The organism is Campylobacter sp. IFREMER_LSEM_CL2194 (genome assembly GCF_025771685.1).
GTDB lineage: Bacteria > Campylobacterota > Campylobacteria > Campylobacterales > Campylobacteraceae > Campylobacter_D.
In genome coordinates this window covers 1-57,671 of sequence record NZ_JAKMQS010000005.1, presented here as the reverse complement: position 1 = coordinate 57,671, position 57,671 = coordinate 1, and the positions used below count along the sequence as shown (strand labels likewise).

The window sequence follows — 57,671 nt, the reverse complement described above, 5'->3', positions numbered from 1 at the left end:
CCCTGCAATTGCTGCCTATGTTGCTTCTGAAATTTCAGCAATTAAAAAAACTGAAAATCCTCAACTTGTAGCAAAAGGAAAAGAACTTTTTGCAACTTGTACGGTGTGTCATGGTGAAGATGGAAAAGGAACTATTGATGGGCAATTGGTTGCTCCGGATTTGACAAAATATGGCAGTGCTGAGTTTGTAGTAGATGTTTTAAATCGTGGTAAAGCAGGTAGTATAGGTGTAATGCCTCATTTTAATAATGGTTTATTAAATGAGCTTCAAAAAGAAGCAGTTAGCGAATATGCAATTTCTCTTTCAAGGGGTGAATAATGGAAAATTCAAATAGATGTGTATTTTCACTTTCGGGTGTTAGTGGAATGTTAATAGCAACTGTTTTATTGCTATCGATTCTAGCTGGACTTACTGTTTGGGGTCTTAAAACACAGCAAGATGTTATGCAAAAACCTTATAAAATAGAAAATGCAGAGCAAATTAAAATGTTTGACTCTAAAAGAGAAGAACATATCATCATAAAGGAATGATTATGGCAAAAGTTCTTGAATACTTAATCATAGCTGGCTTAGTTGTAGCAGCAGGAGTTACTGCTTGGTCAGTTTTAACTGTAAATCACCTTTTTATAGGATGAAAAATATATTTAAAGGCGGTTTTTTAACCGCCGCTTTTATTTGCTTTGCTAATTTCTTACATGCTGAAATACTATTAAATGACAATATCTTAAATACTGCAATAGAACAAAATATTACTTCAAGCTCTAAGCAAATTCGTGAGTTAACTGGAGTAAATATCGCTTTGGCATTAAGTGATAAAAAAGATTTTGAAAGTTTAAAGAGCTATGAAGCTAATTTAAGTAAACCATATATTTTACTTGTATTTTCTAAAGCTTCACATAAGGTGGATATACTTGCAAGTGATGATGCTTTAGCTTTTTTTGATAAAGAAGGTGTTTTGAGTCCTTACCCTGAAAAAGGAACGATTTTGCCTATACTTGCAAATCCTAAACAAAAAGACATTTACAATGCTGCTATTTTAAATGGTTATGCAGATATTGCTGATCAAGTGGCAAATCATTTTAATATAAAACCTTTTTATGGAAATTCAAATCGTGATACTTTAAATATCATGAGAATTTTAATTTATGGCTTTTTATGTGTCGCAATTTTGATGCTAGTTCAAAGAAAAATCAAAAGGAGAAGATAAATGCAAAATCAGAAAACATTTTGGCCTTATGGTATTTTGATTTCTTTAGGGCTTATTGTTATAGCTTGTATTGTAACGATTTTTATTGCAAGCAAAGCACCTGTATATGAAGATAATTTTTATTTTGATTCTTATCAAAATGTAGAGTTAAATTATAATGAAATTCAAAACAGACAAAAGACTTTTGATGAAAATTTTAAATTAAGCATTAAAGATAAAGAAAGCTTTATACATAAGAAAAATCAAGTTTATTATATCAATGAAGGGCAAAATGAACTTAGGATTGCGATTGAAAATTTAAAAGATTATGACTTAAATAAACTTCAAATTCAAACCTTGCTTTCGCGTCCACATACAAATGTAAATGATGAGAATTTACAAGCAAGATTAGAAGGAAGTGATTTGGTGTTTGATTTTAATATCAAAGAAAAAGGCGTATGGCAAATACTTTTAAAAATCACTCAAGATGAAAATAGCGTAGGATTTTTTAAATTCTTTTTACAGACTAAATAATGAAGCTTTTTGTTTTTAGCTCACTAAGAGCTTTAAGAAAATATTATGAGAAAAAACTACAAATAGACACTTTAGTAGATCCGGCTATGAGTATAGCTGAATTTATGCAAAAATTAGTTTTTTCTCCACATTTTCAAGCAACTCATTATGAGTGTTTGCTTTTGATGAAAAAGGCTTGTGAACAAACTAAAAATTTAGAACAAAGTTTGAAAATACCGAGTAATTTTTTTGCATTTTTAAAAAACAATGCTTATTTATTTAGTTTTTTTAAAGAACTTAGCTTGGAGAAAAAGGATATTAGTGCTTTAAAAAATTATGACGCTTATGCTCAGTATGATGAACATTTACAAATTTTAGAAGAGCTTTTTAAAAATTATCTTACCTTATTAAATGAACAAAATTTATATGATGATATTTCTTTAGCGTTAGATTATGAAATTAATAATGATTTTTTAAAAAATTATGATGAGATTATTTTTGATTTTCAAGGTTTTTTGAATGCTTTTGAAGTAGAGCTTTTGTTAAAAGTTAAGGAAATACTTCCTCTTAAAGTGCAATTTAATTGTACTAAATTTAACAAAGATTTTTTAAGTTCTCTTAGCTTTTTACAAGGGCTTTCTCTTAAGGAAAATCATGTGTATTTATATGATGTAAACCAAGCACAAATATTACAAGAGTGTCCTTTTGTACAAGAAAATAAAATCACTTATAAAAGTTTTAATTTACGGTCTTTGCAAGCTGCTTTTGTTTTTGAAAAAATTAACAGCTTTTTAAAAGCTGGTATTAGCGCAAAAGATATTGTAGTGATTACCCCTGATGAGAACTTTGTGGATATTTTAAGACTTTATGATAAAAACAATGTATTAAACTATGCCAATGGGGAAAGTATCAAACATACGCTTTTTTATCATAGATTAAAGACTTTATATGAAAGTGCTAAAGATGATGAGTTTGAGTATGAGCTTAGTGAAGATTTTTTTGATAGGCAAAAGCTAAACAAGCACTTATGTAATTTGCATTTTTATCCTTCTGGTATTGATTTTATAGAGTTTAGAAAGCTTTTTGATGAAAATATCTCTTTTGATTTTTTTGAAAACTTCATCCATAATTTGCTAGAAGATATTAACAATCAAGAATTGCAAGATTATATCTATCAAGAGCTTGCATTCATTAAAGAACTTATAAAAACACATACTTTAAGTTTTAAGCAAATTTTAGAGTTATTTTTCATGCAAATTGACAGTAAAAAACTAAGCAGTGTTGGCGGTGGTGAAGTTACTGTAATGGGGCTTTTAGAAAGCAGAGGGCTCAGCTTTGATGGGGTGGTTATAGTTGATTTTAATGATGAGTTTATCCCTAAAAGAGTTTCAAGTGAGTTATTTTTAAATAATGAAATTCGAAAAAAAGCAGGACTTATTACTCATGCTCAAAGAGAAAATTTACAAAGACATTATTATTATACCCTAATAGCCAAGGCAAAATTAGTAGGAATTTCTTATGTGGAAAATGAAGAAAAAATCAAGTCAAGATTTTTAAGTGAGCTTGATTTTTCACTCATAGAAGATAAAACATACAGTGACAATGCCTATATCAAATACTTTCAAACACACAAGTGTGATTTTAACCTTGAGCCAATTACACATATAATGGCTAAGCATGATTATTTTAGTAAAGAGCTTACTTTTACGAGATTTCACCTTTTGATAAATTATGGCTTAGATTATTATTATAAATATGTCTTAGGACTAAAAGAACCAAAAGAATTAGAAGATACTCTTAGGGCGAATGAGCTAGGAAGTTTTATTCATAAAGCTTTAGAAAAATACTATAAACAAAACAAAAAAGCAAAATATTTTGACTATGAAAAATTTATGGATATTGTAAAAAATTTGAAAGATTACAAAATCGATGCTTTAAATTTAGCTTTAATACAAGCAATGTTTAAAGAATTTCAAGTGCTTGAAAATGAGCATTTTAAACAAGGTTTTATGGTAAGAGATTGTGAATTTTCACAAAAAAAAGATTTTATCGCTCAAAATGGAGTTAAAATTACTATTTTTGGTCGTTTAGATAGATTAGATGAAAATGAAAATGAAAAATTAGTCATAGATTATAAAACTGGGAAAATAGATGAAAAAACTTACCAGCTTGCTTTTTATAAGTTTTTATTAGAGGGTGTATACCCTTTAGAAAATATAAATGCTTGTTTTTATGATTTAAAAAATATGAAAATCGTTTATGAAAATACTGAAAGTGAAAAGGTGCAAGAGCTTAAAGACATGCTTAATGAGCTTGCAAAAGATCCTTTAGAAAAAGAATTTACTAATCAAAGAAATGATAATACCTATAGTCCTTATACCATGCTTTATAAAAAGGAGTTTAAGCTTTGAGTTGTAATTTTGAGCCTTTTTTGGCCTTAGAAGCTAGTGCAGGAAGTGGAAAAACTTTTGCATTAAGCGTGCGTTTTGTAGCCTTGGTGTTAATGGGAGCTAAGATTAATGAAATTTTAGCTCTTACTTTTACCAATAAAACCACAAGCGAGATGAAAGAAAGGATTTTTAAAACCTTTTTAGAATTTGATGTGCTTGAAAATGGAGAAAATAAAGCAGAATGCAATGAGCTTATGAGAATGCTAGGCAAAAGCAAAGAAGAGCTTGTAGATTTAAGACAAAAGCGTAAAAACGAATTTTTAAGATCTAAACTCAATATCTATACCTTTGATAGTTTTTTTTCGCAAATCATTCGTTCTTTTGCTTTAAATTTAGGTTTTATGAGTGATTTTGAGATCATAGAAAGTCAAGATAGTTATAAAAATTTCATTGCTAAATTAAACGAAGAAGAGCTAAAAAGTCTAGCGTATTACATTATCCAAACAAAAAGCAAAAGTGATTTTTTAAAAAACCTTGAAAATTTATATACCAAACATTGTGATGTTAAGCCAAATCCAAAAGCTTACCTTCCAAGCAAGGCTGCTTTAGAAAAAAATATTGATGAGTTTATAGCTTATGCAAAAAATTTAAGCACAAATAAAAATTATCTTTCAAATTTTAATTTTGAAAGAATGGAAGATTTTTTCGCTAAGCCTATTATTAGTAATTTAGATAAAAATTATTTTACTAAAGTCATTGATAATGAATTTTTACAAAAAAGAGCAGAGCTTATACAAAATGCAAAAGAATATTTTAATCAAATAGAAAATTACCGCATAAGTATGCTTGCAAAGCTTTTGAAGCATTTTAAAGAAGCAAGAAATGAAAATAATACCAAGCAAAATGCATTAACTTTTTCAGATATAGCCTTAAAAACTTATGAATTAATTAGTGATGAGGCTAATAAAGAATTGATTTATTTTAGACTTGATGGATATATTTCTCATTTATTAATCGATGAATTTCAAGATACTAATGTCTTGCAATATCAAATTTTAAAGCCTATTATCGCTGAGCTTGTTTCAGGTGAGGGTGTGAAAAAAAACAGAAGTTTTTTTTATGTAGGCGATAAAAAGCAGAGTATATATGGTTTTAGAGGGGGTAAAAAAGAACTTTTTGATAAGCTTTTAAAAGACTTTCCACAAATTAAACTAGAGCATTTAGATACTAATTATCGTAGTAAAAAAATCATTGTTGATTATGTCAATGACACTTTTAAAGATAAATTTTTTGATAGCTTTTTAAATCCTAGCTTTACTTTGCAAAAAAGCGTTAAAGAAGGCGGGTATGTAGAAATTTTGCAAAATCACATCCCTAGTAAAGATGGTTCTGTTTATGAAGCAAGTGCTAAAGAAGCTTTAAAAATCATCCATAGACTTTTAGAAAAAGGCATTAAGCTTGATGATATTTGCATTTTAGTATGGGTCAATAAAGACGCCACTTTGATTCAAGAATTTCTTGAAGAAAATGGCGTTAAAGCTTATACGCAAAGCAATGTTCCTTTGTTAGATTGCATTAGCGTAAGAGTGCTTTTTGAGTATGCAAAGGCTTGTGTGCTTAAAGATGAGTTTAGTTTGTATTTTGTAAATGATGTTTTAAAAAAAGAACTTAGCTATCTTGAGCTTGATCTAAACCGCAGTGTAGGTGAAATTTTAAAATACTTGATTGATTATTTAAAGCTTGATCTAAGTGATGTTAATCTTATCGCCTATTTAGAGTATGCAAGTACTTTTGATAATTTTTTTGATTTTTTATTTAGTCCTTGTAAATTAAGTTCTTTGCAAGCACAAAATGATGGAGTTAGCATTATGACCGTGCATAAGTCTAAGGGGCTTGAATTTGAAAATTTAATCGTGCTTGATAGACTTAGTAAAAAAGCTCCAGACACTGATACTTTAATGTTTGAGTATGATTTAGAGCAGGGCTGGGAAATAAAATACAGACATAGTGCTAGAGAATACCTTGAAGATGATAGCTATAATGCCTTTTTAGACAAAAGAAAAAAACTCCAAACAGAAGATGAGATAAATTGTTTATATGTAGCACTTACTAGAGCTAAAAATTCTCTTTTTGTTATAAAAAATGATGAAAATTATAAGGGTTTTAAAGGATATTTTAAAGATTATGAAGAAAAGCAAATAGGCATTTTAGAAGAACAACTTTCAAAAACAAATGAGCCTTTGGAAAATTTAGAGCAAATAGAAAGCTTTGAAGAATTTCAAAAGGTAAATTTACAAGAAGTTAAAGTTAAAAACTATTTTACAAGTGAGCAAATACATTTTGGCTTGGCTTTGCATGAATTTTTACAATATTTTGATTTTAACACTAAAAATAATTTTGAATTTTGTAAGCAAATGGTGTATAAAAAATATCGTTTTTACTTAGATGATGAAGCTTTTAGTGAGCTTTTTAAAAGACTTACTATGCTTTTAAAAGATGAGAGTTTTAACGCGCTTTTAGTGGGTAAAAAGTTACTTAAAGAGCAAATCATCACTTATAAAGGCGAGCAAAAACAGCTTGATATGCTTGCATTTGATGATAATGAAGCTATCATTATAGATTATAAAACAGGTTTAAATTTAAACGAGCATAAAAAGCAAGTTTTACTTTACAAAGAAGCCATAGAAAAAATCTTAACCAAGACTTCCACTAAGGCTTTTTTGGTGTATGTTTTAAAAGATAAAGTGGATGTAATAGAGGTTTAACATTATATAAGATATCTATATCGTTTTATTTTTTAAGTTGTGTATTTTTTCATACTCAATATTTTTCATATAGTGGTAAGAATATTTAAGCTTTAAATATTCTTAAATTAAGTATTAATTAAGCTAAAATAATTATAATCTCATTTTTAAAAAAATTTTTGGCAAAGGTAAGATGATGACAAAGATAACAAAGCCAAACGAAGTAAAACGCGAATGGATCGTTTTAGACGCTGAAGGAAAGCGTTTTGGTCGTCTTTTAACAGAAGTAGCGACTATTTTAAGAGGTAAAAATAAACCTTGCTATACTCCAAATGTTGATTGTGGAGATTATGTAATCATTATCAATGCTTCTAAAGCAGTTTTTACAGGTGCAAATAAAGCAGAAGATAAACTATACCACAGACATTCAGGGTATTTTGGAAGTGTAAAAAGTGAAAAATTTGGTGATTTATTAGAAAAAAATCCAGTTAAATTATATAAATTAGCAGTTCGTGGTATGCTACCTAAAACAAACCTAGGTAGAGCTATGCTAAAAAAATTAAAAATTTATGCAGGTAGCGAACATCCTCATACTGCTCAAATTGCTAATAAAGGAAAATAATCATGGCAACAACATACGCAACAGGTAAAAGAAAAACCGCTGTAGCTAAAGTTTGGGTAAAAGCTGGTAGTGGTAAAATCATCGTTAATGGTATGGATTTAAACACTTGGCTTGGCGGACATGAAGCTATAAAATTAAAAGTAGTTCAGCCTTTATTAGTAACTAAGCAAGAAACTTCTATGGATATTAAAGCAACAACTTTAGGCGGTGGATACAGCGCTCAAGCTGAAGCTTTAAGACATGGTATTTCAAGAGCTTTAGCTGCTATGGATGCAGATTTTAGAGCATTATTAAAACCAAAAGGACTTCTTACTAGAGATAGTAGAACTGTTGAGCGTAAAAAATACGGTCGCAGAAAAGCAAGAAGAAGCCCACAATTCTCTAAACGTTAATCTTTTTTGGATCCATTTTTGGATCCATTTTTTCTTTCATTTTTTAAAAAAATCATATTTTTTCATATATTTTAGTTTTGTTTAAAATTATAGGATTTTTTATTTATAATAAACTTTTATAATTTCAAAGTCCGATCAGGGAAACCTCCTTTTTGTAGTAAATTTAAGCCCCTTACCCAAAAGGGGCTTATTTTATTTTAATCTTCATTTTATATAATACCCCATTTATTTTCATTTTTAAGGATAGACGATGAAAAAAATCATAGGATTGGTTAGTTTAGTTAGTGCTTTGTTTGCTTTTGATACTAGCAAAATAGAAATCACTCCAACCTTTAACTACACAACTCCAGAAGGAAATTTAGATCTTAAAAATTATGGTGGAGTGGGATTGAGATTTGGTTATCATTATGATGATTTATGGCTAGATCAGGCTGAACTTGGCTTAGAGTATTATGACAATGCAAAATATAATAATCCAAACGATAATACACATACAGATACTAGTGTTTCAAGATTTTATGTAAATGCTATTAAAGGAATTGATCTGGCTAATCATGTATATTTATATGGTTTGTTGGGAACAGGTTATGAGTATTTGAGTCATGGAGCTTATGAAAATAAAAGTGGTATGTTTGCTCAATATGGTGCAGGTTTTAAATTTGCACTTGGAGAAGATTTGGCTTTAAGACTTGAAGCAAGAGATCAAATTAAATTCAATAATGATGAACATAATTTGATTTCTAGTGTTGGCTTGAGTTTTTATTTTGGTAATAAAGCTCCAAAAACTCCTCAAACTGCAACTAAACAAATCGAAGAAAAACCGCAATCAAAACAAATCGATAAATCATGTCCAGAACCAAGAAAAGGTGCTTTACTTGATCATATAGGTTGTGAAAAAACAATAGCGCTTGAAGGACATTTTGGTTTTGATCAAATCACTATAAACCCTGAATTTGCACAAAAAATCCAAGAAGTAGGTAAGGTTTTAGAAGAAAACCCACAATATTATACTATTTTAGAGGGTCACACAGATAGTACAGGAACTAAAGCTTATAATCAAAAATTATCATTAGAGCGTGCAAAGGCAGTTGCGAAAGAACTTGAAAAATCAGGCGTAGCTAAAGAAAAAATTGCAACTAAAGGCTATGGTTTTGATAAGCCAAAAGTAAGCAATGATACTAAAGAAGGCCGTGCGCAAAATAGACGCGTGGAAGCAAAATTTTTCATTAAAGAATAAACTTTGTTAAAAAAGACAATTTTGTTTGACTTAGATGGCACTTTGATAGACTCTACAAGTGCCATTTTAGATGGTTTTGATGCTGCTTTTAAAGCTTTTGGCGAGCCTTTAAGAGATCATGGAGCCATTAAAGCTTTAATAGGTTTTCCTTTAGATGTAGCTTTTGAAAAACTTGGAGTGCCAAAGGAAAAAACAAGTGAGTATATTAATGCTTATAGAAGCGTATATCAAAAAATCTATATAGAGCAAACTTCTTTGCTCTCTTTGGCAAAAGAAAGTGTATATGAGGCTAGTTTGTTTGCTGATTTAGCTGTTGTAACGACTAAAAGTTCTAAATTTTCTAAACCTTTACTTGATCATTTAGGTATAGGAGAATACTTTAAAGTTATCATAGGTAGAGATGATGTAACTCACCCAAAACCAAATGCTGAGCCTATTTTATTAGCTTTAGAAAAATTATCTAAAGGTAAAGAAAATGCATTTATGATTGGAGATACTCATTTAGATATCCAAGCAGCTTGTAATGCTGGCGTTAAACCCATAGCAGTGAGTAGTGGTTATGAAAGCAAGGAAAGTTTAGCTAAATTTAAAATTCCACTTTTTAAAAATACTTATGAGGCAATAGAGTATATAAAAAATATCCGATAATTTCACACTCAAACTCCATACTTATAAATAATAAAAATTTTTTATCATTGTTTAAGACAATTCAAGATAAAGTAGCTATTGATTTTAAGTAATTATTTTAATTATAAGGATAATTAGATGAGTAAAATAATGAAAACAATGGATGGTAATGAAGCAGCAGCTTATGCAGCTTATGCATTTACAGAAGTTGCTGGAATTTATCCTATTACCCCAAGTTCACCAATGGCAGATTATACTGATATATGGGCTTCTCAAGGTAAAAAAAACCTTTTTGGAGTACCGGTTAAAGTTGTAGAGATGCAAAGTGAAGCAGGAGCGGCAGGGACGGTTCATGGTTCTTTGCAAGCTGGCGCTTTAACTACTACTTATACTGCCTCTCAAGGACTTTTACTAAAAATACCAAATATGTATAAAATCGCAGGTCAGCTTTTACCTGGGGTTATCCATGTGGCAGCTAGGGCTTTAGCTTCTCAAGCATTATCTATTTTTGGAGATCATCAAGATGTTTATGCAGCAAGACAAACAGGCTTTGCTATGCTTTGCTCACATTCTGTGCAAGAAAGTATGGATTTAGCAGGTGTTGCACACTTAGCAGCTATTAAAGGTAGAGTACCTTTTATGCATTTTTTTGATGGTTTTAGAACAAGCCATGAAATCCAAAAAATTGAAGTAATGGATTATGCGCATTTTGATCGTTTGCTTGACCGTGAAGCTTTGATGGAGTTTAGAAATTCCTGTCTAAATCCAGAAAATCCAAAAACAAGAGGTACGGCTCAAAATGATGATATTTATTTTCAAACAAGAGAGTTGGCAAATAAATATTATGAAGCTATTCCTGACATTGTTAATGAATATATGCAAGAAATTTCAAAAATTACAGGAAGAGAATACAAACCTTTTGTGTATTATGGGGATAAAAATGCAACGCGCATTGTAGTAGCAATGGGTTCAGTGACTGAAGCTTTAAAAGAGGTTGTAGATCATCTAAACAACAAAGGCGAAAAAGTAGGGGTTTTAAAAGTTCATTTATATAGACCATTTAGTTTAAAATATTTATTTGATGTAATGCCTCAAAGTGTTGAAAAAATAGCTGTTTTAGATAGAACTAAAGAGCCAGGAAGTTTAGGCGAGCCACTTTATTTGGATTTAAAAAGCGCATATTATGGAAAAGAAAAAGCACCTTTAATCGTTGGTGGTAGATATGGACTTTCTTCAAAAGATGTTGATCCTGCTCAACTTCTAGCGGTTTTTGAAAACCTAAATCAAGCAAATCCAAAAGATGGTTTTACCATAGGAATTAATGATGATGTGACCTTTACTTCATTGCCTGTGGGAGAAAAAATTTCTTTGGGTGATGAGAGTACTATAGAGTGCCTATTCTATGGACTTGGTGCTGATGGTACTGTAGGGGCGAATAAAAACTCTATTAAAATTATAGGGGATAAAACAGACTTTTATGCACAAGCTTATTTTGCTTATGATTCTAAAAAATCAGGTGGTTATACAAGAAGCCATTTAAGATTTTCTAAAAAACCTATCACTTCAACTTATCTAGTTTCTACACCGCATTTTGTAGCGTGTTCAGTGGCTACTTATTTAGAAATTTATGATGTTTTAGCAGGCATTAGAAAAGGTGGAACTTTCCTTTTAAATAGTATTTGGAGTGCGCAAGAGACTATTAAGAAGATTCCAAATGCAGTAAAAAGGGTTTTAGCGCAAAAAGAAATTAATTTTTATATTATTAATGCTACAAAACTTGCTAGAGAAATAGGACTAGGTAGTAGAACAAATACAATTATGCAATCAGCGTTTTTCAAGCTTGCTAATATCATTCCTTTTGAAGATGCGCAAAAATATATGAAAGAATTGGCTTATAAATCATATAGTAAAAAAGGTGATGCTATAGTTGAGATGAATTACAAAGCTATTGATGTGGGTGCAGATGGACTTGTAAAAGTTGATATTGATCCTTCTTGGGCAAATTTAGCTGATGAAGTTAAAGAAGAAACTATAGCCTATAAAGGCACTGAGTTTGTTGAAAAAATCGCAAAACCTATGAATGCAGCTAAGGGAGATGATTTACCAGTTTCAGCATTTTTGGGTTATGAAGATGGTAGTTTTGAGCATGGTACTACTGAGTATGAAAAAAGAGGCGTTGGTGTTATGGTGCCAAGATGGATAGAAACTAATTGTATTCAGTGTAATCAATGTGCTTCAGTGTGTCCGCATGCGGTTATTAGACCTTTCTTGATTGATGAAGAAGAATTAAACAATGCTCCAGCAGGTGTAAAAGAACATAGTTTAAATGCAAAAGGCGTAAAAGAGCAAAAATTAAATTTCAAAATTCAAGTTTCGCCACTTGATTGTACAGGTTGTGAGCTTTGTGTGCATGAGTGTCCAACTAAAGAAAAATCTTTAGTAATGGTTCCACTGGGTGAAGAGCTTGATCATGGTGAGCAAGAAAATGCAGATTATTTATTCAAAAAAGTAAGCTATAAAGATAATATCTTAAATAGAGAAAATGCAAAAGGTATTCAATTTGCTCAACCTTTATTTGAATTCCATGGAGCATGTCCAGGATGTGGAGAAACTCCTTATATCACTTTAATCACTAGATTGTTTGGTGAAAGAATGATTATTGCTAATGCGACAGGTTGTAGTTCTATTTATGGTGGTTCAGCTCCTTCAACTCCATATAGAAAAAGTAATAAAAATGGTCATGGACCAGCTTGGGGTAATTCTTTATTTGAAGATAATGCTGAATTTGGTCTTGGTATGAAAATAGCAACTGAAACAACAAGACATAAAATTGAGCAAATCATGAATGAAAGTATGCAAGAAGTTCCTAATGCGCTTTCTGCATTATATAAAGAATGGATTGCAAATAAAGAAGATTCTAAAGCTTCTTTAGAGCTAAGAGATAAGTTAGTGCCATTGCTAGAAGAAAATAAACAGATTAAAACTGTAAATGATATTTTAGAACTGAAAAGCTATTTAAGTAAAAAATCACATTGGATTTTTGGTGGTGATGGTTGGGCTTATGATATAGGTTATGGTGGGCTTGATCATGTTTTAGCAAGTGGTGAAAATGTAAATATTTTAGTGCTTGATACTGAAGTGTATTCTAATACTGGAGGTCAAAGCTCAAAATCTTCAAGAACAGGTTCAGTAGCTCAATTTGCTGCAGCAGGTAAGCCAGTGCAGAAAAAAGATCTAGGTCAAATTGCTATGACTTATGGTTATATTTTTGTAGCTCAAGTAAATTCTAATGCAAATTATGCGCAATTGTTAAAAGCAATAATAGCAGCAGAAGCTTATGATGGACCTTCTTTGATTATTGCTTATTCTCCTTGTATAGCTCATGGTATTAAAGGTGGGCTTGGAAATTCAGGAAATCAAGCAGAACTTGCCACAAAATGTGGATATTGGCCAACTTATATTTACGATCCACGTTTAGAAGCAGAAGGTAAAAATCCTTTAACAATTTCTTCTAAAGAGCCTGATTGGGATTTGTATGAAAGCTTTTTAATGAATGAAGTGCGTTATAATTCTTTGAAAAAATCAAATCCCGAGCAAGCAAAAGAATTATTTGAAAAAAATAAAGCAGAAGCACAACGCCGTTATAGACAACTTAAACGTCTAGCAAGTGCTGATTTTAGTAATGAAAATTAAAATTTGCTTCGATTTTTACTTGTGAGTTTATGGGTGCTTAGTGCTTTTGGTGCTAAGTACCCATTTTTGAATCAAGATTGCAGTAATATTGATTTTTCTTTGATTCAAGATCCTTTTTTTCAAAAGACTACAAATATAAAATCTGATTTTTCTTTGCAAGCTATCATTTCTAATAAAGTTAAGATTAATGATAAATGGTATGCTTTAAATGATGATATTGAAGGTTTTAAGATTGTTGAGATTAAAAATTCTCAAGTTGTATTGATAAAGGAAGAAAAAATCATGGTTTTAAAATTGTATGAAAAAAATAATATTTTTATTTATTAGCATCTTAACTTTTACAAATGTTTTTGCTTCACAGTGTCATCAACGCTTTTTTGATATAAGTGTAGAAAATAAAACTTCTTTGATTGAAATTTTAAATGAACTTGGTAGAGAATGTGGTTTTAGTATTATAATAAAAGATTCATTAGCTAGAGAAAAGTTAAATCATACTCAAAATTATTTGCACATAAGAAAAATGTCTTTAAGAGAAATTTTTAAACTTTTATTGATGGAAAATAATCTTGCTTATGAATATGAAAAAAATATTTTAAAAATTTATGGAAGACAAGTTAAAACTTTTAAAGTGCATTATATAAGCTCTATTAGAGAAGGGCAAAGCATTACTAAAGCTTCAGTGGATTCAAGACCTAAACAGGGCGATTATGATAGTGCTAAAGAAGCAGATAATTTGGTCATTAGCACGGATAAATTTGATTTTTGGGAAAAAATTTCAGAAGAAATACAAGCTTTATTAGATGAAAATACAACTAAACCTATTATTAATACTAATGCAGGGATTATCACTTTAAATGCTACTTTGTATGAGCTTACAAGGGTTGAAAAATATTTAAAAGATTTAAATAAAAGACTTAAAAAACAAGTTTTAATTGATGTAAGTATAGTTGCAGTACATTTAAATAAAAGTCATTCAAGCGGGATTAATTGGCAAGAGCTTGCTTTTAAACTTAATGGAGATGATAATGATTTTATAATCAATAAAGGCGGTGTTAAAAATATTAATCTTAAAGCTAATGTTGAAACTAAGGCTATTTTAAATTTATTACAAGAAAATGGCAAAACTACTGTACTTTCTAACCCAAAACTTATGGCACTTAATAATCAGCAAGCTATTATTTCCATAGGTGATACGATTAATTATCAAGTAAAAGAAAGCTCTAAGGGTACTGAAAATGGTACAACTATTAGTGAAACTTATAATAATTATTCTATTTTTGTAGGAATTTTACTAAATATTTTGCCAGAAATTTCAGATGATCATAAAATCATGCTTAGGATTAATCCTAGTTTGAGTGATTTTAAATATAGTGTTGATAATCATAGACAAAATAAACCAAGAAATATAGCACCAGATACTATACAAAAAAAGCTTTCTACTGTAGTTGAAGTTGATGATGGACAAACTTTAATTTTGGGTGGATTGATTAGTAAAAATACGATTAGTAACCATAATGAAGTAAGTGCTTTATCTAAAATACCACTTTTTGGTGCTTTATTTCAAGGAAAGCAAAATTTAGAAGATATTAGTGAAATAGTTTTTATCATCAAGCCAAGTTTAATAAGAGCTGATAAAAAAGTATTAAGTTTGAAAGAATTAGGTTTTGAACATGAAGATGATATGTTTTAATTTTTTAATTTGTTTGTCTTTTTTAAATGCAATGAATATTCAAAATGAAAATTTTGAGCAAAATACATTCTATGAAAAATTTATTAATCACCCAAGTTATGAAAATGCTTTAAATTTGGCTAAATATTTTTATCAAATAAAAGATTATCAAAAGGCCGTTTTTTGGGCTATTGAGGCAAATGAATTTGAGTTGTTGGAAAAAGAAGCATGGTTAGTTTTTATCAATGCTAAATTAAAACTTGGAAAGTATGAAGATGCTTTAAGAGCTAAAGAAGAGTATGAAAAACTTTTAGGAAATTATTTTGAATGATGCAAAAACAATAAAAGCTTTAAATGAACTTTCTTTGCAAGAATTGGCTTTAGAGTATAAATTGGAAATTTTAGACTTAAATCAAACTCTTAAAATAGAAAAATATCTTCATGTTTTGCCTTTTTCTTTAATAGAACAATATAATATTTTTTGTTTTTATGAAGATGATGAAAATATTCATATAGCTTCTTTAAAACCTTTAGATGAGAGTATTTTAGAAAAAATACAAAATTTATACCGCTTAAAGGTTATTAAAATTTTTCTTTGCGATGTTACACAATTTAAATTCTTGCTAGAAAGGATTAAATTTTTAATTTGCTTTCAAAACTATCTTGATAAATTAGAGCTTAATTTAAAAAGTGATGAAAATAAAGATGAGTTTTTATTAGAGCAGTTTTTGAATTTAATTTTAACTTATGCTTGTTTTTTAAGAGCAAGTGATATTCACTTGGAGCCTTTGGAAAATGAAGTTTTGATAAGATTTAGAATAGATGGAGAATTAAAATATATCCATAGTCTTGATGTGGATTCTTATCAGGCTTTATTAATGCATATAAAAATCATTGCCTTGCTTAATGTAGCCGAACAAAGACAAGCTCAAGATGGGAGTTTTTCTAAGATAATCTTAGAGCAAAAGTATGACTTTAGAATTTCAATTATGCCTTTGTTATTTGGGCAAAGTGTGGTGGTTAGGATTTTAAAACAAGATGAGCATGTTTTAAAACTTGATAGACTTTTTATTAAAGAAGAAAATTTAATCTATTTGAAAAAATGCATGAACGCACCTTATGGTTTGATTTTATTTTGCGGGCCAACGGGGAGTGGTAAAAGCACTTTTATGCATGCTATTTTAAACGAGCTTGATCAAAATAAAAAAATCATTACTCTAGAAGATCCTATAGAATATAAACTTAAACATGCTCAGCAAATTTTGTTAAATTCTAAAACTGGTTTTGATTTTCACAAAGCTTTAAGAGCGGTTTTAAGGCAAGATCCTGATGTGATTATGGTGGGTGAAATCAGAGATGAGGAGAGTTTGGATATAGTTTTAAAAGCTTCTTTAAGTGGACATTTAGTTTTAAGCACCTTGCATACTAATGGTGCTATAGAAGCTATTTTTAGAATGAAACACATGGGTGCAAAAGAGTATTTAATAGCTTATGCGCTTAATTTGATCATAGCCCAACGTTTGGTAAGAAAATTATGTGAATGTAAAGTAGCTAGCGATGAAAAATTTCATTTTCAAAATCAAGTTTTTGAAGGAAAATTTTATAAGGCAAAGGGTTGTGTTAAGTGTATGTATAGTGGATATAAAGGGCGCTTAATGGTGGCTGAGTTTTTATATTTAGACCATAATTTAAAAAGTATGATAGAAAATAATGCAAATTATGAAAATATTTTAACATATGCTTTAAAAAAAGGCTTTTTAACTTTAGGTATGGATGCTTTGGAAAAAGTTAAGCTTGGTTTAACAAGTGTAGATGAGCTAAGAAAGATTGGTTTTTGAAAAAATTTATTATTTCTTATATCTTAAAACAAGAGCAAAAGCAAAGTATAATTAAAGCCAAAAATCTATATGAAGCCAGAAATCTTGCACAAAAATCATTTGAAAATATAATTAGTGTTGAAGAATACTTTGGGACAACAAAACATAAAATTAAAGAAGAAGAGCTTATTTTTATCCTTAAAGATTTAAGTATGATTTTAAAAGCAGGATTAAGCTTACAAGAAGCTATTTTAGAATTTGCAAGATCAAATCATGATGTGCATATAGCTAAAATATTTAGTGTGATTTATAATAAACTCAAAAATGGAAGCTCTTATAATGAAGCTTTTAGAGGTGTTTTAAATTCTAGAGAATGTGCTGTTTTAAAAATTTGTGACGGTAAGGAGGATTTATATAAGGCTTTTGAGATTATCATTAATCTAAAAGAGAAAAACCTTCATAGTTTTAAGCAGTTTAAAAAGTCTATAACTTATCCACTTTTTGTTTTTACATGTATTATTTTAGCTTTTTTTGTACTGATGATTTTGGTTTTGCCTGAATTTAAAACTTTATTTTTGCAACTTGAACTAGATTTGCCAAAAATCACTCAAATTCTTTTTGTTTTAGGAGATTTTTTTAAACATTTTTATGTATTTATTTTATTAGGTATGGGATTTTTTATAATGCTTGCTTACTCTTTTAGAAAGTCTTTGTTTTTTCATAAAATTCTTTTTTATTCTCCCATTTTTGGAAAGATAATATTTTATCAAGATAAATTTTGTTTTTTCTTGATTTTTTCTTATTTATTGAAAGCAGGGGTGGATATAAAAAGATCTTTTGAGCTTGCTTGTGAAGGTATAGAAAATCATTTTTTTAAAAACAAAATGTTTATTATAAAGACTTCATTTGAATCAGGACTTGATTTAGCTCAAGCTTTTTCTAAGACAAAGCTTTTTGATTCTTTTGTGATAAGAATGTTAAATTTAGCTTTAAAAAGTTCTAAACTAGATGAGAGTACTTACGAGCTTGCTTTATTTTATGAACATAAAAAAGAAAATTACACTCAAAGACTTTTAAGTGTTTTAGAGCCTTTGATGACAATTTTTATGGCGAGTTTGATTTTAGTTTTAGCCTTGGGTGTATTTTTACCTATGTGGCAAATTAGTCAAGGAATTTAAACAAGATAATCATAAGCAACCTTAGCTATAGTTAAAGCAACCATAGTTAAAAAGAGTTTTTTGATAAAAGTTCCTTGTGTTTTTAAGACTAGTTTTGAGCCTACAAAGGCACCTAAGACTTGGCCTATACCCATTAAAATACCAACTTTCCAAAGTACTTCATAAGAGTATAAAAACACTCCTAAAGCCACTACATTGCTAGTGAAATTTAAGATTTTAGTATTAATGCTTGCATTTTTCATACTAAAACCAAGAAATATTACACAAGCAAAAATCCAAAAAGACCCAGTTCCAGGCCCTAAAAAGCCATCATAAAAGCCAAGCAATAAACCAAAAGTGACTTGAAAGCTTGTGGCGCTCATTTTTGCTTCATTATGAACATTTCCTAAATTAGGCTTAAAAATAGTATAAAGAAAAACTAAAGCTAGGCATATTAGCACAATGATTTTAACAGCGTTTTGATCTATTAGTAAAACTGCATAAGTACCAATAACAGCTCCAATTGCGGTAAATAAAATACCTAAGGCAATTTTTTCTATATTCATATGTTTTCTATAAGATAAAACCGCAGTAAGTGAGCCAAAAGTGCTTTGAAGTTTATTGGTGGCTAGGGCTAAATGAGGAGGGATCCCGCAAGCAAATAAAGCAGGTATAGTAATAAGTCCACCACCACCTACAATCGCATCAACACAGCCTGCAAAAGCAGCAACAAAAAATAAAATCACATAATAAGTTAATTCAAGCTCCATAAGCTTTCCTTGTTTTGTCCGATTCTATATAGAGCAAAATCATATTTTATAGGATCTTGTGGATCAAATTTTTTAAGACTTTGAGTAAGCTCTAAAACACTTTTAAAATCATAAATCTTACGCTTTAAAAGCTTAAGTTTTAATGAAACTTTATGAGTATGGGTATCTAAGGGTATAAGTAAATCTTTTTTATCGATATTTTTAAACAAACCCAAATCAAGCTCATCTTTTCTTACCATCCACCTAAGATACATATTGTATCTTTTTAAAGGACCTTTTGGAGTTTTAAATTCTTTTGAAAAGAAAAACTCATAACCATAGCTTTTATAAGGATTAAGCTTATAAATTGTTTCTATAAAAAATTTTATTGCTTGTGTGATATTTTGTTCTTTTTGATAAGCCTTGGTAAAAATATTTTCTATGCTATCTTCATTTTTTAAGCGTTTAAGTGTGATAAAAATTTGAGCTATGTCTTGAGAGTTTTGAAAGCGGTATTTTAGATCTTTGCATTCTTTTTTAATAATCTCATCATTTCTTTCAAACAAAGAAAAATCAAGTTTTTTTAAAAAATTTACAATATTTTTAGCATTTCCATAAGCAAATAAAGCGCAAAGCAAAGCTATGGTTTCATCTTTATAAACACTTGCAATTTGCAAAGGATCAGGATGAGAGAAAAGCTCTTTTTGAGTATTTTTACTTAAAATAGCCTCATCTAAAAGAGCTTTCATTTGCATTAAGATTTTAAACCAAGTAAGGTTTCAAGCATTTGATCAACAGTGGTTACGATTTTAGCTGCAGCGCCATAACTTGCTTGATATTGTATAAGCGCTGCTAATTCTTCGTTAGTATTTACGCCACTTTTTGATTGATATTCTGCATAGGCTGTATTAAATACTGTCATATTAGTTGCATGCGCAAAACCATTGCTTTCAGCATCTGAAGCAATTTGACCTGTAAATTTTCTATAATATCCATCTAAAGACATAGTATCAACTGTACCATCTTTATTATAAAAATTTACTTTTTGATTTTGAAGTTGCAACATAGCATTGGCTACATCATTGTTTCCATCAACTCCATTTGAGCTTGCTTTTAAGCTATTTGGATCATTTCTAATGCTTGAATTTACATTGATATTGCTTGCATCTTGACCATTAAAAAATGAAGATACATTTAAAGCCCCTGGGAAATTTGTACCATTGTCTTTAAAAGCTATTTTATAACCCTTTTTTAAGCCATTGATTTGGAAATTTCCACTATCACTTTGTCCATCATAATGATAAAAGGCTTGAAAATAATCATTTAAATCATTACCACTAACACCATCTTTGTTATCATCAATATCTGCATTGATTTGCTTAACAACATCTTCTATGGTGGTATTAACATCAATTTTTATAGTTCTAGTAGCTACTGCATTACCTTTTTCATCATAAATTGTGATGTCAAAGCTTCCTGCTTGGATATTTTTATCATAACTCATTAAAGAAGTATCAGGTTTTAAGCCTTTTAAATCATCCGAATTTACTTTATCAGTTGCTGCTTGAGCATAGACATTATTAGTTTGAGTTATAAGTGTTTTTGTAAAGGTATTGAGCATATCTTTATACTCTTGCAATTTTCCATCGCTGTAAGTATCGTGATTGCCATCATAGTTTCTACCTCTAAGGTCAAGCTGAGCTCCAAGTTGTCCACCTGAAATTTTACTAGTTAAATCATAGCGGTTTTCATCATTTACTTCATAATAAATTTGATAAAATCCATTAGGATTATTATCATCTAATTTTAAAGGATGAAAGCTAGAGCCATTGACTATGCTAAAACCTTGAATACTTAAATCATAATATCTTCCAGAATCAGTCATAGTAGATTCTAGGGTGCTATCTTGAGAGCTTTTCCCTTTCCAAGCTACTGCATCAACTAATTTTGAAAGTCTAAGTTCAAGTTCATCTCTTCTATCTCTTAATTGATTTGCATTATCAGTAGGTAAAACTTCTTCATTTTCAAGTTGTTTGTTGATATTTGCAATTTCTTGACCAATATTATTGATCTCATCTACAGTTTGTCTGATTTGCTCGTTGACAGTTTGTTGCATTTTGCTAAGATCTTGTAGGGTTTTTTGTATGTTTTGAGTTAATGTATTTGCGCTATTAACAAGATCTATTTTACTTGCTCCATCACTTGGATTAGAAGCAAAATTATTCCATGCATCATAATAATTTTTATAATCTTGTAAAATACCAGTTCCTTGCATATCAGGAAATCTTTGGCTTGCTTCTTGTAAAATTTGTCCTAAATAATTTGTATAATTTTGTTGAGTAGTGGCATTTTTTAACTCATAATAAGAGTGCTCATCGTGCAATCGTTTTATGGTGTCAATTTGTGTGCCTGTTCCTAGGTGTAAACCACCTCTATCAAGAGACATACCTGAGCTTTGCACAGCTCTTTGTCTAGTGTAAAATACTGCGTCTGCATTGGCAATATTATTACCTGTTGTGTTAATTTGAAGCTCAGCAGCTCTTATGCCACTAACTCCGGTATATAAGCTATCAAAAATTCCCATGACTTAGCCTTTAAACATTAATCTTAAATAATGAATCTGGAATTGTTTTATTGTCTCCATAAGCATTATTTGTTCCATTTTGTTCAAACATTGCATTTAAAAGATTGTCGTAAAAATTTTTAATAATAAGAGCTAGTTTGGCATATTCTTTATTTTTTTGGTGTAAGGTGTTTAAATTTTGCTTTAAAAGAGCAAGTTTTTCTTTATCTTCGTCATCCAAAAGCTCATCTAAGCCTTTATTGTTTCCTTGGTTACTAAGTTCTATCAAAGCCTTGTCAAGATTTTTTTTAGCAATTTGGAAGTCATTTATAAGTTTAGTTTTATCTTCAACACTTTTACTTACATGTTTATGATTAGCAGCTTGAATTTGTGCTATATCTTCTAAAGTAAGATTGATGAGTTTTTCTAAAATAGAATTTGTTTCATCTAAATATTGTTTAACCATTTTTTATCCTTTCTTAGGCAGCAACCCAAAAAAGGATAAAAATTATAATAAAGAATCTGCTATTGCTTTAGAAGTGGCTTGTAGATTGATTTTGTACTCGCCATTTTTAATTTGAGAAGCAATTAAAGATGCTTTACTTTCTTCTGCCTTTTGAGTTTCTTTTGCCTTGTTGTTTTCTTTGTTTTCTGTTTTATTTATATCATTAGTAGCAACCTGAGCTACATAACTTTGATGTATAGGGTTTATCATTTTAAGCCTCCAGTTCTATTGAAAAACTCTAAGAACTATATCGACACTTAAAAAAATAACTTAACCCCTTTCTTTTAAATAATCAAATAATAATTTTGAAAAACCTAACCCCCCGCTTAATGCTTTACTCATAGTATCATTGTACATAGATGAATAAATTTCATCACTTGCATCTTTTCCAAATAAAGAATTTTCTTGTTTTAAAGAAATATCTAAAACACTTTTGATTAAAAAAGCTTCAAAAGCATCAGTTTGTTCTTTTAAAGCTTTATCTTCATCATTTAATGCTTGTATATGAGTTAAATCATTTTTAAAAGCACTATCTGCATAGTTTTTAGCAGCCTTGTAGCTATTGTTGTGTTTAGTAATACTTTCATAAAGTTCGCTACTATAGTTTTTGCTCGCTAAATAATTATCAACTCTCATCATATCACCTCCAATTCAGCACTAATTGCACCAGCTCTTTTTAAATTTTGCATAATAGCTATGATATCATTTGGCGCTGCTCCAAGTTTATTTAGCATTCTAGCTATGTTTGCTACTGTTGTTTTATTGTTTGTGATTTTTAAAGTATTAGATACTGGATCTAAAATACCACCATCTTTCATATCGATTTCATTTTGTCCTAAAGCTACGGTATTGTTTGGATCGATTTTTATAGTGATATCTTTATGAGTAATTAATATAGGTTCAACTTCTATATTTACTCCCGCTACTATAGTTCCTGTTCTTTCATCGATGATCACTTTACTTTCTGGAGTATAAGCTATATCTTGTTCTAATACTCTTGCCATAAATTCAACATGAGAAAATTCTTCAGGTTTTGTTAATTTTATAGTTCTAGAATCCAAAGCTTTTGCTATATCTGTATCAAAAATAGTATTTAAAACTCTTTCTATATTATTAGCCGTTTTAAAATCCGCTTCTTTTAAACTTAAAATCAAATCTTCACTTTGGCTAAAGTTTTGTGGAATTTCTCTTTCTACGACTGCACCATTAATAACATTTGCTGAGGTTGAGTGTGTTCCTGCTGCACCTGGTCTTGGGCTAAGTCCACCTATAGCTAAAGAGCCTTGAGCTACTGCATAAATTTCTCCATCAACCCCTTTTAGAGCTGTCATAAGCAAGGTTCCACCTTGTAAAGATTTGGCATCGCCTAAAGAAGCCACACTTACATCAAGCTTATCCCCACTTCTTGCAAAAGCAGGAAGTTTTGCTGTAACCATTACTGCTGCTGTATTTTTTGACTTTATATCACCTGGGCTAACTTTTACATTCATACCCTGAAGCATATTTGAAATAGATTGTAGAGTAAATTCGCTACTTGTACCATCTCCGCTTCCATTTAAACCAACAACCAAACCATATCCTATAAGTTGGTTATCTCTAACACCTACTACATTGGTAAGTTCTTTAATAGTAGCTGCAAAAATGCTTAGACTTAGTACTAAGCACAAAAATAATATTCTCATCGATTCTTCCTTTAATCTATGCTATTTTCATAAATTAAAGCAAAAAAGGTTCCAAATTTATATAAAGGAGTAAAAACTTAGAGTGGTTGAGCCAAATTTTTTTTCTTTTGTTTTTTTGTAATTTTGTATTTTAGCTGGAGTTTTAAAAGTGCTGTGATGTTCTATGATGATGATTTTAACATTTGAATTTTTTATATTTTCTATCAACTTTAAAGTTTTTTCGTAAATATCAAAAAAACCTTCTCTAATATCAAAGGGTGGATCAAGATATAAAATAATATCTTCTTTGGAATTTTGAATAATTTGAGGGGTTTTTTTAAAAGTATCATCATTAAAGCAAATGGTATTTTGATCAATATTGGAAGCATTTTTTAAAGCGATTTCATAAGCTTTTTTATCTTTTTCTATAGCATAACTTTTTAAGCAGCCATTACTTCTTGCCTCTAATGCCATTAGAGCACTTCCTCCAAAGGCTTCTATGAAAACCTTATCTTGTAAAGAAAAACGTAAAACATTAAAAACGCAAGATTTTACTATGCTTTTGGTGCTTCTTGTGGTGTCTAGACTAGGAAGTAAAATTTTTTTACCTTTATAGATTCCACTTTCTATGGTGGTGTAAATTTTTTGAGTTTGTTTTTTTGAGTTTGTTTTTTTATCTTCTTTGTAATTTTTTAAAAAATCTTTTACGCTTTGATATTCTTGTATTTTATGCATTATTATTTTCTTCTTTGATAAGATTTTTTAACTCTGTTTTGTAAAGATCAAATATTGCATCGATTTTTTCATGACTTTCTTGACGTAATTGCTCTAAAATGGCTTCGCATTTTTGATTCATAAGTTTTTTTTCACGCATGGCTATTTTATAAGCAATACTTTGTAAACTTGCATTGAAATCATTTAAAGCATTAAGTAATTCCTCTATATTAAAAGGATGAGATAAAAAATTTGATTTTTTATTGATGATAAATTGTGGTTTTTGCGTGTTAACTTTTTCATCACAGACTAAAAAATCACAATCTTTTTTTAAAACTAAAAAATCCCTCAAAGCGATTTCTAAAGTTTTTTCTAAAATTAAATCCTTACATTCAAGAGCGATTTTCATTGACTAAACTCACTTTTAATTTGTGTTTTTTTAAAGTGTATGGTACTATACCTAGAGCTAAATTTGCAAGCTCTGCAAAAGTTAAAATATAAAAATCTTCAAAATTTCTATTTGAAATAACTTGTAATTCTTTATAACATTTATCAAACATATAAAAAGAATAAAAATCCTCAACTACTAAAAAATCACAACCATTATCATAAGCATCTAATACGACAGAAGCTGCACATTTGTATGCTAATTGGGTGTTTAAATTTAAAAAACTATAGCCACAACTTTTGTATTTTCTTTCAAAATCTATTACATTTGCTTTAAGCACTTTGGCAAGTTCTAAAGAGCAGCTTGCATCCGAAAATCCCTGATATACACCTATATTAAATTGTTCAAAAAAATGCTTAATGTGTTCTTGTTTAAGATGATCTAAAAAAATCTTTGGAGCATATTGGATTTTTTCAATTTTACTCATAATTTCATAAGAGCTACATTCACAAGCTAAAATATTATCCTCATCCATCATTCTAGAATATTCATCTAAGATATCTTTTGGATCATAATCAATAATAAAATAATTTTTACCCAAAGGCTTTTCGCATAATGTGCTTTGAACTCCAACTTTATCTAAAGCATCTTTGATAATATCAAAATAACAAAATAAATCATTATTGCTATTGGTGTAGATTTTGTACATTACTCATTCCTTAAAAAATACTTCTTGCAAGGCCTGATTTTACAAGCATAACTTTTAATTCTTTAATATAAGATTCATAATCAAGCTCATTTGAAGAAATAAAATTTTTAAATTTTGTGTGATAATAAATTCCTTTTTCTTCATCTGCGACTAATTTTAAAAATTGAGGTGCTTTTTCTGGGTATTTAAGTAGCATTTTATAAGCAAATACAAAAAAGCTATCGCCAAGATATTCAGGTAAAAATTCCCTAACTTCACTTGTGTAATATAAAAAATCATATTGTTTATAAAGTTCTATATCGTGTATATCAATAAGTCCTTTAAAAAGTTCGAGTTTTTCTAAAAAATCACTTTTATCCATGATTAAATCTTTGGTTGCTCTTTTGGTATCAAGTGGTTCTATGGTAAGTTCTTTGCCAAATCTTTCTATGATATTATTTAAATCTCTTCTTTGTCTGATTGTAACTTGATTGACTTTAATACAACTTTCTGGATTTTCTTCAAAATCAAAATATATGTCATCTTTTTTAATTTGACTTAAAACATCATAAACACTTTTAAAATTTTTACTATCATAAACATAAGGTTTATAATAAGCTAAATAATCACTATCTTTATCAAAACGAAAAATTCTTAAAGTTATTTGCATATTTTATCCTTGGTATTATTTTTCATTATATACATTTTAAACTTATAAAAATTTGATTATTATATAAAATTAAAAGCTTTTTGTATAAAATATTCACATGGATAAAGAAAAATTTATTATCAACGCCTTTGCTAATTCTATCAATGGAGACGATGGGGCAATTATCGATGGATATTGTTATTCTAAAGATTTATTTTGTGAAGACGTGCATTTTAAGCGCTCTTGGATGAGTTTAGAACAAATTGGAGCAAAGGCTATGCTTGTTAATATTTCTGATGCAATTGCTATGAATGCTACACCAAAATACGCTCTTTTAGGACTTTCTTTGCCAAAATGTTTAGATATGAAACAAGTTAAAGCCTTGCAAAAAGGCTTGCTAGATAGTGCAAAAGAATTTGGAGTACAAATTATAGGCGGAGATACCATAGCGGATAATAAAATCAATATTAGCATAACTATTATTTCTAAGGTAAATAAAAGCGCTATTTTTAGAAAAGGTTTGAAAAAAGGAGATTTGCTTGCTTTTAGTGGGAAATTAGGTGAGAGTTTAAAAGGTTTAAATATATTATTTCGCGGTGGAAAATTGCATTCTAAACATCGTTTTATAAAACCTAGTTTGAGACAAAAATTTTTTTATGATATAGCAAAAAAAGTTAGAGTAAGTATGGATATTTCAGATGGTTTAAATAAAGACTTATCAAGAATATTGTTTCAAAATCAACTTAATGCAAAATTTTTTAAAAAATTAGATAAATTTAGCTTAAATAGTGCAGAAGAATATGAAATTTTATTTGCTTTTGATAAAAAACATAAAGCATTTATACAAAATATGGCAAAAAAGCATAGAATTAAACTAAATATTTTTGCAAAAACAACAACAGGAAGGTATAAATTTTATGGAAGAGAACATCATTTTTAAGCCCTTATATACTTTAAAACACAGCCCGATAAATGTGTATTTTTCAAAAAATAGTAATGATTTTGTAGTAAGAGAAAAGCCTTTGTATGAATTTAGTGGTAAAGGTGAACATTTAATTTTACATATACAAAAAAAAGATCTAAGCACTAGCGAGGCTTTGAGAATTTTAAGTGAGCAAAGCGGTGTTAAAATGAGAGATTTTGGTTATAGTGGTTTAAAAGATAAACAAGGCTTAACTTTTCAATATATTTCTATGCCTAAAAAATTTGAAGAGAGTCTAAAAAATTTTAAACATGATAAGATGAAAATTATAGAAAGTTTTTATCATGATAATAAACTTAGAATAGGGCATTTAAAAGGAAATTCATTTTTTATAAGATTAAAAAAAGTTTCAAAAGTAGATGCTTTAAAAATAGAACAAGCTTTTAAAAATATCCAAGAACAAGGCTTTGCTAATTATTTTGGATATCAGCGTTTTGGCAAATTTCAAGATAATTTTTCACAAGGACTAGAAATTTTAAAAGGCAAAAAAATCAAAAATAAAAAAATGCAAGAATTTTTAATTTCTGCTTTTCAAAGCGAGCTTTTTAATAGATATTTGAGCAAAAGGGTGGAATTATCACATTTTATTAATGACTTTAGTGAAAAAGAAATAAAACAAATTTATGGTTTAGAAAAAGAAGAAATCAAAAGTTTAAAAAATCAAAAGCAGTTTTTTAAACTTTTAAAGGGTGAAGTTTTAGGACATTATCCTTTTGGTAAATGTTTTATATGTGAAGATTTATCAAGTGAAGTAGAAAGATTCAATCAAAAAGATATTAGCGCGATGGGTCTTTTAATAGGCTCTAAAGCTTATGAAACAAACGAAGGTTTAGCTAAAAAATTAGAAGATGAGATTTTTTCTTTTGCATATGAGTTTAAAAATAAAATGCAAGGTTCAAGGCGCTTTATGTGGTCTTATTTGCAAGATTGCAAAGGTTATTATGATGAAGAAAAAGCTCATTTTACTTTGGAGTTTTTCTTACAAAAAGGCTCGTATGCCACAGTGATTTTAGAAGAAATTTTACACACAGATATCTTTGAACAAACTCATAATATATAATTTAAAAAATTGATATTGAGTATCAGTAAAAATTTATCTTTTATAAATTATAATAACAATTATCATTTTTATAAAAAGGAAAACTCAATGTCAGTTTTGGTTATCGGAGCGGATGAAATAACCCCAATAAAAGCAGTTTTGACAAACCTAGGTGCAAAAAGCATAGAGCATTGGGATGCTAGAAATGAAAATAGGGTAAATAGAAAACCCATTCCACAAAATACTGAATGTATAGTTATGCTTACTAGTTTTTTAAATCATAATACTATGAAAAAAATCAAAACAGAGGCAAAAAAACGCAATATACCTTTAGTTTGTGCTAAACGCAGTGTGAGTTGTGTGTATTGTGAATATTGTAAGGTTTTTGGACTTGATCAAACCTATGAGTGCGCAAAGAAGGCTTAGTGTATGTTTGGATTTAATGAAAAAGAGGATTTTATACCTAAAATATTTAGAGATTTAGAACAAAAAAGTATTAATCATATTTTTTTAAATTTATATAATTCTTTAGTTGAAGATGATCTAAAAATACCTTATATCTATGCAAAAAAAGCTGACTGTTTAAGAAATATTTTTGAGTTAAAAATTCAAAATATGAGCACAGAAAGGACTTTGAGATTTAGCAAAATAAAACAATTTTGTCCATATTCTCATAAAATCATCAAAGCTTATAAAGAAGGAAATTTAAATCAAATACAACTTGAAGCAAAGATGCCAAAATATACTTTAGCGAAATTAATACAAAATGTGTTCTTATCACCTAGTTTTACTTTGCCTTTACAAGTTGCTTTTGAGGCTTTTGTATATGATAAAATTTGCAAAAGCAATACCAAATCCAAAGTAAAGATTTATAAAAATATCATTATTATTAATGAAAAAATGGCAGTCATGCCTTTATTTTGTAAAGATAGTGATAAAGATATAGAGCTTGCTTTGCAATTTATAAAAGAAAATTCTTTTGAAAGATTTTATATTGTGTATCCAAGAAATAAAAATTTCACTCAACATGAAGAAATAAGACATTTTTTATGCGAAAATAATAAAACTTTGCTAAAATTAGTTCCCTATACTATTAATAATCAAATTTTAAGGAGATGTTAAATGTCAATAGCAGTAATTTATGGTAGTTCAATGGGTAATACCGAAGGTGCGGCAAACATGATCGCTCAAAAATTAGGAATTTCAGATGTATTAAATATCGCAGATATTGATGCAGAGAAAATTAATTCTTATGATAAATTAATTTGTGGAACTTCTACTTGGGGAAGTGGTGATTTTCAAGATGATTGGGATGGTTTTGATTTTTCAGCTTTAAATCTTAGCGGTAAAACTGTTGCTGTTTTTGGTATGGGAGATAGTGAAAGCTATTCAGATACATATTGCAGTGCTATGGGAAAACTTGCTCAAGCTTTAAAAGCAGCGGGTGCAAATTTGGTAGGTGCTGTTTCTACGGGTGGTTATACTTTTGAATCAAGTGAAGCCGTAGAAGGTGATAAGTTTGTAGGACTAGCATTAGATAATGATAATCATGAGGATTTAACAGAAAGTAGAATTGATGCTTGGTTAGAGCAAATTAAACCTTCTTTTTCTTAAAAATTAGATGCCTAAAAGGCATCTTTATGTTTAAAATTTTCTTTTTTTAGTTTCACTTAGCATATCTTGTGCTAAAGAATCTACTTCATTTGCAATAGTATTAGTCTGCATAGCTGTTTGAGAGTTTTGTTGTGTGAGTTTTTCTATAGTAGCTACTGATTCATTGATTTGACTAATATCATCTGCTTCTTCTTTTATGGCTTCACCCATATCATTTATTGACTGGGCTAAGATATTAGTATTAGCTTCAATCTCACCTAAAGACTTTTGAGTTCTTTCTGCTAGATTTCTAACTTCATCAGCAACAACAGCAAAGCCACGTCCATGTTCACCAGCACGTGCTGCTTCAATAGCTGCATTTAATGCAAGTAGGTTAATTTGATCTGCAATATCTGAAATTACTGTAGTTACATTTTTGATATCATTGCTTTGTTTTACTACATCTTGTGTTTTAATGGAAATTTCACTCATAGCTGAGTTCATTTGCTCTAAAGCTCTTGCGCTTTCTTGCAGTGATGAGGTTTGATGTGTAGCATCATTTGTAAGTTCTTGCATGCTTTGTTTGAGTGCTTCGGCCTTTTGGTTGAGTAATTCTCCTTGGTGAAGTGATTGTGTAAGCATGTTTTTTATTTCATCTCCAAGAGAATTTATAGCCTTTTCAATATCGCCTTTTGGTGCATTAATAGTTGCTGTGAAATCTAAGCGTTTGTAGCTATCAAATACAGCTAAAATTTCGTTTAAATTACTGCCAATTTTTCTTTGTAAAGTTGTAAGCATACTATTTAACACTTTCATTAATTCTTGAATTTGAGGGTTGTTAGCATGAGAGCTAATATGCAAATCAAGCTCACCTGTTTCTATTTTTTTAGCAATATTGACAGATTCTTCAATGGCTTTTGCATCTTTGTTTAGAGCTTCTTTAATGATCTCAATGTTTTCATTAATTTCTTCTGCCATTTTTCCAAATTCATCTTGAGTTTTAAGCTTAATAGGATGAGAGTGAGAATCTTTGTGGTTTAAATAATTAAAGAAATTATGTAATCCTGATGAAATGATTGCAATTGGTTTAAGATTGTAAGAAATAATCATTCTAATAAAAATCAAAGTGAAAAAAATAGCAATCAAGGAAATAATAATTTGTTCCATTAGTGTTTGTTTAGCTGCATCATTGTAAAAATCATAATCAGCTATAGAACAGATAACATATTTTGGATTAATTCCACCATTACAAATTAAAGCTCTAGTTTCATTTTCTTTTGTTTGAATTTTAAAAATATCTTTTGAAAGACTTCTATTTGCACCTTCTGGTGTTTTAAGATAATATGCAACAATATCTTTACTTGTATTGGTTGAGGTTAAAATTTTAGAAGGATCAGTGTGAAAAAGATAGGTTCCATCATGGGCTAAAACAGCAGCATGCGAATAAGGTGTTTTACCTATAGCTAAAACTTCTTCTGAGAATTTTTTTAAATCATAATCAGCAGCAACTACACCTATAACTTCACCATTTTCTATAATAGGATTGGCATAAGAAATAGTAGGTTTTTTCATGCTAGAAGATATGTATGGTTCTGTGACAATTAACTCTTTTTTTTCTTTGGCTTCTTTATACCATCCTCTAGTTCTAGGATCATAACCACTTTCTGGAGTTTGGTTGTTGCCATTTGATCTAAACATAGAGCCATCTTCAAATCCTACATAAGTTAAGTCAAAACCTAAAGAATCTCCTATGGATTTTAACAAGCTAGTGTATTGTTTTGAATTAAGATTATGCTTATTTTCTTTGATATATTTTGTTAAAGAATTAATTATATTACGTCTATCACTTGCATATAAATCAAATCTTTTGCTTACATCAAAAGCAACTTTTTGTTGAAATTGAACTAACAAAGTATGGCTATTAGATTTTGATTTAATATAATTAAAAACACCTAAAACACATAATAAAACTATAACAAAAATACAAACCAAAAAGGCAATTTTGTTGGAAAAATTACCTAGTAAATATTTTTTGGTAGATGAGAACATTTTTTTCTCCTTGAAAAGTTAAAAATTTAAAGTTTTACTACTATGGTAAATTATATGATTTTATTAAAAAAATATTTAAAAATTTATAAATAATATTAGGTTTTATTAAAAATACAATATATTTTAAAAGTATTTTAAAGAGAAAATTCTAATTTTTTGGAAAGTAAAATTTTATTATCAGTGTATTTTGCCCATTGTATATTTAAAGCGAAAATACAAGCTTGTGCAAGTTTTGCAAAGGGAAATTTTTTATAGTATATTCTTTCTTGCTCTTTGGTGGCTTTTTGAAAAAGAGCTTTGATTTGCACTCCTTTAATAAGATTAATAATATCTGTATCTAGCGCTATATTAACTGCTACTTTAGGGGATTTATAGGCAAGTTGAATATGTTTAGTATGTTCTTCACTAGCAAAAATTAAAGCTAAATTTTTATCATCAAAAGCATAATAACAGCTTGCGCAATATACTCCACCATCCTCATCAAGCATACTTAAATTTAAAAGTTTTTGTGAATGGATAAATTTTTTAATTCTTTCGTCCATTATTATTGGCTTTAAGTTTTAAAATTTTTTGATAACTTAAGTGGGTTAAGAAGATTATATAAAATACTTGTAAAAATAAACCAAGTAAAGGTATGCTTGATAAAGCAAAAAAGACTAAGGTGATAATTTTAAAATATAATGGTGATGAATTTTTATAAAAATCATCAAAATTGTTTTTATCTAAGACATTGCTTAATACATCAAGTAATAAAAGTTTGTGAAATAAATAATAAAATACTCCATAATAAATCACAATGCTAACAAAAGGTATAATTAACAAAAAAGTAGCTACTACAAATAATACGCATGAGATGAGTAAAAATTTGAATGTTTTAAGTAAAATTTCTAAAGAATTTACTTCTCTTTGTATGAAATGGTTGTAGTATTTTTGGTTGATTTTTTTGACTATATAAGGAGTTAAAAAGGAAATTATAAACATAGTAAAAAATACAGAGGCAAATACTACTATAAAAAATCCTCCTATAGCGCTTAAAAATGCAAGTGAAAATTGCACTATAGAAAAACTAAAAAACCAAGCCATAAAAGAGCCACTGACTACATCTTCAATATAAGAAAAAAATACATCATAACTATAATATACTAGCAGGGCAAAAATAACCAAGCTGATTAAAAAAGGCAAAGTTGAGAATTTTAAAAAAGGCTTGCTAAGAAAATCTTGCAAGCTTAGGTATAGTATATTCATTTAATTTGCTTATAAGCATCTTGAAGTTTTTGATAGATTTCTTTATAATCTAGTGTTTCTTTTAAAATTTGATTTAAAACTTCGTTATCTTCTGTGCCATTCCAAGTTTTTTTATAAGTGCCTTCTTTGTAGCCGTTTTCTTGTCTGAATTGATTTAATATATTTTTTCCAATATAGGTTTTATAAAGCTCAAAGAAATTTAAACCACATTTTCTAGCTAAAACAAAATATGCACTCAAAAGTTCACCTAAATCATAATCAAAACCACTGCATTTGTGGATAATAAGCTCAATATCATTTAAAATTCCATAGATATCTGCTTCATTTGGATTAGAAGTTTCTTTGCAAAAGTCATCAAAAAAAGTTACAGAAGAAACTTCCTCTGCTATGAAATTTTTATCATCTATTTGTTTTTCTTTGTATTCTTCTAAAATCAAACTTAAAATAAAATGCCATATATCCACTATTTCAATGCGCACATTGTCCCAGTTTGCAGGAGTGTGTATGCTTTTCCAATGTTTCCAAGCAAAAGAATCAATAAGCTCAGCACACTCCATATAAATACATCTTCTAAAACTAATCAATTTACCTTCTTTCGTATAGCCATTTTCCCATCCTATACCATTGGTATCATCATTTAGTTTTTGCTGGAGTTCTAGCATGCTTTTTAAAATATCTTTTACTTCCATGTTATTTCCTTTTTTAAGCATAAAATCCAAATTCTTTATTGTCTTCTTCTTTTTGTTCTTTTTGTTTGTTATATTGTTCCCAAATTTCTTCTAGTAATTTAGTGCTATCTTGGAAAATTTGTTTTTTAATATCTTCAAGATCAGTTTTATTCATTTCTTTGTTTAAACTCTTATCCATGGTGTTAAATAACTCATGTAAAGTAGCCTTTTTATGTTCTTCATTTTTTGGTTCAGGTAAGGCATCGCCAATTTTCATTGCAGTGGTAATGAGCTCTTTTGGTTTTAAGGTTCCTACTCTTGAGTTTTTCATAAACTCATCGATTTGAGGTTGTACTTTGGCTACTGCTTCTTTTATTTCTTCAATTTCTTCTTGTGAAAGTTTAGTTCCACTATATGAAAATGAAAAACCAAATTGATTTCTTAAACTCAAAGATGCTGAATTTCCATCTTTATCTAATTTTGCTTCTTTTTTATCATACATAGAAAAAGAAAGATGATTGCCATTTTTTGTTTTAATATCCATAGAAAAATTTTGAGAATTGTAGCTAGAAATTTGCATAGCTTTTCCTTTCAAGTAAAGATAAGGTTATATCGTCAAAATAACCAAATCTTGAATAAATTTGCAAAGTTTTGCACTTTGCAAATTTCAAATATTTAGGGAGATAAATATTTTAGCATTAAGTCTTTAAATGCTCGTTAAATCCCAAAATAATTTTAATAATTTTTCGTTTTTTGCACATATTAAAATTTGCTCTTTGTTATGTGTCTTTTTGCATGCTTTTAGAGCTTGTTTTAAATGTTCTTTTAAAGAAAAAATCAATCCAAAAGCAATACCTTCTCTATCTAAGCCGCCTAGAATATAAATTAAAGGCATGCGCATTGATTTAGAAACATCAAGTTTTGCTTGTTCATTAATTGTGATTTTAAAATCAAATTTGCTAGGATGTTTAAACTTATAAGCTAAAGCAAGATCTAAAAACTCATCTAAATGATTTAATTTTTTTCCACTAATAAATGGATATATAAAATAAAATAAGTCTAAGATATTATTGCTAGTTTTGCTTTCATCATCGTAATTTTCTTGTATAAAATCATAATATGTTTTAAATTGCTCTTGGTAATTTTGCACTAAAGTCATAGTCATTTTGGTTTTTGCAAAATTATTTAAAAAAACTTTAGGATTAGCTTCAAAACTAAAATCTAAAAAATTAATCTTTATATCATTTAGATAAAAAATCCCACTAGTATCACTTTCTAAATCTAGTAAAATATTATTTGAATTAAGCTCATTGATAGAACTATTATGGACTATTTTATCATCTAATATAATAGAAAAATCATTATAAGCAAATTCATTACTCATAGGTTTTTCATAAAAACCAAAATCATCCCAAAAATTTTCTTCACTACAAGCAATGCATCCATGTCCTGCAGCTACTGGCCAAGAGGTTTTGGAGTTAAATTTAACCTTAGGGCAATTATTATAAGCATAAGGTCCTTTGCAACCTACTTTAAAAAGACAATAACCTTGTTTAATATTTTCATCATCAAAACTTTGAGCAAAATTTCCTGCTTCAAATTTAGCTTTTCTTTCGCATAAATCATGTAAGCATTTACCATAAAAGGCTAAAGGTCTATTTTGCTCATCTAAAGCCATATCTTGCTCAAATAATATATAAAAACAAAGTGCTGCGATGATATTTACATCACTTGGGGGACAACCTGGTATATTGATTACTTTTTCTTCTAAGACTTTAGAAATTCCTATGCTTTTGGTGGGATTTGGATGTGCAGCTTGAATTCCTCCATAGCTTGAGCAAGTTCCCATAGCAAAGATTGTTTTAGCATTTTTAGCACATTTTTGTAAAATTTCATATCCATTTTCACCATGTGCTCCTATGGTTAGATAAAAAGGATCTATAGCACAAACTCCACCTTCAACAGCTAAAAGAAAATCTTTTTTTTCTAAAACTTCCTCTAAATGTGATTCTGCTTGATGTCCGCTAGCACTCATAAAGGTTTCATGATACTCTAAGGAAATAAAATCAAAAATTAAATCCAAAAAATCTGGCAATGAAGTTCTAAGTAAGCTCTCGCTACACCCTGTGCATTCACTTAAATGAAGCCATATGAGACTAGGTGGGGTGTGAAGTTGAAAATATCTATGCGCCAAAGGGCTAAATTCATTTGGTAAGCCTAAAATTTTAATGATAGAATTTACAGCCTCTAATGAGATATTTTTTTCTTCTTTGTGTGAGTTTTCTAATAGAGTGATTTTATGCTCTAATATGCTTTTTAATTCTTCATTGCCCAAAGACATTTTTTAACCTTTAGCTATTTGTATCATATTTAAAAAATCATTTGCATTTAATGCAGCTGAACCTATCAATACTCCATCGCAATTTTTTAAAGCGCAAATTTCTTTAATATTGCTTTGATTAACACTTCCGCCATATAAAAGCTTAGCATTGGTAAATTCTCTTAAGAAATTAAGTATAGTGTTGATATCATCAAGATTAGCACTAACTCCTGTGCCTATAGAATAAATAGGCTCATAAGCTATGATAAGTTTTTTATAAGATAAATCAATATTTTCAATTTGTTTTTTTAAAAAATCCAAGCTTTTGTTGGCATTTTTAGTTTCTAAACTTTCGCCTATACAATAAATGATATTAAAATCAAGATTTTTTGCAAAGTCAAATTTAGCCTTTAAAAAGCTTTCATCTTCCTTTAAAGCTCTTCTTTCAGAATGGCCTATTAAAACGCTTTTGATGTTAAATTCTTCTAAATGAATTTTACCTATTTCTCCAGTATATGCTCCATTTTCGCAAGGGTAGAAATTCTGCGCGCCTTGTTGAAATGAAAAATTGTCTTTTAAGAAAGCTATGCTAGGAGGGAAGATGAAAATTTCATCTTCTTTGTTTAAGTTTTGGTTTAATTTTTGAGCGTAAAGTTCAAAGCTTGATCTTGTATGATTACACTTTAAATTTGCTGCAAAAATCATTCATTATCCTTTATAGTCAAAGGTTTTACACCAGGAAGTTCTTTTCCTTCTATAAGTTCTAATGATGCTCCACCACCGGTTGAAATGAAAGTCATCTCATCAGCATCACCTGCTCTTGCTACGACATCAGCAGTATCACCACCACCTATTACAGTTGTTGCATGAGATTCGCTAATATAATGACTCATTTTAATACTGCCTTTTGAGAATTTATCGATTTCAAAAACCCCCATAGGTCCATTCCACCATATAGTTTGAGCATCAGAAAGTGCTTCTTTAAATAATCTTACACTAGCAGGACCTATATCAAGCCCCATCCAACCTGCAGGAATTTCTTGCACAGGAGTGTATTTCATTACTGCTTCTTGAGAGCAAGTTTGTGCTGCTGTAACATCCACAGGAAGATAAATTTTTACTCCTAAATTTTTACCTTTGAGTAAGATTTTATTTGCTTCTTCAATTAAATCTTCTTCTAAAAGTGAATTTCCTATATCATAACCTTGAGCTTTTAAGAAAGTAAAGGCCATACCTCCACCTATGATGAGCTTATCTACTTTTGGAAGTAAGTTAGTCAAAGCTTGCAATTTTCCACTTACTTTAGAACCACCTACTACAGCCACAAAAGGACGCGCAGGGTGTTTGATAAGATTGCTTGCAAATTCTATTTCTTTTTGGAGTAAAAATCCCGCACCTTTGTTTGCATTATCAAAGTATTTTGTAATAGCTTCAACACTAGCATGGGCTCTATGGCAAACCCCAAAAGCATCATTAATATAAACATCAGCCATAGAAGCAAGTTCTTTGGCTAAGTTTTCATCATTCTTAGTTTCACCCTTTTCAAAACGTAAATTTTCTAAAAGCAAAATTTCACTTGATTTTAATTCGCTAGCTTTTTTCTTTGCATCTTCACCTATAACATCTTTAGCCATAATGACTTCTTTAGACATTAAGCGTGCAAGTCTTTTTGCAACCGGCTCTAAAGAGTATTTTGAAGCTATTTCTTTTGGACGTCCTAAATGTGAAGCTAAAATAACTGCACAGCCATTGTCTAAACAATATCTTATAGTAGGGATAGCCGAGCGAATACGACGATCATCAGTGATATTTAAAAACTCATCTTGAGGAACATTAAAATCACATCTAATAAATACTTTTTTCTTTACAAGATCAATATCTTTAATCGATAAAATACTACTCATCTTAAGCCTTTGCTACAAATACTGCCATATCTACCAAACGAGAAGAATACCCCCATTCATTATCATACCAAGCAACCACTTTAACAAAATCATCACAAATAACTTGAGTTAAATCACTTGCTACAATCGCACCATAAGAGCAAGTTATAAAATCACTTGAAACTCTTTCTTCATCATCAACCAATAATATACCTTTTAAATTGCTAGCAGCTGCTTTTCTAAAGACTTCGTTGATTTCTTCTTTACTTACTTTTTTCTTTAAAGTTGCAGTTAAATCCACAGTTGATACATCAGCCACAGGTACACGCATGCTTTGACCATGTAATTTTCCATCAAGTTCAGGCATAACAAGCTTCATAGCCTTTGCTGCACCAGTTGAAGTAGGGATGATATTTTGCGCAGCAGCGCGTGATCTTCTTTTATCTCTTGCTTTTGCATCAATAATGCTTTGTCCGTTTGTATATGCATGAATGGTTGTCATTAAACCTTTTTCTATGCCAAAATTATCTTGCAAAACTCTACAAATTGGACCTAAGCAGTTAGTGGTGCAACTTGCATTTGAGATGATGTTTTCGCCTTTATATTCGTGAGCATTTACTCCTAAAACATAAGTTGGAGTTTTATCTTTTGCAGGTGCACTCATGATAACTTTTTGCACCCCATGATCTAAAAATCCTTGACATTTTTCCATAGTTAAGTGTGCACCAGTACACTCTAAAACAATTTGTGCACCATATTTTGCAAAGTCTAAATCCGCTACATTTCTGCTTTTTAAAACTTTTATTTTTTTATTATCAATTATTAAATCATCACCATCATTTTCAACACTACCATCGTATACCCCATGAACAGTGTCATATTTAAAAAGATATTTAGTAAGCTCTATATCAGTAGTATCATTAATCGCTACAAGTTCGATATCATCGCGCTTCATAATAATTCTTGCAACACATCTTCCAATGCGTCCAAAACCATTTATTGCAACTTTTACAGCCATTTTCATTTCCTTTTTATGATTAAGTAGGTAAAATTCTACTAAAAAAAGGTTAAATTTTAATGAAAATCGCACTTTTTGGTGGTAGTTTTGATCCACCCCATTTAGGGCATAATGCTATAGTCTTTAATGCACTAGCAAATTTAGAGCTTGATAAACTCATTATTATGCCAACTTTTATTAGCCCCTTTAAGCAAGAATTTACAGCAAATGAGCAAAGACGCTTAAAATGGTGTGAGATGATTTGGGGAGGTTTGGAAAAAGTTGAAATTTGTGATTTTGAAATAAAAAAACAAAGACCCGTACCTAGTATAGAAAGTGTTGATTTTTTGCATAAGCAATATGAAATTTCTAAATTTTATCTTATTTTGGGAGCTGATCATTTACAAAGTCTTGAAAAATGGCATGAATTTGAAAGATTGCAAAATTTGGTAGAATTTGTTGTAGCCAAAAGAGATGGTATTTTTATACCAAAACATTTTAAAACTTTAGATACTAAAGTAAATATCTCTTCTTCTTTTATAAGAGAAACCTTGCAAACATCGCAAGTTTGTGAGCAAATCAAAGAAGAAGTTAAGCTTTATTATTCTAAATTTAAAAATATTTAACAAAAGGAAAATAATGCAAGAAAGAATTAATAATATAGTACAGATTTTAGATGATAAAAAAGCAGATTTAATAGAAACTTTTGATATGCAAGATAAAGATTATTTTGTTAAATTTGTAGTGATTGCTACTACTATGGGGGAAAGACATGCGCTTTCTTTGATTGATGATTTAAAAACTAATCTTAAAAGCAAAGGTGAAGAGTTTTTAAATATAGAAAGTAGTGAAGAATGGACTGTACTTGATTTAGGTGATATTTTAATTCATTTAATGAGTGAAACTTATAGAGCAAAATATAATATAGAAGAATTTTTAAAAAGTCTAAATAAAGAAAATCAAAACTAGGATTAATATTTGGATAATCTAATCACTGAATTATCAGATTTAGCTAAAGAATATTTTGAAAATTCAGAATTTGAAAAATGCGATGAGGTTTTAAGTGAACTTATAGCTTTTTGCAAAGGCGAGGTTACGCTTGCTCAAGATGGTAAAATGATTTTTATAGATGATGAGGACAAACATCGTTTGCTTTTAGAAGCTTACCATAATAGAGCGCTTTGTAGATTTAATTGTTTGAAATTTCAAGAAGCACTTAAAGATGCAACCATAGCTGTAGAATTTGATCCTAGTAATATATTTTTATTTAATCTTTTGGGTTTATGTAATTTTAAATTAGATTTATTACAAGAAGCACTTTTGGCTTTTAATAAAACTATAGCGCTAGATAATGCATATTATTTAGCATATTTTAATAGGGCTAGAGTTTATATACTTTTAGATGAGCACACAAAAGCTTTAAAAGATTTACAAACTTGTATTGATTTAGCTCCAGAATATTATATGGCTTATTATACTAGAGCTATTACTTTGCTTAGTGTTGATCCAAAACAAGCTTTGATTGATTTTAAAAAGTCTCAAGATTTAGGATTTGAATCCTCGCAGATTTTTTATTATCAAGGTGTAGCTTGTGAGAATTTGGAAGATTATCAAAAAGCTATAGAATTTTTTACTAAGACGATTGAGCAAGATGAGAGTTTTGCTGATGCGTATTATAAAAGGGCTAATAATAAACGTAAAGTTGATGATTTAGAAGGAGCTTTGCAAGATTGTTTAAAATCTATTGGGCTAGACAATGAAAATGCAATGGCATATTTGATTTTGGGACATATTTATAAAGACTTAGAAAAGATAGAATTATCAATAGATGCTTTTAAAAAATCAATCGATTTAGATGAAAATTTACAATATCCATGTTTTGCATTAGCTAGAGTTTTGTATGATTTAAAAGATTATGAACAAGCTTTGAAGTATTATGATAAAACAATTGAGCTTTATGAAGAATACGCTCAAGCATATATTAATAGAGGTAATACTAAAATTAATCTAAAAATGATTGAAGAGGCTATAGAAGATTTTGATTTAGCAGCTAAATATTATCAAGAAAGAGCAAGAAAGCATGATTTTACTCCATCAGAATTAGCAGAACTTGAACACGCAGTTCCTTATGGTTTTTATCATTTGGGTAATAGTTTATATGAAATAGATAAATATGATGAAGCTTTGATAAGTTATGAAAAAGCTTTGAAATATCAAAAAGAATATCCTGATGTGTTTTTTAATAGGGCTTATTTAAAATCTGATCTTGAAAAATATGAGGAAGCTTTAGAAGATAGCGAATTAGCTGTTAAATACTATAAAAAGCAAAATAATATTCAAGATTATGTTAATTCTCTTTCTCAAAGAGCTTGGATTAAAAGTAAACTTGAAAGATTTCAAGAAGCTATGGATGAATACAATGAGCTTATAAAAACATATAAAGATTATATTGATTTAAAAGATGTATTATTTGAAAGAGCATATTGTGCAAAAGAACTTGAATCTTATGAAGAATTAATAGCTTATTGTAATGCAGCGCATAAGGTGGATAAAAATAATTTTAAACTTTATTTTTGGCGAGGAATTGCTAAATATAATTTAAGCTTAGAAGAAGAAGCTATAGAAGATTTAAATAAGGCTTTAAAAATTGATAAAAACCATAATGGAGCAAAGTATTATAAGGGGCTTTGTTATGAAGATCTTTATATGTTTGAAGAAGCTATAAAATGTTACGATAGTGTGATTTTAAGTAATGAAGAAGATGATGAATCATATTTTCATAGAGCAAAATGTAAAAGAAATCTTGAAAAATATAATGAAGCCTTAAAAGATATCAATGAATGCTTAAAAATAATTGATGATATTGGGGAGTATTGGATAGAAAAAGCACAAATTTTAAGCTTTTTAGGAAAATATGATGAAAGCTTTGAAGCGGCAAAAAAAGCAAGTGAGCTTGAACCAAAATCATATGAGTGTTATCATTTTATGGGTGCAGTTAAAGTGTATTCGCAAGATTTTAAAGAAGCTATAAAATATCTTAATATGGCTTTAAATTTAGATGAAAGTCAAAATTGGACACATTATTATAAGGCAGAGTGTTTAAGAAATTTAGGTGATTTTCATGATGCATTGCAATGTTATGAAGATTGCTTAAAGATAACAAAAGAAAATACTGATGCTTTGGTGGGAAAAATTCAGTGTTTAGAAGAGCTAAAAGAATACAAGCAAGCTTTAGAGTGTACTAAAGAATTATTAAAGCTTGATGAAGAAAATGAATTTGCATTAAAAAATCAAAATATTTTAATGCAAAAATTAAAACAGCAAAATAAAAAATGGTGGCAAATTTGGAATTAAGCTTTGTATGATTTATTATTTGTGCAGATTTGAAAATTTGCATAAATAAAGTCTATTTGGTGTTTTTAATGAAAATATGAGTTTTAAAAAAAGTTATTTGACCTTTTATATTAATGTCAAACTCCAAAGGGATAAAAATCAAAGACGAGTTATTGCTAAGTTTGTAGCTTAATTGTGAATTTTTCTGATAATTTTTTAAGATTTTGTCAAAATTTTCAAGCTTTAAAAGTTCTTTTTCCTGAAGTAAAAAATATAAGGTATTATCATCAATCTTCATAAAATATTTAAAGTCGCTTGAATTAGCAACAAAATCAAATAATACTTCATCGTAATTTTCTTTTAATTTAGAGTATTTTGGATGAAATTTTTTGGACATATTGTGAAATTCTATCTTTTGTGGTTTTAAATGAGTTAAATTATAAGTTTTTAAAAAATCATCAAAACTATAATTGTTGTTATAATTTTTATTAAGATTATGTAAGGTGTTTTTGACGCTTTTAATTTGATTATAATATTGCCTGCTTTGAATATAGTCAAGATTTAAAGAATGTATAGAGATTTCTAATTTTTGCAATTGATATTTTTGTGAAGAAAAGCTTATGTAATTTGCAAAAAATCCTAAAAATAGCGTCATAAGTGCAAGTAGATAAAAAGAAAATTTTAATGCTATTTTTTGTTTAAACACGCTTAGATAATTTGCAATCAAAAGCCATAAATTTAAAGCTAATACTGCTAAGCGTTCTGGCGTAAAGCCATATTGTGTAATTCTAATTATAATAGCATAAAATACGAAAATATTTAGTGATAGTGCCACAATAAAAAAGGCATAAAGTAATGATTTTTTGATTTTATAAAAAGATAAATTTATCCAAAGATTAATTAATAAAAAACTACCAAACCAAAGACATAAATGAACTATACTAAGATTTTCTAAAAGATTAAATAATGCTCCTAAACCATAGGTAAAAAGCATGATTATATATAAAATACTAAAAGTATTTAGTATAAAAACAAAAATTTTATGAAAATTGTATGAAGTAAAATTGCCAAGTAAAAATAAAGAAAAAATTCCAGCACTACAAAGCCATAATGATAAAACACAAGAATCTAACATGCTTGAAGAAATATCAAATAAAAAATCAAATGAACCATAAAATATAGCCAAAAATATACCAAAAATGAACCAAAAGCTTATACTAAAAGAAATGGCAGCTAAAAAATGATGAAAATAATTAAAATCATATAATTTTCTTGCACATACTAAAGCTATAAGAGCTGTTGTTAAGGAAATATACAAAGAATTATTAGTAAAAAATATTAAATAATTTTCTATACCATCTTTAAAAATAAAATTTAAAAATATATAAAAAATTAGCCCAAAAAATCCAACCCATAAATTTTTCACACTTTTATAATTTTGTATTAAATTGCTTTTTGATTCAGTGAATGTTTCACAAAAAATTATAAATAGGGTTAAAAGTAAAAAAATACTAGTTTGATATGAATTATAAAAAAATGCTACGAAAAACCAAAAACATAAATAAAAAATAACTCCAAGTGGATGATTCAATAAAGCTATATAGCTAGAATTAATAAATTTTTTAAACATGAATATTTTTTATTTTTTTAAGTAAAATTGATATAAATCCTTCAAAGTCAGGTAAATTTAAATCCTTAATTTTTCTTTGCTGTTTTCCCCACATACATTCAGGAAAAAAACCATCTTCTTTAAAACGTGCCATAACATGAAAATGCACTCTTGGTACATAGTTTGCAAAGGAAGCTATGTTGATTTTTTCTGGGTTATAGTACTCTCTAAGGCTTAATTCACAAGCTAAAACATATTGAAAAAGCATATTTTGCAAAAAGGCTGGGCAATCACTTAATTCTCTGTAATTTTCTTTAGTAAAAATTTTCACCCAAGGAATTTGAGAATTTTCTTTTTCTATAAATAAATAATCATTTTCATAAATCATACTAACCCTTAAGAAAAGACTAGGATATTCCTAGTCTTTTGATTATTTTTTTGGTCCTATCATTTTTGTAGGATCTACAAATTTGGCAAAGTCTTCTTCACTTACCAAGCCAAGCTCCATAGCACTTTCTTTTAAAGAAATACCTTTTTTGTGAGCATTTTTAGCTACTTTAGCTGCGTTTTCATAGCCAATGTGTGGGTTTAATGCAGTCACTAGCATTAAAGAATTATGTAAATTATGATCTATTTTTTCTTTATTTGGCTCTATGCCAACAGCACAGTGGATATTAAATGAATGCATAGCATCAGCTAATAAATCAAGGCTTTGTAAAAAATTATAAATAATCACAGGTTTAAAAACATTAAGTTCGAAATTTCCTTGGCTTGCTGCAAAACCAATAGCTGCATCATTTCCCATAACTTGCACTGCAACCATAGTTAAGGCTTCGCACTGAGTAGGATTAACCTTACCTGGCATGATAGAACTTCCTGGTTCGTTCTCAGGTATGTTTAACTCTCCAAGACCACATCTAGGGCCACTTGCTAGCCATCTAATATCATTTGCTATTTTCATTAAATTTGCAGCTAAGCCTTTCATAGCTCCATGGGTAAAATTAATAGCATCATGGCTTGTTAGTGCATGGAATTTATTTGGACTTGAAACAAATTTAGTGCCTAAAAGCTTGCTTAATTCCTCGCTTACTTTTTCACTAAGTTCTGGATGTGCATTTAATCCTGTGCCAACAGCTGTCCCACCTATTGCAAGCTCTCTTAATGTAGGCAAAGAAGCGATGATTTGCTCTTTTGAGTGAAGTAACATAGAAAGGTATCCACTAAATTCTTGAGCTAGGGTAAGTGGTGTAGCATCTTGAAGGTGAGTTCTTCCTATTTTAATAATCCCTTCAAATTCTTTTACTTTCTTTTCAAAAGTCGCAATAAGCTCATCTAAAGCAGGGATAAGTTTTTTTTCTACTTGTTCTACTGAAACTATGCTCATAGCAGTTGGAAAGGTATCGTTTGAGCTTTGGCTCATATTTACATGATCATTTGGATGAACAAGTTTTTCTTTTCTAAAATCACCACCCATAATTTCAGTAGCACGATTTGCTATAACTTCGTTCATATTCATATTACTTTGAGTGCCTGAACCTGTTTGCCATATTGCTAGTGGGAAATTATCGTCAAATTTTCCTGCTACAATTTCATCGCAAGCTTGCACAATAGCATTTTTTTTAGCATCATCTAATTTGCCAAGTTTGTTATTTACTAAAGCCAAAGATTTTTTAAGATTTGCAAAAGCATAAATTAAAACTTTTGGCATTTTTTCACAACCAATTTTAAAATTTTCAAAACTTCTTTCAGTTTGTGCACCCCAATATTTATCATTAGGAACTTTAATCTCTCCCATAGTATCGTGTTCGATTCTATATTCCATGGCTTTTCCTTGTAATAAAATAAGATATGATATTTAAACCAAATAAACCCTAAAGTTTGCTTATAATTTAAGAAGTATTTATAAAATTTTTTAAAAAAGTGTAGTTTTTTCAAAACTACACAAAATATTTATTCTACGGTAACACTTTTTGCTAAATTTCTTGGCATATCTACATCATTACCAAGTCTTATAGAAACTTCTAAGGCAAGAAGCTGTAAGATCACCATCATTTCAAAAAATTCACACATATAGTGTTCTTGTTTTGAAGTTCTTATAAAATCATCGCTTAAATCAAAATCAAGTGGAGAAATAGCAAGTAGGGTAGAATCCCTTGCAGCTAATTCTTCTACATTTGATTTGGTTTTTTCATAAAGGCAATTTTGCGGCATTAGTGCAACGGTAAAAAGCTCGCTATCTGCTAGAGCAATAGGCCCATGTTTCATTTCACCTGCTGGATATCCTTCAGCGTGTAAGTATGAAATTTCTTTTAATTTTAAAGCTCCTTCTAATGCTAGTGGATAAAATACATCTCTTCCTATAAAGAAAAAGCCATGGCCATGTAGGTATCTTTTTGAAATTCTGTGTACTTTTTCATGCAAGTTTTGTTCAACTTTAACTATACTTGGCAAGCTTCTTAGAGCTTTGATTTCTTTACCCATATCTAAATTTGCTTTTTGTGCAAGATAGATTGCAAGCATCCATAAAGTTGCTACTTGAGTGGCAAAAGCTTTAGTTGAAGCCACACCTTTTTCAATGCCCGCTCTAGTAAGTAATGATATATCAGCTAAACGCACGATATTAGAATTATCCACATTACATATTGCTAAAGTTTTAACTCCTTGTGCTTTTGCTATTTTTAAAGCTTCAAGTGTATCAGCCGTTTCACCGCTTTGAGAGATTACTATAAAAAGAGTATTTTTGCCTATAATGGCTTCTCTGTATCTAAATTCACTTGCTACTTCAACTTTAGTTTTAATCTTTGCAAGTCTTTCAAGCAAATAAGCCCCACTTAATGCTGCATGATAGCTTGTGCCACAAGCACAAAGTGTTATTTCATCTATGTTTTGCAAAAGAGTTTCATCTATATCTTCAAAAACAATCTGCTCACCTTGTAAGCGTCCCATTAAAACTTCGCCTAAAACTCTACTTTGCTCATAAATTTCTTTTTCCATAAAAAATCTATAACCATCTTTTTGAGCATAACTTTTATCTTGACTTAAGGCTACAAAAGCAGGTTGTATGCAAGCTTGATCATGGCAAATTTTGCATTCGTTTAAATTCACATATCCATAATCTCCATCTTCAAGATAAGCTACTTTATCTACCAAAGAAACTAAAGGTGCATCACTTGATGCAAAATAATATTCATTTTCATCGCCATTTTTTCCGATAATGAGTGGCACTGCATTTTTAGCAAAATAAATTGTATTAGGATCTTTTTTACTTACAAGCAAGATTGCAAAAGCACCTTTTAGTTCAGCTATAGTTTTTTTAAAAGCTTCAAATGGTTCTAAATTGCTTGCATAGTATTCAAATAAATGTACAATAACTTCAGTGTCAGTTTGACTTAGAAAATTAATACCTTCTTGTGTGAGTTTTGTTTTTAATTCTTGGTAATTTTCTATGATTCCATTATGTATTACGCAAGAGTATTGTCCTAAATGTGGATGAGCATTTATTTCAGTTGGTTTTCCATGAGTTGCCCAACGCGTATGGCCTATAGCAAGTCCAAAGCCATCACTATTAAAATTAGCAGTTTTATTGGCTAAATTTTCTAATTTTCCAACCGCTTTAAAAAAGTCTAACTCCCCATCTTTCATTACTGCTATGCCAGCGCTATCATAACCTCTATACTCAAGCTCTTTTAAGCCTTCTAATATGATTTTTTTCTTTTCTTTGGTTCCTATATATCCTACTATTCCACACATCTTTTACTCGCTTATTAGTGATTTAAGAATTTGATCTTTATGATCTTGCAAGCTTTCATTTTTATGCAAAATCAAAACATTTCGCGTTCTTTCTTTTATGGTTTGAATTTTTGCTGCGCTTAAGATAATATCATATCTTGCAAGCACATCCATCACATAAGCCATTAAACCTTTTTGATCTTTTGTGTTTAAGGTTATTTTGGCATAGCTTTTGGAATAATTCATATCTAATTTTAATTCATCTTTTTTAATGTTTGGTTTTTTTGCCTTTTTTTGTACTTTTAAATGTAATTTAGAATTTAGTAAATTTTCTAAACTTTGTTTTTGAGTATCGCTTACTATATCTGAATATTCAAATTTCAAATAAACTTTTTCATCAAATAATTCAAAGAAGCTCATAAAGATTAAATTCAAAGAACTTAAAGTATTGAGTATATTTTCAAGATTGTTTTTTCTATTCATTATAAGTTCTAGGGTAAAATTATCTTGATTATCAAGCCAAAAAGTAAAATTTTCTTTTTGTGTAATTTGTGTTATTTTAATTATTTTTTCAAAACTATTTTTTATAAAAAATAAATTGGATTTAATATGAGTAATATTATTTTGAGTTTGTTCATCAAGATCTAAAAAAGCCTTACTTCTTTTTAGGGTTTGTTCTTTTTTTACTCTTCTTTGGCTCTCATCAATTAAATTCTCATCCTCAAAGCCTTCTAATGCATTTTGGAATAATCTTTCTAAACTTTTATAATAAAAATGATTTTCTATACCCAAAGCTTTAGCATTGCAAAAAGATAAAAGATGTAAGGTTTTTAAGGTATTTATATCATTTAATTTGGAAATAAAATTTAAAACAATAGTAGAATTATAAATATCTTCTTTTTCTATAATGTCTTTAAAAGCATTAAAATTTTTATACAATCTTAAGCCAAAATCTAAAAGCTCATTATCAACTTGGAATTTTCCTACATAAGCTCTGTAAATATTTGCTAAAGAAATTTCATTTTCTTCATGAATAGCACTTAAAAGTATGGTGAGTTTTATTATTAAAAGTGTATTTTCATCAAAGCTATAATCTTTTTCTTCAAAGTATTTTAAGCAAAGTAATGCTCTATCTAATGCACTATAAACACCTTCTTCTTCAAGCAAGAATTTGCTTTGAGTAAGAGGTTTGCAAAAATCTTTTAAAATATTAGCATCAGCAAGAAGTTTTAAAAGAGCAAAAGAATGCTTTCTTTCTAAAATTTTCTTGAATAATTCTAAATTTTCATCTTTATTTTCTGCTCTTCTTAGTGTAAAAATGAGTTTGATATCAAAATTATAATCTTTATCATCTAATTTTAAAAGTTGATTTAATATCGAGTTTAGGTTTTCACTCTTACTAGAATAAGTAAAAAAGCTATTTTGTGTTTCATAAAGCTTACTATCTTTATAGTGTTTTTCTTGGATACACCTTGCTAAAAATTGCGTATAAATTCCACAAGTTTGCATACATTGCATAGCTTTTTGAATAAGTATGGATTTAAGATCTAAATTTTTCTTTTCTTTTTTTTGCATTAAGTTGGCAAGTTCTTGTGAATTTTGTATTAAAAATAAATTAGTGTTTTTACCTTCTAAAAGATTCATTGCACATTTAAGTGAAAATAAAAAATCACTTGCAAGTTTAAATTCGCTTAATTCTTTTTCGTTGATAAAATTAAGCATATAATTTTTAGGAGAATCTTTAAATAATATACTTAAATTTTCTATATCAAGCTGCTCATCTAAACCACCAAAATTTTTATTAATATCAAATTCTTGCTTGATTAAAGGTTGATGATAAGGGTTAAATTCTTGTAAGATTTTTAAAGCAAATTCTTCTTTTAATTCATCTTGAGCTTGAGAAATTTTTTCTTTGATTTGTTTGAATAAAATTTTAGATCCACAAATATAACGATATTGTAAAATATTTTGTTTTAGTTCATTTTTAGCTATATTATAAAGTCCATTTATTTCACAAATTTGATAATTGATATTTAAATTAATATCATTTAATGAAGTAATAAATGCTTTCATTAAAGGCTTGATATTATAAGCTTTTATATCTTTATAAATAAGTAATAAATCAACATTTTCTTTTATACTTAAATTCATTTTAGCATATTGTTTAATAGCGATAATACAAAAAGGGAATTTATCATTATGCGGAAAATAATCATCAAAAAAATCATTCAAAACAAGCTCGTAAACATCTTCTATAAAACGATCAATTTCTTTAGAATGGTAAAAACTAAACGAGCCTTGTTTTAAAAAAAGTCTAGAGCAATAAGCTTCATAATCTTTTAAAGAATTTTTTAATTTTTGAATTTTTTGTATATCCATAACTTGATAATAATCCTTATTTAATTTTACTAGTATCATACCAAAAATACTTTGTATTAAATTTTAAGTAAGTTAAAATTATAATTGTAATTTAAATTTAAAAAATGGTAAGAACATGCAAACAATTATAGAAAAACTAGAAAATCAAGAAAGATTAAATGAAGAAGAAGCTAACAAGCTTTGGGATTTAGAGCTTTTTACTTTAGGCAAATACGCACAAAGAATTCGAACTAATTTGCATGGTAAAAAGGTTTATTTTAATATCAATCGCCATATTAATCCTACAAATATATGTGCAGATACTTGTAAATTTTGTGCTTTTTCAGCACACAGGAAAAATCCTAATCCTTATACTATGTCGCACGAAGAGATAATGAAAATAGTTGATGAAACAGTTTTAAGAGATACAAAAGAAATTCATATCGTTTCAGCACATAATAAAAACACTTCATGGCAGTGGTATTTGGAAATTTTTAAAATGATTAAAGAAAAATATCCATTTTTACATATTAAAGCCTTAACTGCTGCTGAGATTGATTTTTTAAGCAGGGCTTTTAATATGAGCTATGAAGAAGTGATAGAAAAAATGCTTGAATATGGCGTTGATTCTATGCCAGGTGGCGGGGCTGAAATTTTTGATGAGGAAGTTAGAAAAAAAATTTGTCATGGTAAAGTAAGTAGTGAAAATTGGTTAAAAATTCATAAACTTTGGCATGAAAAAGGCAGACAAAGTAACGCCACAATGCTTTTTGGGCATATAGAAAGTAGAGAAAATAGAATTAATCATATGATAAGATTGAGAAATCTTCAAGATCAAACTGGTGGTTTTAATGCTTTTATTCCTTTGGTTTGGCAACAAGATAATAGTTTTATTACAGGTAAAAAACCGCTTGGCTCGGTAGAAATTTTAAAAACCTTAGCTATAGCAAGGATAGTGCTTGATAATATTAAAAATATTAAAGCTTATTGGGCAACTATGGGTATAAATTTAGCTATGGTAGCTCAAGATTTTGGTGCAAATGATTTAGATGGTACTATAGAAAAAGAAAGCATACAAAGTGCAGGTGGCGCAAAAAGTTCAAATGGCTTGAGTTTAAAAACTTTTATAGAAATGATTCAAAGCTCAGGCTATATAGCAATAGAACGAGATAGTTTGTATAATGAATTAAAAACTTATTAAGGATAAAAATGGATTTTTTTAAACTTAAAGAACATAATAGTGATGTAAAAACTGAAATTTATGCAGGTATTGCTACTTTTTTAGCAATGATTTATATTATACCGGTTAATGCAAATATTATGAGTAATTCAGGTATGCCACTAGAAGCTTTAATTGTCGCAACTGCTTTAGTAACTATTATAGCTACTACTTTTAGTGCTTTTTTCTCTAATACTCCTGTGGCTATGAGTGTGGGTATGGGGCTAAATGCGTATTTTACTTTTAGTGTGTGTAATACCTATCAAATTCCTTGGCAAAGTGCTTTGGGAGCTGTGTTTTTATCGGGTATTGTTTTTACTTTATTATCTTTTACTAATTTTAGAATTTGGGTGATAAAAAGCATACCAAATGATTTAAGAAAAGCCATATCAGCAGGTATTGGAACCTTTATAGCCTTTATGGGACTTGTGCAAATGGGGATTATCACCAAAAGCGAAGCAACCTTAGTAGGTTTGGGCGATTTTTCAAGCACTAAAGTGCTTTTTGGATTGTTTGGCTTGTTTTTGGTTTTTGTTTTTTGGGCTTGGAGGATTAAAGCTGCGTTTATTTTAGCTGTTTTTGTAAGTGCTTTGTGTGCTTGGATTTTTGGTATTGATGGAGCTAAATTTCCTGAGCAACTTTTATCTTTACCAGTTATTAGTGGAGATAATGGTTTAAGTACTATATTTGGTAAGCTTGATATTAAAGGAGCTTTAGAGCTTAGCATGATTCCTATAGTACTTACTTTTTTTGTTACTCAGCTTTTTGATAGTGTGGGTACAATCACAGGTGTAGGCTCAAGAGGAAAAATCTTTGATGATCCAAAGCAAGGTGAGAAAAAATTAGGTAAAACCTTGGGCGCTGATGCGGCAAGTTCGGCTATGGGGGCGGTTGTTGGAACTTCTACTGTAACTGCTTTTGTGGAAAGCTCAGCAGGGGTAGAAGCAGGAGGTAGGACAGGACTTACAGCTTTAGTTACTGCTATATGTTTTGTTTTTACTTTATTTTTACTGCCAGTATTTAAAGCCATTCCTGCAAATTCTATTTATCCTATTTTGGTGCTTGTTGGTGTTTTAATGTTTATGGAAGTTGCAAATATTAATTTTAAAGATAAAGCTATAGCAGTAAGTGCGTTTTTTATTATCATCATGATGCCACTGACTTACTCTATTACTACAGGTTTTGCTTTTGGATTTATTGCGTATTTATTTATGCGTATCATGCAAAAAGAATTTGATAAAATTAATCTTGGTATTATTGTATTAAGTGCGATTTCATTGCTAGTATTTTTATTACAATTTTTATAGGAAGTGATTATGTATTATTATGCTTATGAAGAATTTCAAAAAGAAATTATTCCTTTTACACGCAAAATTAAGGAAGAATTTAATCCTGATGTATTACTTGCCATTGCAAGAGGTGGTATGACTTTGGGTCATTTTTTAGCAGAAGGTATGGGTAATAGAAATTTATTTTCTTTAAATTCCATTCACTATGAAGATACCCAAAAGTTAGATACGATTAAAATTTTTAATATCCCTGATCTTAATTCATATAAAAAAGTTCTTTTGGTAGATGATATTATAGATAGTGGTGAAACTATGATAGAAATCAAAAGAGTTTTAATGGAAAAATATCCTCATTTAGAACTTAAAGTAGCAAGTGTTTTTTATAAACCTTCAGCGTTATTAATCCCTGAGTTTTATATAAAAGAAGCTAAAGAGTGGATTGACTTTTTTTGGAGTATTAAAATTTAGTTTTAAATCAAATACAAATGTTATAATATTATTTTGACTTTATTTTGTTAAGAAAGGATGTCTTATGAGTTTAACAAGAAGAAAATTTCTAAAAGGACTTGCTGCTACTTCAGTGATTGCTTCGGTTAATCCTTTAATGGCTGCAAGTGAGGGAACTAAATTTTATGATACTAAAAAAATTCCTCACGCAACTCACTTTGGTGCTTTTTGGGCTGAAGTAAATTCAGAGGGAAAACTTGTAAAAGTTACACCACAACAATCTGACAAACATCCTTCTATTATCACTGATGCTATCATTGATAGAACTTATTCAGATACTAGGGTAAAGTATCCTTGTGTTAGAAAAAGTTTTTTAGAAGGAAAGAAAAGACCTAAATTAAGAGGTAAAGAGCCTTTTGTAAGAGTAAGTTGGGAAAAAGCTTTAGAGCTTGTATTGCAAAAATTAAAAGAAACTCCTATTGAAAATTTATTTAATGCAAGTTATGGTGCTTGGGGGCATGTAGGTTTATTGCACAATTGTAACTCAGTAGCAGGAAGATTTTTTAATACTGCTTTAGGTGGTCATATCGGCACTGATGGAGAGTATAGTAATGGAGCTGCTGGTAAGGTTAATGCTAGTATAGTAGGGGATTTAGAAGTTTATTCTTTACAAACTTCTCATGAGGTTATTTTAGAAAATACTCAAGTTTATGTTTTATGGGGAGCTGATCTTTATAAATGTAACCAAATTGACTTTAAAGTTGCAAATCGTGGTAATGATGAGTATTATAAAAAATACAGCAAATCAAATATCAAATTTATTACTATTGATCCTCAATACACTCAAACAGCAGAAATTTTAAATGCCCAGTGGATTAAAATTCGTCCAAATACCGATGTAGCTTTAATGCTTGGTATGATGAATTATTTATACAAAAGTGGAAAATACGATAAAAAATTCATTGAAAAATATACTGATGGTTTTGACAAATTCTTACCTTATTTACTTGGAAAAACTGATGGTATTGATAAAACTCCAGCTTGGGCTGCAAATATTACCGGTGTTGAAGAAAAAGTTATTACCGCATTAGCAGATACTTTTGTGAAAAATAGAACTTTCTTAGCAGGTAACTGGGCTATGCAAAGAGCGCACCATGGTGAACAAGCTGATTGGACTTTAATGGTTTTAGCTTCAATGATAGGTCAAGTAGGTTTACCTGGTGGTGGATTTGGTTTTTCAATGCACTATTCAGGTGGTGGACAAGCATTTTCAGGTGTAAGATTACCAGTAGGCTTACCACAAGGTAAAAATAATCTTGATACTAATATCCCTGCAAGTAGAATTTCAGAAGCAATATTAAATCCAGGCAAAACAGTTAAGTTTAAAGGTAAAGAGATTACCTATCCAAAAATCAAAATGATGTATGTAGTAGGTGCTTCTGTATTGGGTCATCATCCAGATACAAATGAGCTTATTAAAGCTTTAAGAACTCTTGATACGCTAATTGTACATGAGCCTTGGTGGACGCCTATGGCAAAAATGGCTGATATTGTATTGCCTTCAACTACAACTTTAGAAAGAGATGATATTAGTTTTGGTGGTTCTTATTCTCAAGATTATGTTTATGCTATGAAAAAAGTAATTGAGCCTTATTTTGAAAGTAGAAATGATTATGATATTTTTGAAGAATTGGCAAAAAGAATAGGTGAAAGAGAGCATAAAAAATTCACCGGAAATAAAACAAAAGAGCAGTGGCTTGAAGGTTTTTATGGCAGAAGTGATTGTCCTTATTATATGGAATTTGCTGATTTTTGGAAACAAGGATTTATTCATTTTGAAGCTCCAAAAGAAGCTTATAATTTCGTAAGACACTCTGAATTTAGAGCTGATCCTGTGGCAAATAAACTTGCAACAGAAAGTGGAAAAATTCAAATTTATTCATCAAAATTTGAAAAATATAACTTGGAAGACTTTAAAGCACATCCAACTTGGTTTGAACCAGCTGAGTGGTTAGGTAATGAAAAATTAGTTAAAAAATATCCTTTCCATTTGTTAAGCCCGCATCCAAGATATAGAGTGCATTCTCAGCTTGATAATACTTGGGTGAGAGATTTGTATAAAATTCAAGGTAGAGAGCCTGTGATGATTAATACAAATGATGCTAAAAAACTTGGTATTACACACGGAGAAGTTGTAGAAGTATATAATGATCGTGGATCGCTTTTAGCAGGGGCTTTTGTAACAGATAATATTATGGAAGGGGTTATTAGTATCCAAGAGGGTGCTTGGTATGATCCTGAAGATGTAAGCGATAGCAAGCCAAGATGCAATGCAGGTCATGTAAATGTTTTAACAAGTTCAAGACCAACTTCAACTATGGCTCAAGCAACTAGTGTTAATACTTGTCTAGTGGGTATTAAAAAGCTAAAAGAAGTTATAAAACCTTATAACTCAACTACACCACCAGAAATTATAGGAGCTTAATAATGAAGAAGATTATATTAGTATTGACTTTTTTAGCTAGTGCTTTATTTGCTAAAGATATGTTTATTTTTAATGAAAAAGTAGATCTTTTAGATAGTGCTAGTAAAAAAGTGGTAGGGCAAATTTATGAAGGCTCTAAAGTAGAGCTTATAAAAGAAGAGGGTGAATATTCTTTGATTAAAGTTAAAGGCGAGGTTGTGGAGACAAATCCAAAAAGCCTTGCTTATACTAAAGATGGAATTTATCTTTTGCTTACTTTAAATGCTAAAAATGCAAGTAATGAAATGGAATTTTTAGTTAAAAGTAAAGATTTAACCGATCAAGAAATTCTTGCCTGGGATGAGATAGAATTAACTTATTATGATACTTGTACAAGTTGTCACGCAGCGCATAAACCAAAAGAACATTTAATGGAAGAATGGGATGCATACTTATCTGCTATGCAAGGTTTTGCAAAAATTACTGATGCAGAAAAAGATAGAATTTTAAGATTTTTACAATCTCATGCAAGTAATGGACCTGTAAAACTTGACTAATCAAAAATGAAAAGGTATTTGCTAGCCGTTTTATTTTTTGATTTTTGTGCTTTATTGTATGGCATAAGCACTTTATCTATAAGCTACAACGAAGCACAAATTTATTTTTATGATCATAGCTTAATTGCTATGATCGCTAGATTAGGCACCACTCTTTTTGGTCAAAATGACTTTGGATTAAGACTTCCTTTTGTTTTATTGCACTCTTTAAGCTGTGTTTTATTATACATTTTAGCTTTAAAATACACCAAAACTTCTTTTGATGCTTTTATTTCTGTGGTGCTTTTTATATTGCTCCCTGGTAGTGTAGCTAGCGCTTTACTTATCAATGAATCAAGTATTGTGATATTTTTTACACTTTTAATTTTAGTATTATTTGAATATAAGAAAATATTTTTATTTTATGTTTTACTAGTTTTAGTTCTTTTTGTAGATGGAAATTTTGCAATTTTATACTTATCTTTTTTCTTTTTTGCTATTTATAAAAAAGATAAATTACTTATTATATGTTCTTTGATTTTATTTGCTATCGCAATGAGTGTTTATGGATTTGATGCAAGTGGAAAGCCTAAGGGGTATTTTTTGGATACTTTGGGTATTTTTGCAGCTTGTTTTTCGCCTTTGATTTTTCTTTATTTTTTTTATGTTGTTTACAGAATTCTTTTACAAGATGATAAGCCACTTTTATGGTTTATTAGTGCAAGTACTTTTGTTTTTTGTTTAATTTTTTCTATAAGACAAAGACTTTTTTTAGAAGATTTTTTACCTTTTTGTGTGGTTTGTACGCCTTTGTTGATTCGCTATTTAATGTCTTCTTATCGTTCAAGAATGCCACAATTACGCCTAAAACATAAAATTTTTATAGAATGTTCTTTGATATTTTTATTATTTTTTTATCTTGGTATTATTTTCAATCAAAGTTTTTATTATTTATTAAAAGATCCTAAAAAACATTTTGCCTATGATTATCACATAGCTAAAGAATTAGCTCTAAATTTAAAACAACACAATCTCACACATATTGCTACACAAGATAAAGAACTAGCCTTAAGACTTAAATTTTATGGTATTTCCAAAGGTAAGCTAGAACTTCATTCTAGTAAAAAAGCTAGTAAAATCTATGTTAGTTTAGGTAAGCATAAAGTATATTATTTTATAAAATGAAACAAGCTTTTACTTTAATAGAACTGGTTTTTGTTTGTATAGTATTATCCTTATTATTTTCTATGGCTTATGTTTATTATAAACCTGATTATTTGCGCTTGGGGGCTGAGCAAGTTTTAAATGATATTAAATACACAAGACATTTAGCTTTAATGCAAAATGATTTTAGAGTTAAAGAATTTAATATTGCTAAACGAGAGTGGTTTAAGGCTAAATGGCAGCTGTATTTTATACGCTCAAAATCTGCCACTAATAATGAACAAACCTATACCATTTTTTTAGATAAAAACGGCGATGGCAATGCAAACATAGGTAAAAATATGATCAATAAAGACAGAGAAATAGCTGTTGATCTTATCAATCCAGATATATTAATGAACTCAGGTCAAAGTGGAGTGATAAATCAAAATGATTTCAAAGCAAATTTAAAATACAATATAGAAAAAACTTATGGTATATCTAAAGTTTTATTTGAAGGTGTTTGTAAAGGAAGTACGCGTTTAGTTTTTGATGATTATGGTCGTTTATATACGCCTTTAAAAAATGCTACACGTGCTTATGATAAACTTGCTTCTTTTAATAATGATTGCATTATAAGATTATCTAATAATCAAAATGAGCATATATGCATTATTATAAATCCCATTAGTGGCTATGCTTATATCCCTAAATTTTCTTCAAATAAATCACAAAATATTATACTTAATAATAAAAACACCTACTGTCATGCCTTATAAGATATATTGATGTTGTATCACCCTG

Annotated in this window: 57 protein-coding genes and 1 pseudogene (1 of these 58 running past the window's edge); 32 read left to right on the top strand and 26 right to left on the bottom strand. The window is 29.1% G+C overall.

Annotated features, from left to right (window positions below):
• The 17 genes from ccoP to L8V79_RS03460 all read left to right on the top strand — a co-directional run.
• Window positions 1-319 carry the final stretch of a cytochrome-c oxidase, cbb3-type subunit III gene (gene ccoP, locus L8V79_RS03540; protein ID WP_263702504.1) on the top strand. Its footprint begins 560 nt before the window's first position, so only the last 319 of its 879 coding nucleotides appear in the window; its start codon lies beyond the left edge, outside the window; it ends in the stop codon at window positions 317-319.
• Window positions 319-531: a DUF4006 family protein gene (locus L8V79_RS03535; protein ID WP_039617641.1), complete on the top strand. Its 213-nt coding sequence runs from the start codon at window positions 319-321 to the stop codon at window positions 529-531. The genes ccoP and L8V79_RS03535 overlap by 1 nt, the downstream gene beginning before the upstream one ends.
• A 2-nt stretch (window positions 532-533) precedes the next feature.
• Window positions 534-635 carry a hypothetical protein gene (locus L8V79_RS03530; RefSeq protein ID WP_149062088.1) on the top strand — a complete coding sequence of 34 codons (102 nt, stop codon included), beginning with the start codon at window positions 534-536 and terminating at the stop codon, window positions 633-635.
• Window positions 632-1,207, top strand: a complete 576-nt coding sequence (locus L8V79_RS03525; RefSeq protein WP_263702502.1) for a hypothetical protein — start codon at window positions 632-634, stop codon at window positions 1,205-1,207. The genes L8V79_RS03530 and L8V79_RS03525 overlap by 4 nt, the downstream gene beginning before the upstream one ends.
• Window positions 1,208-1,720, top strand: coding sequence for a FixH family protein (locus L8V79_RS03520; RefSeq protein ID WP_263702501.1), 513 nt, complete (start codon window positions 1,208-1,210; stop codon window positions 1,718-1,720).
• Window positions 1,720-4,110, top strand: coding sequence for a PD-(D/E)XK nuclease family protein (locus L8V79_RS03515; RefSeq protein ID WP_263702500.1), 2,391 nt, complete (start codon window positions 1,720-1,722; stop codon window positions 4,108-4,110). Before L8V79_RS03520 ends, L8V79_RS03515 begins: the two co-directional genes overlap by 1 nt.
• The gene (locus tag L8V79_RS03510) at window positions 4,107-6,854 is read left to right on the top strand and encodes a RecB-like helicase (RefSeq protein WP_263702499.1); all 2,748 of its coding nucleotides are present in this window, start codon (window positions 4,107-4,109) and stop codon (window positions 6,852-6,854) included. Before L8V79_RS03515 ends, L8V79_RS03510 begins: the two co-directional genes overlap by 4 nt.
• A gap of 175 nt (window positions 6,855-7,029) precedes the next feature.
• On the top strand, window positions 7,030-7,455 hold the full coding sequence (gene rplM, locus L8V79_RS03505; protein ID WP_039617653.1) for a 50S ribosomal protein L13: 426 nt from the start codon (window positions 7,030-7,032) through the stop codon (window positions 7,453-7,455).
• A gap of 2 nt (window positions 7,456-7,457) precedes the next feature.
• Complete coding sequence (gene rpsI, locus L8V79_RS03500) at window positions 7,458-7,847, top strand: 30S ribosomal protein S9 (RefSeq protein ID WP_039617655.1); 390 nt, start codon at window positions 7,458-7,460, stop codon at window positions 7,845-7,847.
• A 250-nt stretch (window positions 7,848-8,097) separates the two neighbouring features.
• The gene (locus tag L8V79_RS03495) at window positions 8,098-9,084 is read left to right on the top strand and encodes an OmpA family protein (protein WP_263702496.1); all 987 of its coding nucleotides are present in this window, start codon (window positions 8,098-8,100) and stop codon (window positions 9,082-9,084) included.
• Between the two features lie 3 nt (window positions 9,085-9,087).
• Entirely contained in the window at window positions 9,088-9,732 is a 645-nt protein-coding gene (locus tag L8V79_RS03490; protein WP_263702494.1) for an HAD family hydrolase, read from the top strand.
• Window positions 9,733-9,849: 117 nt separating this feature from the next.
• Window positions 9,850-13,404 carry a pyruvate:ferredoxin (flavodoxin) oxidoreductase gene (gene nifJ / locus L8V79_RS03485; RefSeq protein ID WP_263702493.1) on the top strand — a complete coding sequence of 1,185 codons (3,555 nt, stop codon included), beginning with the start codon at window positions 9,850-9,852 and terminating at the stop codon, window positions 13,402-13,404.
• A gap of 3 nt (window positions 13,405-13,407) precedes the next feature.
• Window positions 13,408-13,731, top strand: a complete 324-nt coding sequence (locus L8V79_RS03480; RefSeq protein WP_263678564.1) for a hypothetical protein — start codon at window positions 13,408-13,410, stop codon at window positions 13,729-13,731.
• Window positions 13,703-15,094: a pilus (MSHA type) biogenesis protein MshL gene (gene mshL, locus L8V79_RS03475; RefSeq protein WP_263702492.1), complete on the top strand. Its 1,392-nt coding sequence runs from the start codon at window positions 13,703-13,705 to the stop codon at window positions 15,092-15,094. Before L8V79_RS03480 ends, mshL begins: the two co-directional genes overlap by 29 nt.
• Entirely contained in the window at window positions 15,075-15,404 is a 330-nt protein-coding gene (locus L8V79_RS03470; protein ID WP_263702490.1) for a hypothetical protein, read from the top strand. Before mshL ends, L8V79_RS03470 begins: the two co-directional genes overlap by 20 nt.
• Window positions 15,397-16,911, top strand: a complete 1,515-nt coding sequence (locus L8V79_RS03465; protein ID WP_263702488.1) for a GspE/PulE family protein — start codon at window positions 15,397-15,399, stop codon at window positions 16,909-16,911. Before L8V79_RS03470 ends, L8V79_RS03465 begins: the two co-directional genes overlap by 8 nt.
• Window positions 16,908-18,068 (top strand): type II secretion system F family protein, encoded by a 1,161-nt coding sequence (locus L8V79_RS03460; RefSeq protein ID WP_263702486.1) that lies wholly within the window; start codon window positions 16,908-16,910, stop codon window positions 18,066-18,068. Before L8V79_RS03465 ends, L8V79_RS03460 begins: the two co-directional genes overlap by 4 nt.
• On the opposite strand, the gene L8V79_RS03455 is transcribed toward L8V79_RS03460, so the two are convergent.
• Genes L8V79_RS03455 through L8V79_RS03405 form a run of 11 tightly spaced genes read right to left on the bottom strand, consistent with a single transcriptional unit; the run spans window position 18,065 to window position 25,985 of the window.
• Window positions 18,065-18,817: a TSUP family transporter gene (locus L8V79_RS03455; RefSeq protein ID WP_263702484.1), complete on the bottom strand. Its 753-nt coding sequence runs from the start codon at window positions 18,815-18,817 to the stop codon at window positions 18,065-18,067. The genes L8V79_RS03460 and L8V79_RS03455 overlap by 4 nt on opposite strands.
• The gene (locus L8V79_RS03450; protein WP_263702482.1) at window positions 18,802-19,551 is read right to left on the bottom strand and encodes a TIGR02757 family protein; all 750 of its coding nucleotides are present in this window, start codon (window positions 19,549-19,551) and stop codon (window positions 18,802-18,804) included. The genes L8V79_RS03455 and L8V79_RS03450 overlap by 16 nt, the downstream gene beginning before the upstream one ends.
• The gene (flgK, locus tag L8V79_RS03445) at window positions 19,551-21,380 is read right to left on the bottom strand and encodes a flagellar hook-associated protein FlgK (protein ID WP_263682762.1); all 1,830 of its coding nucleotides are present in this window, start codon (window positions 21,378-21,380) and stop codon (window positions 19,551-19,553) included. Before flgK ends, L8V79_RS03450 begins: the two co-directional genes overlap by 1 nt.
• Before the next feature lie 10 nt (window positions 21,381-21,390).
• Complete coding sequence (locus L8V79_RS03440; protein WP_263702481.1) at window positions 21,391-21,825, bottom strand: flagellar protein FlgN; 435 nt, start codon at window positions 21,823-21,825, stop codon at window positions 21,391-21,393.
• Window positions 21,826-21,867: 42 nt separating this feature from the next.
• Complete coding sequence (locus tag L8V79_RS03435; RefSeq protein WP_012661139.1) at window positions 21,868-22,074, bottom strand: hypothetical protein; 207 nt, start codon at window positions 22,072-22,074, stop codon at window positions 21,868-21,870.
• A gap of 60 nt (window positions 22,075-22,134) precedes the next feature.
• Window positions 22,135-22,500 carry a rod-binding protein gene (locus L8V79_RS03430; protein ID WP_039617679.1) on the bottom strand — a complete coding sequence of 122 codons (366 nt, stop codon included), beginning with the start codon at window positions 22,498-22,500 and terminating at the stop codon, window positions 22,135-22,137.
• Complete coding sequence (locus tag L8V79_RS03425) at window positions 22,500-23,546, bottom strand: flagellar basal body P-ring protein FlgI (RefSeq protein ID WP_263702480.1); 1,047 nt, start codon at window positions 23,544-23,546, stop codon at window positions 22,500-22,502. The genes L8V79_RS03430 and L8V79_RS03425 overlap by 1 nt, the downstream gene beginning before the upstream one ends.
• A gap of 57 nt (window positions 23,547-23,603) precedes the next feature.
• Entirely contained in the window at window positions 23,604-24,260 is a 657-nt protein-coding gene (locus L8V79_RS03420) for an RsmD family RNA methyltransferase (RefSeq protein WP_263702479.1), read from the bottom strand.
• Entirely contained in the window at window positions 24,253-24,648 is a 396-nt protein-coding gene (locus L8V79_RS03415) for a hypothetical protein (protein ID WP_263663828.1), read from the bottom strand. Before L8V79_RS03415 ends, L8V79_RS03420 begins: the two co-directional genes overlap by 8 nt.
• Window positions 24,632-25,336 carry a hypothetical protein gene (locus L8V79_RS03410; protein ID WP_263663829.1) on the bottom strand — a complete coding sequence of 235 codons (705 nt, stop codon included), beginning with the start codon at window positions 25,334-25,336 and terminating at the stop codon, window positions 24,632-24,634. The genes L8V79_RS03415 and L8V79_RS03410 overlap by 17 nt, the downstream gene beginning before the upstream one ends.
• Before the next feature lie 10 nt (window positions 25,337-25,346).
• A complete protein-coding gene (locus L8V79_RS03405; RefSeq protein ID WP_257396275.1) occupies window positions 25,347-25,985 on the bottom strand; it encodes a DUF5644 domain-containing protein in 639 nt (212 codons plus the stop codon).
• 97 nt (window positions 25,986-26,082) lie between these two features.
• Between L8V79_RS03405 and L8V79_RS03400 the strand changes: the two genes are divergently transcribed.
• The 5 genes from L8V79_RS03400 to fldA all read left to right on the top strand — a co-directional run bounded on the left by L8V79_RS03400 (window position 26,083) and on the right by fldA (window position 29,599).
• Entirely contained in the window at window positions 26,083-26,904 is an 822-nt protein-coding gene (locus L8V79_RS03400) for a thiamine-phosphate kinase (protein ID WP_263702477.1), read from the top strand.
• Entirely contained in the window at window positions 26,873-28,006 is a 1,134-nt protein-coding gene (gene truD, locus L8V79_RS03395) for a tRNA pseudouridine(13) synthase TruD (protein ID WP_263702565.1), read from the top strand. The genes L8V79_RS03400 and truD overlap by 32 nt, the downstream gene beginning before the upstream one ends.
• An 87-nt stretch (window positions 28,007-28,093) precedes the next feature.
• Window positions 28,094-28,411, top strand: coding sequence for a DUF2325 domain-containing protein (locus L8V79_RS03390; RefSeq protein WP_012661148.1), 318 nt, complete (start codon window positions 28,094-28,096; stop codon window positions 28,409-28,411).
• Window positions 28,412-28,414: 3 nt separating this feature from the next.
• Complete coding sequence (locus L8V79_RS03385; protein ID WP_263702475.1) at window positions 28,415-29,107, top strand: hypothetical protein; 693 nt, start codon at window positions 28,415-28,417, stop codon at window positions 29,105-29,107.
• Window positions 29,108-29,599, top strand: coding sequence for a flavodoxin FldA (fldA, locus tag L8V79_RS03380; RefSeq protein ID WP_240388293.1), 492 nt, complete (start codon window positions 29,108-29,110; stop codon window positions 29,597-29,599).
• Window positions 29,600-29,629: 30 nt separating this feature from the next.
• On the opposite strand, the gene L8V79_RS08225 is transcribed toward fldA, so the two are convergent.
• From L8V79_RS08225 to gap, 10 genes and pseudogenes are all read right to left on the bottom strand, one after another.
• Entirely contained in the window at window positions 29,630-30,082 is a 453-nt protein-coding gene (locus L8V79_RS08225) for a methyl-accepting chemotaxis protein (RefSeq protein WP_412175177.1), read from the bottom strand.
• Window positions 30,083-30,976: 894 nt separating this feature from the next.
• Window positions 30,977-31,627: pseudogene (locus L8V79_RS08220) on the bottom strand (cache domain-containing protein); the annotation flags it as partial.
• A 134-nt stretch (window positions 31,628-31,761) separates the two neighbouring features.
• Complete coding sequence (locus L8V79_RS03370; RefSeq protein ID WP_263663833.1) at window positions 31,762-32,169, bottom strand: pyridoxamine 5'-phosphate oxidase family protein; 408 nt, start codon at window positions 32,167-32,169, stop codon at window positions 31,762-31,764.
• The gene (locus L8V79_RS03365; protein WP_263702473.1) at window positions 32,153-32,872 is read right to left on the bottom strand and encodes an EI24 domain-containing protein; all 720 of its coding nucleotides are present in this window, start codon (window positions 32,870-32,872) and stop codon (window positions 32,153-32,155) included. The genes L8V79_RS03370 and L8V79_RS03365 overlap by 17 nt, the downstream gene beginning before the upstream one ends.
• Complete coding sequence (locus L8V79_RS03360; protein WP_240390174.1) at window positions 32,869-33,561, bottom strand: dUTP diphosphatase; 693 nt, start codon at window positions 33,559-33,561, stop codon at window positions 32,869-32,871. The genes L8V79_RS03365 and L8V79_RS03360 overlap by 4 nt, the downstream gene beginning before the upstream one ends.
• A 13-nt stretch (window positions 33,562-33,574) precedes the next feature.
• Window positions 33,575-34,120 (bottom strand): ATP-binding protein, encoded by a 546-nt coding sequence (locus L8V79_RS03355; protein WP_220517270.1) that lies wholly within the window; start codon window positions 34,118-34,120, stop codon window positions 33,575-33,577.
• 126 nt (window positions 34,121-34,246) lie between these two features.
• Window positions 34,247-35,881, bottom strand: coding sequence for a hydrogenase small subunit (locus tag L8V79_RS03350; protein ID WP_263682777.1), 1,635 nt, complete (start codon window positions 35,879-35,881; stop codon window positions 34,247-34,249).
• A gap of 3 nt (window positions 35,882-35,884) precedes the next feature.
• Window positions 35,885-36,565 carry a triose-phosphate isomerase gene (locus L8V79_RS03345; RefSeq protein WP_263702471.1) on the bottom strand — a complete coding sequence of 227 codons (681 nt, stop codon included), beginning with the start codon at window positions 36,563-36,565 and terminating at the stop codon, window positions 35,885-35,887.
• Window positions 36,562-37,764 (bottom strand): phosphoglycerate kinase, encoded by a 1,203-nt coding sequence (locus L8V79_RS03340; RefSeq protein ID WP_263702470.1) that lies wholly within the window; start codon window positions 37,762-37,764, stop codon window positions 36,562-36,564. Before L8V79_RS03340 ends, L8V79_RS03345 begins: the two co-directional genes overlap by 4 nt.
• Window position 37,765: 1 nt before the next feature.
• Entirely contained in the window at window positions 37,766-38,761 is a 996-nt protein-coding gene (gene gap / locus L8V79_RS03335; RefSeq protein ID WP_263702469.1) for a type I glyceraldehyde-3-phosphate dehydrogenase, read from the bottom strand.
• 59 nt (window positions 38,762-38,820) lie between these two features.
• On the opposite strand from gap, the gene nadD reads away from it, so the two are divergent.
• From nadD to L8V79_RS03320, 3 genes are read left to right on the top strand one after another with little or no spacing between them, the layout of a single operon-like run.
• Complete coding sequence (gene nadD, locus L8V79_RS03330; RefSeq protein ID WP_263678587.1) at window positions 38,821-39,366, top strand: nicotinate (nicotinamide) nucleotide adenylyltransferase; 546 nt, start codon at window positions 38,821-38,823, stop codon at window positions 39,364-39,366.
• A gap of 13 nt (window positions 39,367-39,379) precedes the next feature.
• Entirely contained in the window at window positions 39,380-39,709 is a 330-nt protein-coding gene (gene rsfS / locus L8V79_RS03325) for a ribosome silencing factor (RefSeq protein WP_012661160.1), read from the top strand.
• 9 nt (window positions 39,710-39,718) lie between these two features.
• Window positions 39,719-42,094, top strand: a complete 2,376-nt coding sequence (locus L8V79_RS03320; protein ID WP_263702468.1) for a tetratricopeptide repeat protein — start codon at window positions 39,719-39,721, stop codon at window positions 42,092-42,094.
• Window positions 42,095-42,146: 52 nt separating this feature from the next.
• On the opposite strand, the gene L8V79_RS03315 is transcribed toward L8V79_RS03320, so the two are convergent.
• From L8V79_RS03315 to L8V79_RS03295, 5 genes are all read right to left on the bottom strand, one after another.
• Window positions 42,147-43,499 (bottom strand): hypothetical protein, encoded by a 1,353-nt coding sequence (locus L8V79_RS03315; protein ID WP_263702467.1) that lies wholly within the window; start codon window positions 43,497-43,499, stop codon window positions 42,147-42,149.
• A gap of 196 nt (window positions 43,500-43,695) precedes the next feature.
• Window positions 43,696-44,070 (bottom strand): HIT family protein, encoded by a 375-nt coding sequence (locus L8V79_RS03310; protein WP_263702466.1) that lies wholly within the window; start codon window positions 44,068-44,070, stop codon window positions 43,696-43,698.
• Between the two features lie 42 nt (window positions 44,071-44,112).
• Complete coding sequence (gene fumC / locus L8V79_RS03305) at window positions 44,113-45,504, bottom strand: class II fumarate hydratase (protein ID WP_263663843.1); 1,392 nt, start codon at window positions 45,502-45,504, stop codon at window positions 44,113-44,115.
• A 128-nt stretch (window positions 45,505-45,632) separates the two neighbouring features.
• Window positions 45,633-47,432: a glutamine--fructose-6-phosphate transaminase (isomerizing) gene (gene glmS / locus L8V79_RS03300; protein ID WP_263702465.1), complete on the bottom strand. Its 1,800-nt coding sequence runs from the start codon at window positions 47,430-47,432 to the stop codon at window positions 45,633-45,635.
• A gap of 3 nt (window positions 47,433-47,435) precedes the next feature.
• On the bottom strand, window positions 47,436-49,790 hold the full coding sequence (locus L8V79_RS03295) for a nucleotidyltransferase (protein WP_263702564.1): 2,355 nt from the start codon (window positions 49,788-49,790) through the stop codon (window positions 47,436-47,438).
• A 115-nt stretch (window positions 49,791-49,905) separates the two neighbouring features.
• Here L8V79_RS03295 and mqnE point away from each other — a divergent pair, with 115 nt between their 5' ends.
• The 7 genes from mqnE to L8V79_RS03260 all read left to right on the top strand — a co-directional run bounded on the left by mqnE (window position 49,906) and on the right by L8V79_RS03260 (window position 57,646).
• Window positions 49,906-50,970, top strand: a complete 1,065-nt coding sequence (mqnE, locus tag L8V79_RS03290; protein ID WP_257933294.1) for an aminofutalosine synthase MqnE — start codon at window positions 49,906-49,908, stop codon at window positions 50,968-50,970.
• An 8-nt stretch (window positions 50,971-50,978) separates the two neighbouring features.
• Window positions 50,979-52,295, top strand: a complete 1,317-nt coding sequence (locus L8V79_RS03285; RefSeq protein ID WP_263702464.1) for an NCS2 family permease — start codon at window positions 50,979-50,981, stop codon at window positions 52,293-52,295.
• Between the two features lie 9 nt (window positions 52,296-52,304).
• Window positions 52,305-52,745: a phosphoribosyltransferase gene (locus tag L8V79_RS03280; protein ID WP_263702463.1), complete on the top strand. Its 441-nt coding sequence runs from the start codon at window positions 52,305-52,307 to the stop codon at window positions 52,743-52,745.
• A gap of 64 nt (window positions 52,746-52,809) precedes the next feature.
• Window positions 52,810-55,209, top strand: coding sequence for a molybdopterin guanine dinucleotide-containing S/N-oxide reductase (locus L8V79_RS03275; protein ID WP_263702462.1), 2,400 nt, complete (start codon window positions 52,810-52,812; stop codon window positions 55,207-55,209).
• A gap of 2 nt (window positions 55,210-55,211) precedes the next feature.
• On the top strand, window positions 55,212-55,745 hold the full coding sequence (locus L8V79_RS03270) for a hypothetical protein (protein ID WP_149062121.1): 534 nt from the start codon (window positions 55,212-55,214) through the stop codon (window positions 55,743-55,745).
• 6 nt (window positions 55,746-55,751) lie between these two features.
• A complete protein-coding gene (locus L8V79_RS03265; protein WP_263702461.1) occupies window positions 55,752-56,909 on the top strand; it encodes a hypothetical protein in 1,158 nt (385 codons plus the stop codon).
• Window positions 56,906-57,646, top strand: a complete 741-nt coding sequence (locus tag L8V79_RS03260) for a Tfp pilus assembly protein FimT/FimU (protein WP_263702460.1) — start codon at window positions 56,906-56,908, stop codon at window positions 57,644-57,646. Before L8V79_RS03265 ends, L8V79_RS03260 begins: the two co-directional genes overlap by 4 nt.
• The last annotated feature ends 25 nt before the right edge of the window (window positions 57,647-57,671 follow it).

Bases quoted from the DNA above. Each gene is read 5' to 3' on its own strand.
- L8V79_RS03285 (WP_263702464.1), top strand. From the start codon at position 50,979: ATGGATTTTTTTAAACTTAAAGAACATAATAGTGATGTAAAAACTGAA.
- fumC (WP_263663843.1), bottom strand. From the start codon at position 45,504: ATGGAATATAGAATCGAACACGATACTATGGGAGAGATTAAAGTTCCT.
- L8V79_RS03350 (WP_263682777.1), bottom strand. From the start codon at position 35,881: ATGTCTTTGGGCAATGAAGAATTAAAAAGCATATTAGAGCATAAAATC.
- L8V79_RS03535 (WP_039617641.1), top strand. From the start codon at position 319: ATGGAAAATTCAAATAGATGTGTATTTTCACTTTCGGGTGTTAGTGGA.
- L8V79_RS08225 (WP_412175177.1), bottom strand. From the start codon at position 30,082: ATGAACTCAGCTATGAGTGAAATTTCCATTAAAACACAAGATGTAGTA.
- L8V79_RS03310 (WP_263702466.1), bottom strand. From the start codon at position 44,070: ATGATTTATGAAAATGATTATTTATTTATAGAAAAAGAAAATTCTCAA.
- L8V79_RS03455 (WP_263702484.1), bottom strand. From the start codon at position 18,817: ATGGAGCTTGAATTAACTTATTATGTGATTTTATTTTTTGTTGCTGCT.
- rsfS (WP_012661160.1), top strand. From the start codon at position 39,380: ATGCAAGAAAGAATTAATAATATAGTACAGATTTTAGATGATAAAAAA.
- rpsI (WP_039617655.1), top strand. From the start codon at position 7,458: ATGGCAACAACATACGCAACAGGTAAAAGAAAAACCGCTGTAGCTAAA.
- L8V79_RS03295 (WP_263702564.1), bottom strand. From the start codon at position 49,790: ATGGATATACAAAAAATTCAAAAATTAAAAAATTCTTTAAAAGATTAT.
- L8V79_RS03260 (WP_263702460.1), top strand. From the start codon at position 56,906: ATGAAACAAGCTTTTACTTTAATAGAACTGGTTTTTGTTTGTATAGTA.
- rplM (WP_039617653.1), top strand. From the start codon at position 7,030: ATGACAAAGATAACAAAGCCAAACGAAGTAAAACGCGAATGGATCGTT.
- L8V79_RS03430 (WP_039617679.1), bottom strand. From the start codon at position 22,500: ATGAGAGTTGATAATTATTTAGCGAGCAAAAACTATAGTAGCGAACTT.
- mshL (WP_263702492.1), top strand. From the start codon at position 13,703: ATGAAAAAAATAATATTTTTATTTATTAGCATCTTAACTTTTACAAAT.
- L8V79_RS03425 (WP_263702480.1), bottom strand. From the start codon at position 23,546: ATGAGAATATTATTTTTGTGCTTAGTACTAAGTCTAAGCATTTTTGCA.
- L8V79_RS03275 (WP_263702462.1), top strand. From the start codon at position 52,810: ATGAGTTTAACAAGAAGAAAATTTCTAAAAGGACTTGCTGCTACTTCA.
- L8V79_RS03450 (WP_263702482.1), bottom strand. From the start codon at position 19,551: ATGCAAATGAAAGCTCTTTTAGATGAGGCTATTTTAAGTAAAAATACT.
- L8V79_RS03435 (WP_012661139.1), bottom strand. From the start codon at position 22,074: ATGATAAACCCTATACATCAAAGTTATGTAGCTCAGGTTGCTACTAAT.
- mqnE (WP_257933294.1), top strand. From the start codon at position 49,906: ATGCAAACAATTATAGAAAAACTAGAAAATCAAGAAAGATTAAATGAA.
- L8V79_RS03515 (WP_263702500.1), top strand. From the start codon at position 1,720: ATGAAGCTTTTTGTTTTTAGCTCACTAAGAGCTTTAAGAAAATATTAT.
- L8V79_RS03390 (WP_012661148.1), top strand. From the start codon at position 28,094: ATGTCAGTTTTGGTTATCGGAGCGGATGAAATAACCCCAATAAAAGCA.
- L8V79_RS03495 (WP_263702496.1), top strand. From the start codon at position 8,098: ATGAAAAAAATCATAGGATTGGTTAGTTTAGTTAGTGCTTTGTTTGCT.
- L8V79_RS03340 (WP_263702470.1), bottom strand. From the start codon at position 37,764: ATGAGTAGTATTTTATCGATTAAAGATATTGATCTTGTAAAGAAAAAA.
- L8V79_RS03525 (WP_263702502.1), top strand. From the start codon at position 632: ATGAAAAATATATTTAAAGGCGGTTTTTTAACCGCCGCTTTTATTTGC.
- L8V79_RS03360 (WP_240390174.1), bottom strand. From the start codon at position 33,561: ATGGAAGTAAAAGATATTTTAAAAAGCATGCTAGAACTCCAGCAAAAA.
- L8V79_RS03405 (WP_257396275.1), bottom strand. From the start codon at position 25,985: ATGCAAATAACTTTAAGAATTTTTCGTTTTGATAAAGATAGTGATTAT.
- L8V79_RS03440 (WP_263702481.1), bottom strand. From the start codon at position 21,825: ATGGTTAAACAATATTTAGATGAAACAAATTCTATTTTAGAAAAACTC.
- L8V79_RS03365 (WP_263702473.1), bottom strand. From the start codon at position 32,872: ATGAATATACTATACCTAAGCTTGCAAGATTTTCTTAGCAAGCCTTTT.
- nifJ (WP_263702493.1), top strand. From the start codon at position 9,850: ATGAGTAAAATAATGAAAACAATGGATGGTAATGAAGCAGCAGCTTAT.
- L8V79_RS03530 (WP_149062088.1), top strand. From the start codon at position 534: ATGGCAAAAGTTCTTGAATACTTAATCATAGCTGGCTTAGTTGTAGCA.
- L8V79_RS03345 (WP_263702471.1), bottom strand. From the start codon at position 36,565: ATGATTTTTGCAGCAAATTTAAAGTGTAATCATACAAGATCAAGCTTT.
- L8V79_RS03420 (WP_263702479.1), bottom strand. From the start codon at position 24,260: ATGCATAAAATACAAGAATATCAAAGCGTAAAAGATTTTTTAAAAAAT.
- glmS (WP_263702465.1), bottom strand. From the start codon at position 47,432: ATGTGTGGAATAGTAGGATATATAGGAACCAAAGAAAAGAAAAAAATC.
- L8V79_RS03410 (WP_263663829.1), bottom strand. From the start codon at position 25,336: ATGTACAAAATCTACACCAATAGCAATAATGATTTATTTTGTTATTTT.
- flgK (WP_263682762.1), bottom strand. From the start codon at position 21,380: ATGGGAATTTTTGATAGCTTATATACCGGAGTTAGTGGCATAAGAGCT.
- L8V79_RS03520 (WP_263702501.1), top strand. From the start codon at position 1,208: ATGCAAAATCAGAAAACATTTTGGCCTTATGGTATTTTGATTTCTTTA.
- L8V79_RS03470 (WP_263702490.1), top strand. From the start codon at position 15,075: ATGAAGATGATATGTTTTAATTTTTTAATTTGTTTGTCTTTTTTAAAT.
- L8V79_RS03270 (WP_149062121.1), top strand. From the start codon at position 55,212: ATGAAGAAGATTATATTAGTATTGACTTTTTTAGCTAGTGCTTTATTT.
- L8V79_RS03385 (WP_263702475.1), top strand. From the start codon at position 28,415: ATGTTTGGATTTAATGAAAAAGAGGATTTTATACCTAAAATATTTAGA.
- L8V79_RS03280 (WP_263702463.1), top strand. From the start codon at position 52,305: ATGTATTATTATGCTTATGAAGAATTTCAAAAAGAAATTATTCCTTTT.
- L8V79_RS03415 (WP_263663828.1), bottom strand. From the start codon at position 24,648: ATGAAAATCGCTCTTGAATGTAAGGATTTAATTTTAGAAAAAACTTTA.
- L8V79_RS03370 (WP_263663833.1), bottom strand. From the start codon at position 32,169: ATGGACGAAAGAATTAAAAAATTTATCCATTCACAAAAACTTTTAAAT.
- gap (WP_263702469.1), bottom strand. From the start codon at position 38,761: ATGGCTGTAAAAGTTGCAATAAATGGTTTTGGACGCATTGGAAGATGT.
- L8V79_RS03355 (WP_220517270.1), bottom strand. From the start codon at position 34,120: ATGCAAATTTCTAGCTACAATTCTCAAAATTTTTCTATGGATATTAAA.
- L8V79_RS03400 (WP_263702477.1), top strand. From the start codon at position 26,083: ATGGATAAAGAAAAATTTATTATCAACGCCTTTGCTAATTCTATCAAT.
- fldA (WP_240388293.1), top strand. From the start codon at position 29,108: ATGTCAATAGCAGTAATTTATGGTAGTTCAATGGGTAATACCGAAGGT.
- nadD (WP_263678587.1), top strand. From the start codon at position 38,821: ATGAAAATCGCACTTTTTGGTGGTAGTTTTGATCCACCCCATTTAGGG.
- L8V79_RS03265 (WP_263702461.1), top strand. From the start codon at position 55,752: ATGAAAAGGTATTTGCTAGCCGTTTTATTTTTTGATTTTTGTGCTTTA.